This window comes from Streptomyces odontomachicola, assembly GCF_039605595.1.
Classification (GTDB): Bacteria; Actinomycetota; Actinomycetes; order Streptomycetales; family Streptomycetaceae; genus Streptomyces.
In genome coordinates this window covers 1-56,045 of the sequence record NZ_JBCFOK010000027.1, presented here as the reverse complement: position 1 = coordinate 56,045, position 56,045 = coordinate 1, and the positions used below count along the sequence as shown (strand labels likewise).

The 56,045-nt window shown below is 72.2% G+C and carries 55 protein-coding genes (1 of these 55 running past the window's edge); 46 read left to right on the top strand and 9 right to left on the bottom strand.

The genetic code is table 11. From position 1 onward, the window contains the following. The 4 genes from leuC to ABEE00_RS33810 all read left to right on the top strand — a co-directional run. On the top strand, positions 1–806 hold the 3' portion of the coding sequence (leuC, locus tag ABEE00_RS33825) for a 3-isopropylmalate dehydratase large subunit (RefSeq protein ID WP_345749621.1). 619 nt of this gene lie to the left of the window's left edge; 806 of the gene's 1,425 nt are visible here — the last part of the coding sequence; the start codon falls outside the window, past its left edge; its stop codon occupies positions 804–806. 14 nt (positions 807–820) lie between these two features. Continuing rightward, the gene (leuD, locus tag ABEE00_RS33820) at positions 821–1,414 is read left to right on the top strand and encodes a 3-isopropylmalate dehydratase small subunit (RefSeq protein ID WP_345749620.1); all 594 of its coding nucleotides are present in this window, start codon (positions 821–823) and stop codon (positions 1,412–1,414) included. Between the two features lie 125 nt (positions 1,415–1,539). Beyond that, on the top strand, positions 1,540–1,794 hold the full coding sequence (locus ABEE00_RS33815) for an SCO5555 family protein (RefSeq protein ID WP_345749619.1): 255 nt from the start codon (positions 1,540–1,542) through the stop codon (positions 1,792–1,794). A gap of 133 nt (positions 1,795–1,927) precedes the next feature. Beyond that, the gene (locus ABEE00_RS33810) at positions 1,928–2,620 is read left to right on the top strand and encodes an HU family DNA-binding protein (protein ID WP_345749618.1); all 693 of its coding nucleotides are present in this window, start codon (positions 1,928–1,930) and stop codon (positions 2,618–2,620) included. 284 nt (positions 2,621–2,904) lie between these two features. Here the strand turns inward: ABEE00_RS33810 and ABEE00_RS33805 are convergent, their stop codons facing one another. Next, complete coding sequence (locus ABEE00_RS33805; RefSeq protein ID WP_345749617.1) at positions 2,905–3,108, bottom strand: hypothetical protein; 204 nt, start codon at positions 3,106–3,108, stop codon at positions 2,905–2,907. A gap of 9 nt (positions 3,109–3,117) precedes the next feature. After that, positions 3,118–3,789, bottom strand: a complete 672-nt coding sequence (gene cofC, locus ABEE00_RS33800; protein ID WP_345749616.1) for a 2-phospho-L-lactate guanylyltransferase — start codon at positions 3,787–3,789, stop codon at positions 3,118–3,120. A 156-nt stretch (positions 3,790–3,945) separates the two neighbouring features. Here cofC and ABEE00_RS33795 point away from each other — a divergent pair, with 156 nt between their 5' ends. The 3 genes from ABEE00_RS33795 (at position 3,946) to ABEE00_RS33785 (ending at position 6,936) form a co-directional block, all read left to right on the top strand. Continuing rightward, a complete protein-coding gene (locus tag ABEE00_RS33795) occupies positions 3,946–4,716 on the top strand; it encodes a lysophospholipid acyltransferase family protein (protein ID WP_345749615.1) in 771 nt (256 codons plus the stop codon). Then, positions 4,713–5,714, top strand: coding sequence for an NAD(P)H-dependent glycerol-3-phosphate dehydrogenase (locus ABEE00_RS33790; protein ID WP_345749614.1), 1,002 nt, complete (start codon positions 4,713–4,715; stop codon positions 5,712–5,714). The genes ABEE00_RS33795 and ABEE00_RS33790 overlap by 4 nt, the downstream gene beginning before the upstream one ends. Positions 5,715–5,796: 82 nt before the next feature. Continuing rightward, entirely contained in the window at positions 5,797–6,936 is a 1,140-nt protein-coding gene (locus ABEE00_RS33785; protein ID WP_345749613.1) for a D-alanine--D-alanine ligase family protein, read from the top strand. Positions 6,937–7,056: 120 nt separating this feature from the next. On the opposite strand, the gene ABEE00_RS33780 is transcribed toward ABEE00_RS33785, so the two are convergent. Continuing rightward, positions 7,057–7,548 (bottom strand): DUF3515 domain-containing protein, encoded by a 492-nt coding sequence (locus ABEE00_RS33780; RefSeq protein ID WP_451918736.1) that lies wholly within the window; start codon positions 7,546–7,548, stop codon positions 7,057–7,059. Positions 7,549–7,567: 19 nt separating this feature from the next. Beyond that, positions 7,568–7,801, bottom strand: a complete 234-nt coding sequence (locus ABEE00_RS33775; RefSeq protein ID WP_345749612.1) for an Lrp/AsnC family transcriptional regulator — start codon at positions 7,799–7,801, stop codon at positions 7,568–7,570. A 197-nt stretch (positions 7,802–7,998) separates the two neighbouring features. On the opposite strand from ABEE00_RS33775, the gene ABEE00_RS33770 reads away from it, so the two are divergent. Together ABEE00_RS33770 and thiD are read left to right on the top strand one after the other, a co-directional pair. Further along, positions 7,999–9,039, top strand: coding sequence for a thiamine-phosphate kinase (locus ABEE00_RS33770; RefSeq protein WP_345749611.1), 1,041 nt, complete (start codon positions 7,999–8,001; stop codon positions 9,037–9,039). A gap of 132 nt (positions 9,040–9,171) precedes the next feature. After that, positions 9,172–9,981: a bifunctional hydroxymethylpyrimidine kinase/phosphomethylpyrimidine kinase gene (gene thiD, locus ABEE00_RS33765; protein WP_345749610.1), complete on the top strand. Its 810-nt coding sequence runs from the start codon at positions 9,172–9,174 to the stop codon at positions 9,979–9,981. Between the two features lie 106 nt (positions 9,982–10,087). On the opposite strand, the gene rpmB is transcribed toward thiD, so the two are convergent. Next, positions 10,088–10,273 carry a 50S ribosomal protein L28 gene (gene rpmB / locus ABEE00_RS33760; protein WP_345749609.1) on the bottom strand — a complete coding sequence of 62 codons (186 nt, stop codon included), beginning with the start codon at positions 10,271–10,273 and terminating at the stop codon, positions 10,088–10,090. Positions 10,274–10,525: 252 nt separating this feature from the next. On the opposite strand from rpmB, the gene ABEE00_RS33755 reads away from it, so the two are divergent. The 9 genes from ABEE00_RS33755 (at position 10,526) to mutM (ending at position 20,059) form a co-directional block, all read left to right on the top strand. Next, positions 10,526–12,244, top strand: a complete 1,719-nt coding sequence (locus ABEE00_RS33755) for a DAK2 domain-containing protein (RefSeq protein WP_345749608.1) — start codon at positions 10,526–10,528, stop codon at positions 12,242–12,244. A 70-nt stretch (positions 12,245–12,314) separates the two neighbouring features. Further along, complete coding sequence (gene recG, locus ABEE00_RS33750) at positions 12,315–14,633, top strand: ATP-dependent DNA helicase RecG (RefSeq protein WP_345749607.1); 2,319 nt, start codon at positions 12,315–12,317, stop codon at positions 14,631–14,633. A 152-nt stretch (positions 14,634–14,785) separates the two neighbouring features. Then, entirely contained in the window at positions 14,786–15,385 is a 600-nt protein-coding gene (gene rsmD, locus ABEE00_RS33745; RefSeq protein ID WP_345749606.1) for a 16S rRNA (guanine(966)-N(2))-methyltransferase RsmD, read from the top strand. Between the two features lie 38 nt (positions 15,386–15,423). After that, positions 15,424–15,903: a pantetheine-phosphate adenylyltransferase gene (coaD, locus tag ABEE00_RS33740; RefSeq protein ID WP_345749605.1), complete on the top strand. Its 480-nt coding sequence runs from the start codon at positions 15,424–15,426 to the stop codon at positions 15,901–15,903. Positions 15,904–16,006: 103 nt separating this feature from the next. Next, on the top strand, positions 16,007–17,275 hold the full coding sequence (locus tag ABEE00_RS33735; RefSeq protein WP_345749604.1) for a cell division initiation protein: 1,269 nt from the start codon (positions 16,007–16,009) through the stop codon (positions 17,273–17,275). 264 nt (positions 17,276–17,539) lie between these two features. Beyond that, the gene (locus ABEE00_RS33730; RefSeq protein WP_345749603.1) at positions 17,540–18,094 is read left to right on the top strand and encodes a YceD family protein; all 555 of its coding nucleotides are present in this window, start codon (positions 17,540–17,542) and stop codon (positions 18,092–18,094) included. A gap of 2 nt (positions 18,095–18,096) precedes the next feature. After that, the gene (gene rpmF / locus ABEE00_RS33725; protein ID WP_143649538.1) at positions 18,097–18,270 is read left to right on the top strand and encodes a 50S ribosomal protein L32; all 174 of its coding nucleotides are present in this window, start codon (positions 18,097–18,099) and stop codon (positions 18,268–18,270) included. Positions 18,271–18,289: 19 nt separating this feature from the next. Continuing rightward, on the top strand, positions 18,290–19,033 hold the full coding sequence (gene rnc, locus ABEE00_RS33720) for a ribonuclease III (RefSeq protein ID WP_451918735.1): 744 nt from the start codon (positions 18,290–18,292) through the stop codon (positions 19,031–19,033). Between the two features lie 69 nt (positions 19,034–19,102). Then, positions 19,103–20,059 (top strand): bifunctional DNA-formamidopyrimidine glycosylase/DNA-(apurinic or apyrimidinic site) lyase, encoded by a 957-nt coding sequence (gene mutM, locus ABEE00_RS33715; protein ID WP_345749602.1) that lies wholly within the window; start codon positions 19,103–19,105, stop codon positions 20,057–20,059. On the opposite strand, the gene ABEE00_RS33710 is transcribed toward mutM, so the two are convergent. Next, complete coding sequence (locus ABEE00_RS33710) at positions 20,041–21,009, bottom strand: CAP domain-containing protein (RefSeq protein ID WP_345749601.1); 969 nt, start codon at positions 21,007–21,009, stop codon at positions 20,041–20,043. The two genes, mutM and ABEE00_RS33710, sit on opposite strands and share 19 nt — an antisense overlap. A gap of 248 nt (positions 21,010–21,257) precedes the next feature. Between ABEE00_RS33710 and ABEE00_RS33705 the strand changes: the two genes are divergently transcribed. From ABEE00_RS33705 to ftsY, 5 genes are all read left to right on the top strand, one after another. Then, positions 21,258–21,521 carry an acylphosphatase gene (locus ABEE00_RS33705; protein ID WP_451918738.1) on the top strand — a complete coding sequence of 88 codons (264 nt, stop codon included), beginning with the start codon at positions 21,258–21,260 and terminating at the stop codon, positions 21,519–21,521. Positions 21,522–21,813: 292 nt separating this feature from the next. Further along, positions 21,814–22,020, top strand: coding sequence for a hypothetical protein (locus tag ABEE00_RS33700; protein WP_345749599.1), 207 nt, complete (start codon positions 21,814–21,816; stop codon positions 22,018–22,020). A gap of 316 nt (positions 22,021–22,336) precedes the next feature. After that, entirely contained in the window at positions 22,337–25,912 is a 3,576-nt protein-coding gene (gene smc, locus ABEE00_RS33695; protein ID WP_345749598.1) for a chromosome segregation protein SMC, read from the top strand. Between the two features lie 223 nt (positions 25,913–26,135). Then, the gene (locus ABEE00_RS33690; protein WP_345749597.1) at positions 26,136–27,560 is read left to right on the top strand and encodes a sugar porter family MFS transporter; all 1,425 of its coding nucleotides are present in this window, start codon (positions 26,136–26,138) and stop codon (positions 27,558–27,560) included. A gap of 203 nt (positions 27,561–27,763) precedes the next feature. Next, positions 27,764–28,978: a signal recognition particle-docking protein FtsY gene (gene ftsY / locus ABEE00_RS33685; RefSeq protein WP_345749596.1), complete on the top strand. Its 1,215-nt coding sequence runs from the start codon at positions 27,764–27,766 to the stop codon at positions 28,976–28,978. Positions 28,979–29,166: 188 nt separating this feature from the next. On the opposite strand, the gene ABEE00_RS33680 is transcribed toward ftsY, so the two are convergent. Beyond that, entirely contained in the window at positions 29,167–29,871 is a 705-nt protein-coding gene (locus tag ABEE00_RS33680) for a bifunctional DNA primase/polymerase (protein ID WP_345749595.1), read from the bottom strand. A gap of 300 nt (positions 29,872–30,171) precedes the next feature. Here ABEE00_RS33680 and nsdA point away from each other — a divergent pair, with 300 nt between their 5' ends. From nsdA to ABEE00_RS33650, 6 genes are all read left to right on the top strand, one after another. Then, on the top strand, positions 30,172–31,683 hold the full coding sequence (gene nsdA, locus ABEE00_RS33675; RefSeq protein WP_345749594.1) for a transcriptional repressor NsdA: 1,512 nt from the start codon (positions 30,172–30,174) through the stop codon (positions 31,681–31,683). Positions 31,684–32,056: 373 nt separating this feature from the next. Then, entirely contained in the window at positions 32,057–33,349 is a 1,293-nt protein-coding gene (locus ABEE00_RS33670) for an ammonium transporter (protein WP_345749593.1), read from the top strand. Further along, entirely contained in the window at positions 33,346–33,684 is a 339-nt protein-coding gene (locus ABEE00_RS33665; RefSeq protein ID WP_345749592.1) for a P-II family nitrogen regulator, read from the top strand. Before ABEE00_RS33670 ends, ABEE00_RS33665 begins: the two co-directional genes overlap by 4 nt. A 110-nt stretch (positions 33,685–33,794) precedes the next feature. Further along, positions 33,795–36,380 (top strand): [protein-PII] uridylyltransferase, encoded by a 2,586-nt coding sequence (locus ABEE00_RS33660; protein ID WP_345749591.1) that lies wholly within the window; start codon positions 33,795–33,797, stop codon positions 36,378–36,380. Positions 36,381–36,514: 134 nt separating this feature from the next. Continuing rightward, entirely contained in the window at positions 36,515–38,074 is a 1,560-nt protein-coding gene (ffh, locus tag ABEE00_RS33655; RefSeq protein ID WP_345749590.1) for a signal recognition particle protein, read from the top strand. A 73-nt stretch (positions 38,075–38,147) separates the two neighbouring features. After that, positions 38,148–38,675 carry a GNAT family N-acetyltransferase gene (locus tag ABEE00_RS33650; RefSeq protein ID WP_345749589.1) on the top strand — a complete coding sequence of 176 codons (528 nt, stop codon included), beginning with the start codon at positions 38,148–38,150 and terminating at the stop codon, positions 38,673–38,675. Between the two features lie 49 nt (positions 38,676–38,724). Here ABEE00_RS33650 and ABEE00_RS33645 read toward each other — a convergent pair whose 3' ends face one another. Continuing rightward, positions 38,725–39,522: a class I SAM-dependent methyltransferase gene (locus tag ABEE00_RS33645; protein ID WP_345749588.1), complete on the bottom strand. Its 798-nt coding sequence runs from the start codon at positions 39,520–39,522 to the stop codon at positions 38,725–38,727. Positions 39,523–39,963: 441 nt separating this feature from the next. On the opposite strand from ABEE00_RS33645, the gene ABEE00_RS33640 reads away from it, so the two are divergent. From ABEE00_RS33640 to ABEE00_RS33565, 16 genes are all read left to right on the top strand, one after another. Further along, positions 39,964–40,617, top strand: a complete 654-nt coding sequence (locus ABEE00_RS33640; protein ID WP_345749587.1) for a hypothetical protein — start codon at positions 39,964–39,966, stop codon at positions 40,615–40,617. Positions 40,618–40,843: 226 nt separating this feature from the next. Beyond that, positions 40,844–41,275: a 30S ribosomal protein S16 gene (gene rpsP, locus ABEE00_RS33635; RefSeq protein ID WP_345749586.1), complete on the top strand. Its 432-nt coding sequence runs from the start codon at positions 40,844–40,846 to the stop codon at positions 41,273–41,275. Between the two features lie 2 nt (positions 41,276–41,277). Further along, positions 41,278–41,517, top strand: a complete 240-nt coding sequence (locus tag ABEE00_RS33630; RefSeq protein ID WP_345749585.1) for an RNA-binding protein — start codon at positions 41,278–41,280, stop codon at positions 41,515–41,517. Positions 41,518–41,731: 214 nt separating this feature from the next. Then, entirely contained in the window at positions 41,732–42,385 is a 654-nt protein-coding gene (gene rimM / locus ABEE00_RS33625) for a ribosome maturation factor RimM (protein WP_345749584.1), read from the top strand. Then, positions 42,382–43,203, top strand: coding sequence for a tRNA (guanosine(37)-N1)-methyltransferase TrmD (trmD, locus tag ABEE00_RS33620; RefSeq protein WP_345749583.1), 822 nt, complete (start codon positions 42,382–42,384; stop codon positions 43,201–43,203). The genes rimM and trmD overlap by 4 nt, the downstream gene beginning before the upstream one ends. 132 nt (positions 43,204–43,335) lie before the next feature. After that, entirely contained in the window at positions 43,336–43,686 is a 351-nt protein-coding gene (rplS, locus tag ABEE00_RS33615; RefSeq protein ID WP_345749582.1) for a 50S ribosomal protein L19, read from the top strand. An 84-nt stretch (positions 43,687–43,770) separates the two neighbouring features. Continuing rightward, positions 43,771–44,514: a signal peptidase I gene (gene lepB / locus ABEE00_RS33610; protein WP_345749581.1), complete on the top strand. Its 744-nt coding sequence runs from the start codon at positions 43,771–43,773 to the stop codon at positions 44,512–44,514. After that, complete coding sequence (gene lepB / locus ABEE00_RS35910) at positions 44,507–46,021, top strand: signal peptidase I (RefSeq protein ID WP_451918734.1); 1,515 nt, start codon at positions 44,507–44,509, stop codon at positions 46,019–46,021. Before lepB (ABEE00_RS33610) ends, lepB (ABEE00_RS35910) begins: the two co-directional genes overlap by 8 nt. Continuing rightward, positions 45,954–47,027, top strand: a complete 1,074-nt coding sequence (gene lepB, locus ABEE00_RS33600) for a signal peptidase I (RefSeq protein ID WP_451918733.1) — start codon at positions 45,954–45,956, stop codon at positions 47,025–47,027. Before lepB (ABEE00_RS35910) ends, lepB (ABEE00_RS33600) begins: the two co-directional genes overlap by 68 nt. Before the next feature lie 216 nt (positions 47,028–47,243). Continuing rightward, the gene (gene lepB, locus ABEE00_RS33595; protein ID WP_345749579.1) at positions 47,244–47,975 is read left to right on the top strand and encodes a signal peptidase I; all 732 of its coding nucleotides are present in this window, start codon (positions 47,244–47,246) and stop codon (positions 47,973–47,975) included. Positions 47,976–48,014: 39 nt separating this feature from the next. Then, positions 48,015–48,338 (top strand): DUF2469 domain-containing protein, encoded by a 324-nt coding sequence (locus ABEE00_RS33590; protein ID WP_345749578.1) that lies wholly within the window; start codon positions 48,015–48,017, stop codon positions 48,336–48,338. A gap of 321 nt (positions 48,339–48,659) precedes the next feature. Further along, complete coding sequence (locus ABEE00_RS33585) at positions 48,660–49,061, top strand: YraN family protein (protein ID WP_345749577.1); 402 nt, start codon at positions 48,660–48,662, stop codon at positions 49,059–49,061. After that, on the top strand, positions 49,061–50,677 hold the full coding sequence (locus ABEE00_RS33580; RefSeq protein ID WP_345749576.1) for a YifB family Mg chelatase-like AAA ATPase: 1,617 nt from the start codon (positions 49,061–49,063) through the stop codon (positions 50,675–50,677). Before ABEE00_RS33585 ends, ABEE00_RS33580 begins: the two co-directional genes overlap by 1 nt. Beyond that, positions 50,674–51,852 carry a DNA-processing protein DprA gene (gene dprA / locus ABEE00_RS33575; protein ID WP_345749575.1) on the top strand — a complete coding sequence of 393 codons (1,179 nt, stop codon included), beginning with the start codon at positions 50,674–50,676 and terminating at the stop codon, positions 51,850–51,852. Before ABEE00_RS33580 ends, dprA begins: the two co-directional genes overlap by 4 nt. A gap of 275 nt (positions 51,853–52,127) precedes the next feature. Then, complete coding sequence (whiG, locus tag ABEE00_RS33570) at positions 52,128–52,985, top strand: RNA polymerase sigma factor WhiG (protein ID WP_345749574.1); 858 nt, start codon at positions 52,128–52,130, stop codon at positions 52,983–52,985. Between the two features lie 54 nt (positions 52,986–53,039). Next, positions 53,040–53,600, top strand: a complete 561-nt coding sequence (locus ABEE00_RS33565; protein ID WP_345749635.1) for a TetR/AcrR family transcriptional regulator — start codon at positions 53,040–53,042, stop codon at positions 53,598–53,600. 152 nt (positions 53,601–53,752) lie between these two features. Here ABEE00_RS33565 and ABEE00_RS33560 read toward each other — a convergent pair whose 3' ends face one another. After that, positions 53,753–54,574: a M23 family metallopeptidase gene (locus tag ABEE00_RS33560; protein WP_345749634.1), complete on the bottom strand. Its 822-nt coding sequence runs from the start codon at positions 54,572–54,574 to the stop codon at positions 53,753–53,755. A gap of 433 nt (positions 54,575–55,007) precedes the next feature. On the opposite strand from ABEE00_RS33560, the gene rpsB reads away from it, so the two are divergent. Further along, positions 55,008–55,913, top strand: coding sequence for a 30S ribosomal protein S2 (gene rpsB, locus ABEE00_RS33555; RefSeq protein ID WP_345749573.1), 906 nt, complete (start codon positions 55,008–55,010; stop codon positions 55,911–55,913). The last annotated feature ends 132 nt before the right edge of the window (positions 55,914–56,045 follow it).

The window sequence follows — 56,045 nt, the reverse complement described above, 5'->3', positions numbered from 1 at the left end:
CCATCGAGAAGCTCTCGATGGAGGCGCGGATGACCATCTGCAACATGTCGATCGAGGCGGGCGCGCGGGCCGGGATGATCGCCCCGGACAAGACCACCTTCGACTACGTACAGGGCCGCGAGCACGCCCCGCAGGGCGCCGACTGGGACGAGGCCGTGGCGTACTGGAAGACGCTGCGCACCGACGAGGACGCGGTCTTCGACCACGAAGTGGTCATCGAGGGCAGCGAGCTGGCGCCGTTCGTCACCTGGGGCACGAACCCGGGCCAGGGCGCCCCGCTCTCGGAGCGCATCCCCGACCCGGCCTCCTTCGCCGACTCCAGCGCGCAGTACGCGGCCGAGAAGGCCCTGGAGTACATGGGCCTGACCGCGGGGCAGCCGCTGCGCGAGGTGAAGGTGGACACCGTCTTCGTCGGCTCGTGCACCAACGGCCGTATCGAGGACCTGCGTTCGGCCGCCGAGATCCTCCGGGACCGCAAGGTGTCGGACGACGTGACGATGCTCATCGTGCCCGGTTCGGTGCGGGTGGCCCTGCAGGCCGTCGAGGAGGGCCTGGACAAGGTCTTCACCGAGGCGGGGGCCCAATGGCGGCACGCGGGCTGCTCGATGTGCCTGGGCATGAACCCCGACCAGCTCAAGCCCGGGGAGCGCGCCGCCTCCACCTCCAACCGCAACTTCGAGGGCCGGCAGGGCAAGGGCGGACGCACCCATCTGGTCTCGCCCCAGGTCGCGGCGGCCACTGCCGTCTTGGGGCACCTGGCGTCCCCGGCCGACCTGTCCGACGTACGCGAGCCCGCAGGCGTCTGAGGAGAAACGCAACCATGGAAGCCTTCACCACGCACACCGGCCGGGCCGTTCCGCTGCGCCGCAGCAACGTGGACACCGACCAGATCATCCCCGCCCACTGGCTCAAGAAGGTCACCAGGGACGGCTTCGAGGACGGCCTGTTCGAGGCCTGGCGCAAGCAGGACGACTTCGTCCTCAACCAGCCCGCCTACCAGGGCGGCACCGTGCTGGTCGCCGGCCCGGACTTCGGTACGGGCTCCTCGCGCGAGCACGCCGTGTGGGCCCTGCAGAACTACGGCTTCAAGGCCGTCATCTCGCCCCGCTTCGCCGACATCTTCCGCGGCAACTCCCTCAAGAACGGCCTGCTGACGGTCGTCCTCCCGCAGGACACCGTCGAGGCCCTGTGGGAGCTGGCCGAGGCCGACCCGGCCACGGAGGTCACCGTGGATCTGGTGCGGCGCAAGGTAGTTGCCCCCGGCATCGAGGCGGACTTCGAGCTGGACGAGAACGCCCGCTGGAGGCTCCTGGAGGGCCTGGACGACATCAGCCTGACCCTCAAGAACGAGGGGGCCATCGCGGAATACGAGGCCTCCCGCGCCGCGTTCAAGCCCCGGACGCAGGCCGCCTGAGAAAGCACCGGAAGCCCGGCGCGCTGCGCCCCCCGCCCCTCTGCGGCGGGGGGCGCAGACGTGTGTAGGGACGTGTGTTGGGGCCCCGTGAAGCGACAACTCGCCCCAGATGGCACAATCTGTGCATGGAACGCGACGGTCAACTCGAGCTCTACGACCGGCTCGCCGCCCGCCTGAAGGAGGCGCACAAGCGGGTGCGCACACTGCAAGTTCCGGAGGACGTACGGGTAGCGCTCACGCGGAAGCTGCTCGTCATCACCGCGGCTTCGAAGCACGACATGGCCGATGCGGAACGGCGCCTCGAGCGACTCATGAAGGACGTTGACGAGGGCCGATTCCCGGGTGACCGGACAGACGTACGCGCTGACGGAACTCCGTGACGGTCGAGTTCGTTGCGGCACGCGGGTGATTCGCCCGTTTCGTATTTGATTTGCGGTATATATCTCCCTAGCGTGCGAAAAAGCTTGAACACATTCGTTCCTGCACTCTGCTGTCTCTGAAGGGGAAGTCGACGTGAACAAGGCGCAGCTCGTAGAAGCAATCTCCGACCAGCTTGGCGGACGCCAGCAGGCCGCTGACGCGGTCGATGTCGTTCTGGACGCGATCGTCCGCTCGGTCGTCCAGGGTGAGCGGGTCTCCGTCACCGGTTTCGGTTCGTTCGAGAAGGTGGAGCGCCCGGCCCGGTACGCCCGTAACCCCCAGACCGGTGAGCGCGTCCGGGTCAAGAAGACCGCGGTGCCCCGTTTCCGTGCGGGTGCCGGCTTCAAGGACCTGGTCAGCGGTGCCAAGAAGCTCCCCAAGAACGACGTCGCGGTGAAGAAGGCTCCTAAGGGCAGCCTGTCCAGCGGGACTTCCACCAAGAAGGCCGCCACCAAGAAGGCCGCGGCGAAGAAGAGCACCGCCAAGAAGACCGCCGCGAAGAAGACCACGGCGGCCAAGAAGACCACCGCGGCGAAGAAGACCACCGCGAAGAAGGCACCCGCGAAGAAGACCGCGGCGAAGAAGGCCACCACAGCGGCGAAGAAGAGCACCGCCAAGAAGGCGGCGCCGGCGAAGAAGACCGCCGCGAAGAAGGCCACCCCGGCGGCGAAGAAGACCACCGCCAAGAAGGCACCGGCCAAGAAGACCACCGCCAAGAAGGCGCCCGCGAAGAAGACCGCGGCCCGTAAGACCACCGCCAAGAAGACGACCGCACGTCGCCGGTAAGCAGCGGACGGCCCCCGGAGGGCCGCGCCGCAGACCCGACAGCGCCGGGCCGGGCTCCTGAAGCAGGAGCCCGGCCCGGCGGGCGTTCGGGGACACGCGGCGGACCGGCCCCGTGCGCCGTCCGGGGGTTGGGAGACCGCCCGAGGTCAACGGCGCGGGGCCCCGTACGGGGGCGGTCAGCCGACCTCGTACGGACGCTCTTACGGGTTGCACGGGGCGAGGCCCGTCCGCCCGGCGTCAGGGGCTTCTGGCGGCATGGGGCCGGCCCCGCAGAGCCGCCGCCCTCACAAGGTCTGGAGCGTCACCAGCGTGATCCGGCGGGAACCGCCCTCGTCCTCGGTCTCGATCCGCACCCGCTGACCCGGGCGCAGGAGCCGCAGCCCGCCCGCGTCGAAGGCCGCTGCGGGGAAGTCCAGCGGGGTGCCGTCGTCCAGGAGCACGCTGCCTGAACGGGTTTCGGGGTCGTAGGTGTACGCGGTGGCCTGCATGCCCGCAGCCTACTGGGGGACCTGCGAGGGGCCCGCGGGGCACAGCGCGGCCGTGAAAGGACCCACGCCCAGTGCGACCGCGGCCGCCAGATCGGCACCGGTGTCCACATCCTGACGGACGCTGTCCACTTCGCGGAGGGCGAGTTCGGCGGCGCCCGACGCACGGTGGCGTTCGCGCGAGGGGCCGCCGAATGCGGGGGAGAGGGCGCTTCCGGGAAGCGCCGACAAAAGCGTCGTACCGATTCCCGCCGCATCCGCGAGAAAAGCGCGCGGAAACTCGGCGGCGGCCCGCAGCACCCGCTCCAATTCCCGCGGACGCAGCGCGGGGAGATCCGCATTGAGCGCGGCGACGGCGGCTTCCGGGGCGTTCTCGCGCACCGCGGCGGCGCCGTGCGCCAGCGCGGTGTTGAGTCCTGCTGCGGGGGAGTCGGTGACGACGCGGGCGCCGAGGGCCGACAACTCCGCCGAGGCCAGCCCGTCGTCCGTGACAACCACCACACTCCGCACCGCGGCGCAGGCCAGCGCCGCACCCACGGTGTCCTTGGCGAACGCCAGCGCGAGTCCCGGCAGGGCCGCGCCGCCCGCGGCGGGCGCGAGCCGCGACTTGGCCAGGGGAAGCGGCTTCAGCGGCACCACCAGGGACCATGCCGCGGGCTGCGGGGGAGTCCGGGTCGCGTGCATCCGCCTATTCTCGCCCGGGGCCGGGGCATCGCCGTACGCCCGGGGTTACGGTGTGCACGACAGTCGGTGTCCGAGAGTGGGCCACACGCGGCCCGACCGGGCGGGGTTCGCCGGTCGACCTCGTTTACTGGAGAAACTTAAGGAGATGGTGTCCGGGTGTCCCGCCGCAAAATCGGCTTTTGGTATCGCCTCGCAGCGGTCCTGCTGAAACCGCCGCTGCTCCTCCTCTTCAAGCGGGACTGGCGGGGAATGGAGAACATTCCGGACGACGCCGGGTTTATCACCGTCGTCAATCACAACTCCTATCTGGACCCGCTCTCCTACGCGCACTGGCAGTACAACACCGGCAGGGTGCCCCGCTTCCTCGCGAAGGTCGGGCTCTTCAAGGGCGGCTTCGTCGGCGCCTTCATGCGGGGTACGGGACAGATCCCGGTGTACCGCGAGTCGGCCGACGCCGTCGGCGCATTCCGCGCGGCAGTTGAGGCCATCGAGAAGGGCGAGTGCGTTGCCTTCTATCCCGAGGGCACCCTCACCCGCGACCCCGAACTGTGGCCCATGGCGGGCAAGAGCGGCGCCGCGCGCGTCGCCCTGCTCACCAAGGCCCCGGTGATCCCCGTGGCGCAGTGGGGCGCCAACCACGCGCTGCCCCCGTACGGGAAGCTGCGGCTCTTCCCGCGCAAGACGCTCACGGTGCAGGCGGGGCCGCCCGTGGACCTCTCGGAGTTCTACGGGCAGGAGCCGACGGCCGAGGTGCTCCAGCAGGTCACCACCGTGCTGATGGACGCCGTCACCGATCAGCTCGCGCTGATCCGCGAGGAGACCCCGCCGGCCGAGCGCTACGACATGCGCAAGGCGGCGGTCGAGCGGCGGAAGAAGCAGCAGGCGGGCACCGAGCAGGCGCAGAGCGACCAGGGAGAGAAAGCGTGACCAAAGCCGCCGTGTTCGGCACCGGGTCCTGGGGCACCGCCTTCGCGATGGTGCTCGCCGACGCGGGCTGCGAGGTGACCCTGTGGGGACGGCGCCCGGAGCTCGTGGACGCGGTCAACTCCCGCCGCCGCAACCCCGACTACCTCCCGGACACCGAACTCCCCGCCGCCGTACGGGCGACGACCGACCCCGCCGAGGCCGCCCGGGACGCCGAGTTCACCGTGCTCGCCGTGCCGTCCCAGACGCTGCGGGGCAACCTGGAGGGCTGGGCGCCCCTGCTGCGCGAGGACACCGTGCTGGTCTCCCTCATGAAGGGCGTCGAACTCGGCACGGCGAAGCGGATGAGCGAGGTCATCGGCGAGGTCGCCAAGGCGGGCCCGGAGCGGGTCGCGGTGCTCTCGGGGCCCAACCTGGCCCGCGAGATCGCCGCCAGGCAGCCCGCGGCCTCCGTCGTGGCCTGTGCTGACGAATCGGTTGCGCAGCGCCTCCAGACGGCCTGCCACACCCCGTACTTCCGCCCGTACACCAACACCGACGTCGTCGGCTGCGAGCTCGGCGGCGCCGTCAAGAACGTCATCGCGCTCGCCGTCGGCATCGCCGACGGCATGGGCCTGGGCGACAACGCCAAGGCCTCGCTGATCACCCGCGGGCTCGCCGAGACCACCAGGCTCGGGCTCGCGATGGGGGCCGAGGCGCACACCTTCGCCGGACTCGCGGGCATGGGGGACCTGGTGGCCACGTGCTCCTCGCCGCTCTCCCGCAACCACACCTTCGGCACCAACCTGGGCCGCGGCATGACGCTCCGGGAGACGATCGCGGTCACCAAGCAGACCGCCGAAGGCGTCAAGTCCTGTGAGTCCGTACGGGATCTGGCGCGCCGGCACGGCGCGGAGATGCCGCTCACCGAGACCGTCTTCGACATCGTGCACGAGGGGAAGCCCCCGCACGTCGCGCTGAGGGAACTGATGTCCCGCAGCGCGAAGCCCGAGCGCGTCTGAGCCGCCGGGCCGAGCGCGTCGCAGACGCCCGGGCCCGAGCGCGTTCGAGACGCGAATCCGAGACGGTAAGGTTCGAGGCGATATGAGCAGCCAGACCCCTGACTCCCGCAAGCCCCGCGTCGCCGTGGTGTTCGGCGGCCGCAGTTCCGAGCACGCCATCTCCGTCCTCACGGCGGGCGCCGTCCTGGGCGCCATCGACCGCGAGAAGTACGAGGTGCTGCCGATCGGCATCACCGCCGACGGCCGCTGGGCGCTGACGGCCGACGACCCTGAGCGCATGGCCATCGAGGACCGTAAACTCCCCAGCGTCGCGGAGCTCGCCGAATCCGAGTCGGGCGGCGTGCTGCTGCCGGTCGACGCGGGCAGCCGCGAGGTGACCTACCTGGAGCCGGGCTCGGTGCCCAAGGCGCTGGGCGAGGTGGACGTCGTCTTCCCCGTGCTGCACGGCCCGTACGGCGAGGACGGCACCCTGCAGGGGCTGCTCGAACTCTCCGGCATCCCGTACGTCGGCGCAGGCGTGCTCGCCTCGGCCGTCGGGATGGACAAGGAGTACATGAAGCGGATCTTCACCTCCTTCGGCCTGCCGGTCGGCCCGTACGTCACCATCAGGCCCCGCGAGTGGGAGCAGGACCCGGCCGCCTCGCGCAAGAAGGTCGTGGACTTCGCCGCCGACCACGGCTGGCCGGTCTTCGTGAAGCCCGCGCGCGCCGGATCCTCCATGGGCATCACCAAGGTCGACGACCTCGCCGGTCTTGACGAGGCGATCGAGGAGGCCCGCCGCCACGACCCCAAGGTCGTCGTGGAGTCGCTGCTCAGCGGCCGCGAGATCGAGTGCGGGGTGCTGGAGTTCGAGGACGGCCCGCGCGCGAGCGTGCCCGCCTGGATCCCGCCGGCCGACGCGCACGACTTCTACGACTTCGAGGCGAAGTACATCGACTCCTCCACCGGCGTCGTGCCGGCCCCGCTCACCGAGGAACAGACCGCCGAGGTGCGGGAGTTGGCGGTGCGCGCCTTCGACGCCGCGTCCTGCGAGGGCATCGTGCGCGCGGACTTCTTCCTCACCGACGAGGGCGAGTTCGTGATCAACGAGATCAACACCATGCCGGGCTTCACGCCCATCTCCATGTACCCGCGCATGTGGCAGGAGAGCGGCGTGAGTTACCCCGAGCTGATCGACCGCCTCGTGCAGGCGGCCCTGCGCCGCAGCACGGGCCTGCGCTGAGCGGCCCAGCCCGAGAAACCCCGCAGCCCCGGTCCGGCATCAGCCCGGGCCGGGGCCGCGTATGTGCGGGCCGGTACGGCGCAGGTGCGCGCACGCGCGGGGAGTTGTGCGCCGGGGGCGTCAACCGCGGTCCGGTACCGCCTTCTTGACCGGCGCGGCGAACTCGGTCAGCACGCCCGCCTCGGGCTTGTAGTCGCCGGGGACGGTCACCTCCACGTTCGCGGCCCTGTCGGTGGTCGTGAACCGCCAGCCGTCGTCCTGCTTTTCGAGCAGCCAGGAGACGCCGTTCACTTCCATCGCCTCCGCCGTGGGGTTGTAGTGTTCACTGCCGGGCGTCAGCTTCTCGGGTTTCGGTACCCCGCACCGCAGCTCGATGGCCGGATCGCCCCACGCGGCCGTGTACGTCGACGCGGGGTCGAGCGAGATCCGCTGCTGCCCGTCCACCGCGTCAGGAAGCTGTCCGTGCAGTGCCCGGCACGCCTGCGCCGCCTGCCCCGAGGGCTTGGGCGCCGGCGGGCCCGATGAGCCGGAGCAGCCCGCGACGGCGGCCGGCACGGCGAGTGCGGTGACGGCTGCGAGGAGGACGGAGCCCCGGTGGTGCCAAATGCTCACCGGGCGAGCATACGGGGAGCTACAGATGGACCACCGGACAGGTCAGGGTGCGGGTGATCCCGTCCACCCGCTGGACGTTGGCGACCACCATGCGGCCCAGCTCGTCGACGGTGTCGGCCTGTGCGCGCACGATCACGTCGTACGGACCGGTCACGTCCTCGGCCTGGATCACGCCCGGGATCTTGGCAATCACATCGGCGACGGCCGACGCCTTGCCCACCTCGGTCTGGATGAGGATGTACGCCTGTACCACGGAACCTCCAGGGCGGCTACGAGGATCATGGGGAGTGTGCGGTCGGGCAACGAGGAGACGCCACGGTACCGCGTAGCCATTCTCCCCAGGGAGCCCCGAAACACCCCCGGTAACCGCAGGTTGACGTGCACGGCGGCGCACGCGGGGGTGGACAGGGCGCGCACCGCGCCCGCGACGGACAAGCGAAGGGAAACGTGATGCACGATCTGAACGGCGGCAGCGGAGGGCTGGGTGGCGGCGCGCACCCAGGGGTCCCGGGGGTCTACCCGCGCACTCCGGGGACCGTGGGCGAGCTCGGCGAGTTCGGCCTGATCCGGGAGCTGACCTCCCGCCTCCCGCTCACCCCCGCCGTACGGATCGGCCCCGGCGACGATGCCGCCGTCGTCTCCGCGCCGGACCGCAGGGTGGTGGCCAGCACCGACATCCTGCTGGAGGGCCGGCACTTCCGCCGCGACTGGTCCACCGCGTACGACGTGGGGCGCAAGGCCGCCGCGCAGAACCTCGCCGACATCGCCGCCATGGGCGCCGTGCCCACCGCGCTGCTGCTCGGCCTCGTGGTCCCCGCCGAGCTCCCGGCGAACTGGCCGACCGAGCTCATGGACGGCATCCGCGACGAGGCCCAGGTCGCCTCGGCCGCCGTGGTCGGGGGCGACGTCGTGCGCGGCGACACCATCACCGTCTCGATCACCGCGCTCGGGGACATGCGGGGCCAGGAGCCGGTGACCCGTGCCGGGGCGCGGCCGGGGGACACCGTGGCGGTGACCGGCTGGCTCGGCTGGTCGGCGGCCGGGCACGCGGTGCTCTCCCGCGGATTCCGCTCCCCGCGCGCCTTCGTGGAGGCGCACCGGCGTCCGGAGCCGCCGTACCACGCGGGTCCCGCCGCCGCCTCGCTCGGCGCGACCGCGATGACCGACGTCAGCGACGGACTGATCGCGGACCTCGGGCACATCGCCGAGTCCAGCAAGGTGCGTATCGACCTGCGCTCCGCCGACCTGGACGTGCCCGCGCAGATGAACGACATCGGGCAGGCCGTCGGCGTCGACCCGCTGCACTGGGTGCTCACCGGCGGCGAGGACCACGCGATCGTCGCGACCTTCCCGCCCGACAGGAAGCTGCCCGCGCGCTGGCGCCGCATCGGCGAGGTGCGCGCGCCCTCCGCGCTGCCGCAGGTCACCGTCGACGGCGCCGCCTGGGACAAGGCGGGCGGCTGGGACCACTTCGGCGACGCCGAGGGCTGAGCTGCTGAGCTCCGGCGACGCCGAGGGCTGAGCGTCCCCTGACCGGGCCAGGAGGAGGGACCGGCCGCGCACGGGCAGTCCGTACGAGGGCTGGCCACGGGCCCGCGCCGCCGGCCGATTACCGTCGGGGCCATGGAAACCCCCGCGGCACCCACCGCCCCGCCCCGCGTGCTGACCATCGCAGGCTCCGACTCCGGCGGCGGCGCCGGCATCCAGGCCGACCTGAAGACCATGATGGCGCTCGGCACCCACGGCATGAGCGTGATCGTCGCCGCCACCGCGCAGAACTCGCTCGGCGTGCAGGGCTTCTGGGAGCTCCCCGTGGAGGCCGTGCGCGCGCAGTACCGCAGCGTGGTGGACGACATCGGCGTACAGGCCGTGAAGACCGGCATGCTCGCCTCGGCCGGACTCGTGGAGACCGTCGCCGCGCTGCTCGCCGAGGCGCCCGCGCCCGTGGTGGTGGACCCGGTCGGGGTCTCCAAGCACGGCGATTCGCTGCTGGCCCGCGAGGCGCTGGACTCGGTCCGTACGAAGCTGCTGCCCGCCGCCACCGTGGCCACCCCCAACCTGGACGAGGTGAGGCAGCTCACCGGCGTGCACGTCACCGACGAGTCCGGGATGCGCGAGGCGGCCGCCGCGGTCCTCTCGTACGGGCCCCGCTGGGCGCTGATCAAGGGCGGGCACCTGCCCGGCGAGGCGGTCGACCTGCTCACCGACGGGGAAGCCGAGCACTGGCTGCGCGCCCCGCGCCACGACAACCGGCACACCCACGGCACCGGCTGCACGCTGGCCAGCGCCATCGCGGCCGAACTGGCCAAGGGCCTGAGCGTCCCCGAGGCGGCCGCCGCGGCCAAGGACTATGTGACGGGCGCCATCGCGGCGGGCTTCCCGCTGGGTTCGGGACTCGGGCCCGTCGACCATGCGTGGCGGACCCGCAACTGAGCGTCACGGCACGGGAGATGCGAAAGCCGGCCCACCCTGCGGTGGACCGGCTCCGGCCTTCCGGCAACCAGCGAGATGCGTGGCTGCGCCGCTTACAGCAGCGACGTCAGCCCGCGGTCTTGCCGGCCTTGATGCACGAGGTGCAGGCGTTGAGGCGCTTCGGCGTCCCACCGACCACGGAACGCACGCGCTGGATGTTCGGGTTCCAGCGCCGCCGGGTGCGGCGGTGCGAGTGGGAGATGTTGTTGCCGAAGCCCGGCCCCTTGCCGCAGACGTCGCAGTTGGCAGCCACGGGTCACTCCAAAGACTTCAGATGCACGTACGGAAAATCCCGGCGACGCAAGATCAGAGATTGACCGGCAGTGCCAGGGAGGTGATGGTCGCCCGATTTACATCAAGCAACCGGAGCAGCATACAACGGCCGCTCACGAACAGCGAAACTAGCACCTCCCGTCCCGCCCCCGACCTGGGCCCCGGGCCTTCCCCGGGCTAGCCTGCGGTCAGCCGGTCCCGCCCCGCAGCCGTACCGAAGGAGGGTCACCGCGTGCCGCTCCCGCTCGACTCCGCCGCGGTACGGAACTGGTGCGCACTGGCGCTGGAGGCGCTGCGGGAGGAGCGCGGGGCGCTGGACGCGATCAACGTGTTCCCCGTCGCCGACGGCGACACCGGCACCAACCTCTACCGCACCCTCGACGCCGGGGCCCGTGGCCTGGACGGGCAGCCCGACGCCGCCGATCCGCTCGCGGTCCTCGCGCGCTCCGCGCTGCTGGGCGCGTGCGGCAACTCCGGCACGATCCTCGCCCAACTCCTGTACGGACTCGCCGAGTCGGACGGCGGGAGCGCGGGTGAGGGGAGCGCGGGTGCCCTGGAAGCCCCGGAGTCGCCCGGCGCCCGGCTCGCCCGCGCGCTGCGGGAGGCGGCGGGGTCCGCGTACGCCGCCGTGGCGCACCCCGTCGAGGGCACGATGCTCACCGTGGCGGCAGCGGCGGCCGAGGCGGCCGAGCGCGCGGCGGGGGAGGGCGGCGATGTGCGGGCCGTGGCGTACGCCGCCGACGCCGCCGCACGCGCCGCGCTCTCCGCGACCACCTCCCAACTCCCCGTGCTGGCCCGCTCGTCGGTGGTCGACGCGGGCGCCCGCGGCCTGACCCTGGTGCTGGGGGCGCTGGCGCGGGCGCTGTCGGGGGAGGTGGCGGCGAGCGCCGAGCCGCTGAGTGGCGGGTCCGTGAACGGGGCCGGGTCCGCGAACGGTGCGCGGGCCGAAGCTCCGGTCCCCGCGCCCGCTCCGCCGTCCGCCTCGCCCTCGTACGAGGTGATGTATCTGCTCGACGCCGGCGAGGAGGCCCTGGGCGCGCTGCGCGAGGCGCTGGACGCGCTGCCCGGCGCCGACTCCCTCGTGATCGGCGGCGGTCACGCGCTGTGGAGCGTCCATGTGCACACCGACGACGCCGGCGCCGCGGTGGAGGCGGGCATCGCGGCGGGCCACCCGCACCGCATCCGCATCACCCACCTCCCGGGTCCGGGCGCCACGGCGGTCGGGGCATGCGCCGGGGCCCCCGCGACCACCACGCCCGCAGCGCGCTCCGTGGTCGCGGTCGTGGCGGGCGACGGGCTCGCGGAGCTCTGCCGGGAGGCGGGCGCCGCCGTCGTACGCGTCGCGCCCGGCGCCCACGGGACCGGCGGCTGCCCCGACGCGGGCGGCACCGACGCGAAGACGCTGCTGGACGCGCTGCACGCGACCGGTTCGCCGGAGGCCGTGCTGCTGCCCAACGACCCCGACCTGCGCGCCACGGCCGTGCACGCCGCGGGCCTCGCGCGGGCCGAGGGACTGCGGGTCGCCGTGATCCCCACCAGGGCCGCCGTACAGGGCATCGCGGCGCTCGCGGTGCACGAGCCGGACCGCGGGTTCGACGAGGACGTGGTGGCGATGACCGCGGCGGCCGGCGCCACCCGGTACGGCGAAGTGGCCGTCGCTGAGCGGCAGTCGTGGACCATGGCCGGTATCTGCCAGGCGGGCGACGTGCTGGGCCTGGTGGACGGCGACGTGGCGGTGATCGGCACGGACGTCGGGCAGGTGGCGACCGACGTGCTGGAGCGCATGCTCGCGGCGGGCGGCGAGATGGTGACCCTGGTGCTCGGCTCCGGCGCGGAGGCGGGGCTCGCCGAGCGCCTGGAGGAGCACGTGCGGCGCGCGCACCTGGCCGTGGACACGGTCGTGTACGACGGGCGGCAGAGCGCACCCGTCCTGCTCGTCGGCGTCGAATAGGGGCACTTGCCGCACGGGGGAGGGCGTCCGGCGTCCCGGATGACCGCCGTTGTCACACCCATGGTGTGCAATGGGACGCGTGCCTGCGCTCGACGAATCGTCCAAGGAACCGCTCAAGGAGCCCCTCAAGAAGGTGCTCGGAGGCAACACCGCCAAGGTGATGGCCGAGCACCTCGACCTGCACACGGTCGGCGACCTCCTGCACCACTATCCCCGGAGGTATGAGGAGCGCGGCAGGCTCACCGCGCTCTCCGACCTCCCGCTCGACGAGCATGTGACGGTGGTCGCACAGGTCGAGAAGGCCGAGATGCTCAAGTTCCGGCAGGGCAAGGGCCAGCGGCTCGAGGTGACCATCACCGACGGCAGCGGGCGGCTCCAGCTCGTGTTCTTCGGCAAGGGGGCGTACAGGCCCAAGAGCGACCTGATCCCCGGCCGCCGCGCGATGTTCGCGGGCAAGGTCAGCGTCTTCAACCGCCGCCGCCAGCTCGCCCACCCGCAGTACGAGCTGCTCGACCCGGGCACAGGCCCCGAGCCGGGCGCGGGAGCGGGATCAGGGGCCGGCGACGTGGCGGGCGCGGTGGACGCGTTCGCCAACAGGCTCCTGCCCATCTATCCGGCCACGGCCCAGATCGCCTCCTGGACCCTCGCGCAGTCCGTGCAGACCGTGCTGACCTCGATGGAGGCCACGGGCTGGGCCGGCCTGACCGACCCGCTGCCCGGTTCGATCCGCGAGCAGCGCGGACTCATCGCGCTGCCCGAGGCGTTCGAGAAGGTGCACAGGCCGCGCAGCAAGCAGGACATCGAGGAAGCCCGCGCCCGGCTGAAGTGGGACGAGGCGTTCGTGCTCCAAGTCGCCCTGGCCCGCCGCAGGTTCGCCGAGACCCAGGAGCCGGCCAGGCCGCGCGAGCCGGTGCCCGGCGGCATCCTGGACGCCTTCGACGCCAAGCTGCCCTTCACCCTCACCGAGGGCCAGGAGAAGGTCAGCGGCGAGATCCTCGGCGACCTCGCGACCGAACACCCCATGCACCGCCTGCTCCAGGGCGAGGTCGGCTCCGGCAAGACGATGGTGGCGCTGCGCGCCATGCTCACCGTGGTGGACGCGGGAGGGCAGGCCGCCATGCTCGCCCCCACCGAAGTGCTGGCCCAGCAGCACCACCGTTCCATCGTGGAGATGATGGGGGAGCTCGCCGAGGGCGGGATGCTCGGCGGCGCGGAGCACGGCACCAAGGTGGTGCTGCTCACGGGCTCGATGGGCGCCGCGGCCCGCCGCCAGGCGCTGCTGGACATCGTGACCGGCGAGGCCGGGATCGTGATCGGCACGCACGCGCTGATCGAGGACAAGGTCGAGTTCCACGACCTGGGCCTGGTGGTCGTGGACGAGCAGCACAGGTTCGGCGTCGAGCAGCGCGACGCCCTGCGCGCCAAGGGGCAGCAGCCGCCGCACCTGCTGGTGATGACCGCCACACCGATTCCCCGCACGGTCGCCATGACCGTCTTCGGCGACCTGGAGACCTCGGTCCTCGACCAGCTCCCCGCCGGCAGGTCCCCGATCGCCAGCCACCTCGTCCCGGCAGCCGACAAGCCGCACTTCCTCGCGCGTACGTGGGAGCGCGTACGCGAGGAGGTGCAGGGCGGTCACCAGGCGTACGTCGTCTGCCCCCGCATCGGCGACGAGGAGGAGCAGGGCAGCAAGGGCGGAAAGGGCGGCAAGAAGGGCGCGGCGGAGCAGTTCCCCGAGGAGGCCGACGACGCGGGCGCCGACGCCGCGGAGAAGCGCCCGCCGCTCGCGGTCCTGGAGGTGGCCGAGCAGCTGAACGGCGGCCCCCTGCAAGGGCTCAGGGTCGAGGCGCTGCACGGCAGGATGCAGCCCGAGGCCAAGGACGCGCTGATGCGCCGCTTCGCCGCGGGCGAGGTGGACGTGCTGGTCGCCACCACCGTGATCGAGGTCGGCGTCAACGTCCCCAACGCCACCGTCATGGTGATCATGGATGCGGACCGCTTCGGCGTCTCCCAGCTCCACCAGCTCCGCGGCCGGGTGGGCCGTGGCGCGGCCGCCGGGCTGTGCCTGCTGGTGACCGAGATGCCCGAGGCCAGCCCCGCGCGCTCGCGCCTCGCCGCCGTCGCCTCCACTCAGGACGGCTTCGAGCTCTCCCGCATCGACCTGGAGCAGCGCCGGGAGGGCGACGTGCTGGGCCAGGCCCAGTCCGGGGTGCGCTCCTCGCTCCGGATGCTCCAGGTCATCGAGGACGAGGACGTGATCGCCGCGGCCCGCGAGGAGGCCGCGGCCCTGGTCGCCGCCGACCCGGAGCTGGAGGGCATGCCGGAGCTGCGCACCGCGCTCGCCGCCCTCCTCGACGAGGAACGGGAGGGCTATCTGGACAAGGGCTGAGCGCCGCACCGGGCCCGCGCGGGGCGGCCGTACGGGAACGGAGCGCCTGGGCACGGGCGTTCGGCGCCCCCACAGGCGCCATGGGATGCTCTTTCCGTAAGGCCGCTGCTTTCCGCAAGGCTGCTGCGTACGACCGCAAAGGACCCGACCCCATGACCCGCGTGATCGCCGGCGCCGCCGGGGGACGCCGCCTCACCGTGCCGCCGGGCACCGGCACCCGCCCCACGTCCGACCGCGCGCGCGAGGGACTGTTCTCCAGCTGGGAGGCGCAGCTCGGCGGCGCGGCTGGCTGGCGGGGCGCCCGGGTGCTCGACCTGTACGCGGGCTCGGGCGCCGTCGGCCTGGAGGCCCTCTCCCGCGGCGCGGCCCACGTCCTGCTCGTCGAGGCCGACCAGCGCGCGGCCCGCACCGTCCAGCAGAACGTCCGCGCGCTGGGCCTCCCCGGCGCCGAGGTGCGCACGGGGAAGGCCGCGCAGACCCTCGCGGGCCCGCCGCCGGGTGAGCCGTACGACGTGGTCTTCCTCGATCCTCCGTACGCCGTCACCGACGAGGAGCTGCGCGAGATCCTCCTCACACTCCGTGCCGGGGGCTGGCTCGCCGACGGGGCGCTGGCCACCGTGGAGCGGAGCACGAGGGGCGGCGAATTCCGCTGGCCGGAGGGGTACGAGGGGATCAGGTCCCGGCGCTACGGCGAGGGGACGCTCTGGTACGGTCACGCCGCCGCAGAGGAAGTTACTCACGAGTCATGCTGACCGACCAGCCCGTTCGTCCGGAGAGCGAGGAAACGCCAGTGCGCCGCGCAGTCTGTCCGGGGTCCTTCGACCCCATCACCAACGGCCACCTCGACATCATCGCCCGCGCTTCCAAGCTCTATGACGCCGTGCACGTCGCCGTCATGATCAACAAATCGAAGCAGGGCCTGTTCACCGTCGACGAGCGCATGGACCTCATCCGCGAGGTCACCGAGAGATTCGGGAACGTGGAGGTCGAGGCCTTCCACGGCCTGCTCGTCGACTTCTGCAAGGAGCGCGACATCCCCGCCATCGTCAAGGGGCTGCGCGCGGTCAGCGACTTCGACTACGAGCTGCAGATGGCCCAGATGAACAACGGCCTCTCCGGCGTCGAGACCCTCTTCGTGCCGACCAACCCCACCTACAGCTTCCTCTCCTCCAGCCTGGTCAAGGAGGTCGCCACCTGGGGCGGCGACGTCTCCCACCTGGTGCCCGGGCCCGTGCAGCGCGAGCTCGCCGGGAAGCTCGGGCAGTCCTGACCCGGGCATAGGGCCGCACCGGCCAACCGCCCGGCCGCGTGCGGGAGTCCGGCTTGCGGCATCAGGTGTCGAACGGTGCGCTCCGGGCCGTACAGTCGCCTCCGTGGACGTTCAGCAGAAACTCGACGAGATCGTGGCGGCCGTCGGCAACGCGCGCTCCATGCCCATGTCGGCCTCCTGCGTGGTGAACCGGGCCGAGCTGCTCGCCATGCTCGCCGAGGTGCGCGAGGCGCTGCCCGGATCGCTCGCCGAGGCGCAGGAACTCCTCGGCGGCCGCGAGCAGATGGTCGCCGAGGCGCAGGCCGAGGCCCAGCGCATCATCGACTCGGCGCAGTCCGAGCGCGGCAGCCTGGTCTCCGGCACCGAGATCGCGCGCAGCGCCCAGGAGGAGGCCGACCGCATCCTGGCGCAGGCCCGTACGGAGGCCGAGGAGATCCGCGCCGAGGCCGACGACTACGTCGACAGCAAGCTCGCCAACTTCGAGGTCGTGCTCAGCAAGACCATCGGCTCGGTCGAGCGCGGCCGCGAGAAGCTCCTCGGCGCCGGACCCGGCGCCGAGGAGTGGAACGAGGAGTTCGCCGAGGACGCCCCCGAGCGCACCACCGACCCGCAGGAGCTGCGCCGCCGCGCCGACCAGTACGTGGACGCGCGCCTCGGCTCGGTGGCCGCGGTGCTGGCCAAGACCCTGGAGGCGGCGGGGCGCGGCCGGCAGAAGCTCCTCGGCCGCCAGCCCGCCGACGAGCTCCCTGACTACCTGGACGGCGCGGAGGACGGCGGCTCCACGCACTACGACGACGCGGGCTATCTGGCCCAGCTCTCCGCGCTCCAGGACCCGCAGCACGAGCAGGCGCAGCCCGAGCAGGCGCAGCCCGAGCAGGTCCAGGTCCCCGTGCAGCATGCTGCCCCGCCCCAGCACCCCGAGGAGATGCCGCCGCCCCCGCAGATGCCCGAGCAGATGCCCGAGTGGCAGCCGGCTGCGGCCTCGGCGGACCCGTACGCGGCCCCGATGAACCCCGCCTACCCGGGCCAGATGCCGTACCAGGACCCGCAGCAGCCCCCCATGCCGCAGGACCCCTACGGCTACCCCCAGTTCCCGCAGCAGGACCCGTACGGCCAGCAGCTCCCCTACGGGCAGGACCCGCAGTTCGCCCAGGACCCCTACTTCGCGGGCCAACAGCCGCAGCCGCAGCAGCCGCAGATGTACGAGGACCCGATGGCGTACCAGCAGCCGCAGCAGCCCCTGCAGCAGCCCGTGTACCCGCAGCCCGGGACGCAGCAGCTCGACGAGACCAGCCTCTTCGACACCAGCATGATCGACCTGGACCAGGTGCGGCGGTACGAGCAGGAGCAGGGGTACGGCCAGGGCCGCTGAGCGGTCCCGCGGCCCCTGCGGCGGGGAGGTCCGGGCCCCGTGTGCCGGGCCCGGGCCCGCGGTCCCCGGGCGGATTGGGCCTGTGGGAGACGGTGACGTATCCTGGCTCTTCGGTCACGCGTATGCCCGCGATGACGGCTGCCCGGAAGCCCCAAGGCCGGGCGGCGAGCCCCACGATGAAAGCAGGAAGCCCTGAACGCCCCCCTCGACCACCGCGCGCCTCTCGTGTTCGACACACGCGAGCTGGAGCGGCGTCCTGGTGCGATGAAGCGGCTGTCCCGCACGGTGCCCTCACCGGGGGACATGAGCGTGGAGTTCATCGGGGTGCCGGACGACGCGGAGCTGGAAATCGACCTCCGTCTGGAGTCGGTCATGGAAGGAGTGCTCGTTACGGGCACCGTCCGTGCACCGCTCAAGGGGGAGTGCGTAAGGTGTCTGGAGCCGTTCACGCGAGAGTGCGTGGCGGACTTCCAGGAGATGTTCTCCTACCCCGACGCCGACGACCGGGGCCGCGAGAAGGCGGAGCCCGGCGACGACGCCGAGGAGGAGGACACCCTCTTCCTCGAGGGAGATCTCTTCGACCTCGAACCGGTGCTGCGAGACGCGGTGGTGCTCTCACTGCCGTTGCAGCCGGTGTGCCGGGAGGACTGCCCTGGCCTGTGTCCCGAGTGCGGGGCACGCCTGGCGGACGACCCGGACCACCACCATGAAGAAGCCGTCGACATCCGGTGGGCGGCACTGCAGGAACTCGCCGAAACCATGAAGGACGGCGAGAAGGACGTGCCCCGCGACGCCGGGGATGACTCACAGGAGAAGTAGCCGTGGCTGTTCCGAAGCGGAAGATGTCGCGCAGCAACACGCGCCACCGCCGGTCGCAGTGGAAGGCTGCGGTCCCCACTCTGGTGACGTGCGAGCGCTGCCAGGAGCCGAGGCAGCAGCACATCGCGTGCCCGAGCTGCGGCACCTACAACAAGCGTCAGGTCCTCGAGGTCTGATCGGCTGGTGACAGGCTCCATGTCAGAAGCGCCCACGCCCAAGCAGGCGGCACAGGCGGATCTGGTGGACGCGGCCTCGTCGCACACGCTCCTGGAAGGGCGGCTCGGGTATGAACTCGAGTCCGCCCTTCTGGTGCGTGCGCTGACGCACCGCTCGTATGCGTACGAGAACGGCGGGCTGCCCACCAACGAGCGGCTCGAGTTCCTCGGTGACTCGGTGCTCGGCCTCGTCGTCACCGACACGCTCTACCGGGTACACCCGGACCTCCCCGAGGGCCAGCTCGCCAAGCTGCGGGCCGCGGTGGTCAACTCGCGCGCGCTCGCCGAGGTCGCGCGGGGTCTCGACCTGGGCTCCTTCATCCGCCTCGGGCGCGGTGAAGAGGGCACGGGAGGCCGCGACAAGGCCTCCATCCTGGCCGACACCCTCGAAGCCGTGATCGGCGCGGTCTACCTCGACCGCGGCCTGGAGGCGGCGAGCGAGCTGGTGCACCGGCTCTTCGACCCGCTGATCGACAGGTCGTCCAACCTCGGAGCCGGCCTGGACTGGAAGACCAGCCTCCAGGAGCTGACGGCCGCCGAGGGCCTCGGGGTCCCGGAGTACGCGGTCAGCGAGACCGGTCCGGACCACGAGAAGACCTTCACGGCTGCTGCCCGCGTCGGTGGTGTCGCGTACGGCACCGGCACCGGCCGCAGCAAGAAGGAAGCGGAGCAGCAGGCGGCCGAGACCGCCTGGCACGCGATCCGCACCAACGCCGAGAAGTAACCCCGTACGCAGGAACGGCCGCCCACGCTCCGTGGGCGGCCGCTCTGCGCTCGACCTCCGGAGGACACCGTGCCCGAGCTCCCCGAGGTCGAGTCCGTGCGCCTCGGCCTGGTCCGCTGGGCCGCGCACCGCGAGATCGCCGACGTCGAGGTGCTGCACCCGCGCGCCGTGCGGCGCCACGCGGCCGGCGGCGCCGACTTCGCCGACCGGCTCCGCGGCCACGCCTTCGGCACGCCGCACCGCCGCGGCAAGTACCTGTGGCTCCCGCTCGGCGACACCGGCCACTCCGTGCTCGCCCACCTGGGCATGAGCGGCCAGCTCCTCATCCAGCCCGCCTCGGCGCCCGACGAGAGGCACCTGCGCATCCGCATCGCCTTCACCGACCCCGGCGAGGGCGAGCTGCGCTTCGTGGACCAGCGCACCTTCGGCGGGCTCTCGCTGCACCCCGACAGCCCCGAGGGCGTCCCCGATGTGATCGCGCACATCGCCCGCGACCCCCTGGACCCGGCCTTCGACGAGGCCGCCTTCCACACCGCGCTGCGCCACCGCCGTACGACGGTGAAGCGCGCGCTCCTGGACCAGTCGCTGATCAGCGGCGTCGGCAACATCTACGCGGACGAGGCACTGTGGCGCGCCAAGCTCCACTACGACCGCCCGACGGCCACCCTCACCCGCCCCCGTACCGCCGAACTCCTCGGCCACGTCCGGGATGTGATGAACGCCGCACTCGCCGCCGGGGGCACCAGCTTCGACAGCCTCTACGTGAACGTGAACGGCGAATCCGGCTACTTCGACCGCTCGCTGGACGCCTACGGCCGCGAGGACGAGCCCTGCCGCCGCTGCGGTACGCCGCTGCGCCGCCGTCCCTGGATGAACCGCTCCAGCTACTTCTGCCCCCGCTGCCAGCGCGTTCCGCGCCCGGCGCGGTCGACGGGGGCCGCGCGGTCGACGGGCACGGCGCGGCCGGCGAGCACCGCGCGGCCGACCGGGGCCACCGACGGGCTCGTTCAGAAGCCGAACTCCTGAGTCCACCACGGGCCGCCCGCGCCGTAGTGGGTGCCGACGCCGAGGGTGCGGTATTCGCAGTTGAGGATGTTCGCCTTGTGGCCCGGGCTGCTCATCCAGGAGTCCATCACCGACCGCGCGTCGGCCTGGCCCCTGGCGATGTTCTCCCCGCCGAGGTCCTTTATCCCGGCCTTCTCCGCGCGCTGCCAGGGGTTGTCGCCGTCGGGTGAGACGTGGTCGAAGAAGCCGCGTACGGCCATGTCCTCGCTGAAGTCCTCGGCGAGCCCGGCCAGCCGGGAGTCAGCGCGCACCCGCGGGCAGCCCGCGTCGGCGCGCTCCTCGTTCACCAGCTTCAGCACCTCGTGCTCGGCGCTGCGCGTGCCGTTCTGCCCGGAGCCGTCCGAGGAGGAGCTCCCGCTCCCGGCCTCGGAGCCCGGCGAGGAACTGCCGCCGCCCTGCCGGTCGTTGCCCCTCCCTCCGCCCTCGTGCGCGGAGCCGCCGCCCCGTGAAGCCGGCGGCGAGGAATGTGAAGGCTTCGCGGACGAGGGGCCGCCGGAGGGTCGCTCGGCGCCCCGCGAGGCCGAGTGCTCCGGCATGTCCGTGCGCCGCTGATCCCGGCTCGGCTCCTGCGCACCCCCGCGCCCCTCCGGCGTGGGCGAGAGCGAGGCGGGCGCCCCCTGCGCGCCCGCCGGGCCCTCGGGACCGTCGGCCCGCACGGGACCGCTGCCCTCCCCGGGGGCGAGCCCGAAACCGCCCCCGACGCCGGGTATCAGCCCGGAGGCCACCGCGACGGCGCCCATGGCCATCGCGGCCGAGGCCCCCAGCAGCCCGGTGCGCGCGGGCGCCGCGCCGCGGGAACCCTTCGCGCGGCCTCCCCTGTGGCTCCGGTGGCCGCCGTGGCTGCCGTGGTCGTGGGTTCTGCCGTCCCCCGCGTCGGCTGCGCCGGCTGTCTCCACGGGAGCTGCGGTCACGCGTCGATGGCGGCCCATCTCTGCTTCCCTCACCCTGCTCGCTCGACGGTCATGACGCCTCCACGCAACGGACACGTCTGTGAGGAAATCCGTACGAGTGAGGCTTGTTGGTGCGGGACTGTACGGCATGACGGCGGAGGCGGATGTGCCTCCCGAAGAAATGTCCGGATAGCGTGCGTGACATGGCTGCGAGGACGACGAACCCCGGCGGTGCCGAGCACCCCGGCGGACCCGAGGACAGAGCCCGGATGACCGCGTGGGTGCGGGGACAGGTGCAGGGTGTGGGCTTCCGCTGGTTCACCCGCGCCAACGCGCTGCGGATCGGCGCGCTCGACGGCTTCGCGCTGAACCTCGGCGACGGCCGGGTCCAGGTGGTCGCGGAGGGTCCGCGTGCCCGCTGCGAGGAGCTGCTGGAGTGGCTGCGGGACGGCGACACACCAGGCCAGGTCGCCGGTGTCACGGAAATCTGGGACGTGCCGCGGGGTGGCTACGACGGCTTCGCCATCCGGTGATCCTGAACCGGTTGCCTTTCCGTCCCCGGCGTGCAAGGCTGCCGCAACAACACGCCATAGATGATCACTGCGCCCCCGCGGGCAGCCGCCTCCGGCACCGAAGCCGTCGAGCAGATGCGGCCCGTGCTCCCGGGGTGTGATCGTGTTGACCGGCCCCCCTTTTGGTGAGACTCTGGAAGCCCCGCGCACCTGAGCTGTTTGACGCTGAGAAACAAGTTCAGAGCAGACGGGTGCGATCCCTCATGACCCACCACCGTTCCGGTCGGTCACTCATTGTGGAGGACCATCCATCATGGCAAAGGCGCTTCTCGGTTACGTCGGCGGCTCCGACCCCCGAGTCCTTGCCGAGATGCGACGGCTTCAGCAGCGCGTTCAGGACCTGGAATCCGAAATCGTACGGATCCAGGCGGAGAACGACGCTCTCGCCGCCGCAGCCCGGCACCAGGACACGGTGCTCGAAGGCATCGACGTACCCAATGCGGAGCCCGCGCTGACCTGATCGCCCCTCTGGGCGGCGGTGCAGCGCACCCACCGCAAAGGAAACCTGCGAGGGACGCTACGGCGTCCCTTCGTCGTTTCCGGTCTTCTTTCCGGAGCTCTGTGTCCGGGGCTCCGGAAGTCTTCGGATTCTCTCCCGAGGTGCTCTCGTCGCGTCCCGCTCGCCGAATTCCCGGGCGGTTCCGGCCTCCTGACGTCTCGTTACCGTCTGATGTGCCCCCCGCGTCCCGCGGTGAAACCGCGCCGGACGCTCCGGCGGGCGCGGCATGCGGGGCGTGGGCCGACTCCGGGCGCGCCGTGGACTAGAGTCCGACGGCGTGCACCTCAAGAGCCTGACAGTACGGGGCTTCAAGTCCTTCGCCTCCGCGACGACGCTGCGCTTCGAGCCCGGCATCACGTGCGTCGTGGGGCCCAACGGCTCGGGCAAGTCCAACGTCGTGGACGCCCTGTCCTGGGTGATGGGCGAGCAGGGCGCCAAGTCGCTGCGCGGCGGCAAGATGGAGGACGTCATCTTCGCCGGCACGACCGGGCGCCCGCCGCTCGGCAGGGCCGAGGTCTCGCTCACCATCGACAACGCCGACGGCGCGCTGCCCATCGACTACGCCGAGGTCACGATCACGCGGATCATGTTCCGCAACGGCGGTAGCGAGTACCAGATCAACGGCGACACCTGCCGTCTGCTGGACATCCAGGAGCTGCTGTCCGACTCCGGCATCGGCCGCGAGATGCACGTCATCGTCGGGCAGGGCCAGCTCGACGGCGTACTGCACGCCGACCCCGCCGGGCGCCGGGCCTTCATCGAGGAGGCCGCGGGCGTGCTCAAGCACCGCAAGCGCAAGGAGAAGGCGCTGCGGAAGCTGGACGCGATGCAGGCCAACCTCTCGCGCGTACAGGACCTGACCGAGGAACTGCGGCGGCAGCTCAAGCCGTTGGGCCGGCAGGCGGCCGTGGCGCGGAAGGCGCAGGTCATCCAGGCCGACCTGCGCGACGCGCGGCTGCGGCTGCTCGCGGACGACCTGGTCACGCTGCGCGAGGCACTCAAGGCGGAGGTCGCCGACGAGGCGCAGCTCAAGGAGCGCAAGGAGACGGTCGAGGCGCAGCTCAAGGAGGCGCAGCGGCGCGAGGCGGCCCTGGAGCAGGAGGTGCGCACGCTGGCTCCGCGGCTGGAGCGCGCCCAGGCGACCTGGGTCGAACTCTCCCAGCTCGCCGAGCGGGTGCGGGGCACCGTGGGCCTCGCCGACCAGCGCGTACAGCACGCCGGCGCGGCTCCCGAGGAGGAGCGGCGCGGCCGTGATCCGGAGGAGCTGGAGCGGGAGGCCGAGCGCGTACGGGAGCAGGAGGCGGAGCTGGAGGCCGCGCTGGAGGCGGCCTCGCGTGCGCTGGACGACACCGTCTCGCACCGCGCTGACCTGGAACGCCAGTTGCAGGAGGAGGAGCGCAGGCTCAAGGACGCGGCGCGCGCCCTCGCCGACAGGCGGGAGGGCCTGGCCCGGTTGAACGGGCAGGTCAACGCGGCCCGCAGCCGGGCGGCCTCGGCGCAGGCGGAGATCGAGCGGCTGGCGACGGCGCGGGACGAGGCGCGGGAGCGCGCCGAGGCGGCGCAGCGGGAGTACGAGGAGCTGCAGGCCGAGGCCGAGGGGCTGGAGTCGGACGACTCGGAGCTGGCCGGGCGGCACGAGGAGGCCAAGCGCGAACTGGCCGAGGCCGACGCCGTGTTGAACACCGCGCGCGAGGAGCTGACCTCGGCCGAGCGGGAGCGCGCCGCGACCTCGGCCCGGCACGACGCGCTGGCGCTGGGGCTCCGGCGCAAGGACGGCACGGGCGCCCTGCTGAACGCGGGCGACCAGCTCTCCGGCCTGCTCGGGCCCGCGGCAGAGCTGCTCACCGTGACGTCCGGGTACGAGGTTCCGGTGGCCGCCGCGTTGGGTGCGGCGGCTGACGCGGTCGCGGTGTCCGACCCCGGCACGGCGGCCGAGGCCCTGCGGCTGCTCCGCAAGCAGGACGGGGGCCGGGCCGCGCTGCTGCTGGGTTCCCGCGAGGGCTCCGGTGCGCAGGGCGCCGAGCACACCGAGCCGGCGCCGGACGGCCGGCCCTGGGCCGCCGACCTCGTGCGCGGGCCCGAGGAGCTGACCGGCGCCGTGCGCTGGCTGCTGCGGGACACCGTGGTGGTCGGCACGCTGGAGGACGCCGAGGACGTGGTGCGCGCCCGGCCCGGGCTGACCGCTGTCACGGAGGAGGGCGACCTGCTCGGCGCGCACTTCGCGCAGGGCGGTTCCGCCGGGGCGCCGAGCCTGCTGGAGGCGCAGGCCGCCGTCGACGAGGCCGCCGCCGAGCTGGCCGAACTGGAGTCCCGCTGCGAGCGGCTCTCCACGGCGCTGGAGGAGGCCAAGGAGCGCCGGGCCCAGAGCGCCGCGAAGGCCGAGGAGCTGGCGGCACGCCGCGGCGAGGCCGACCAGGAGAAGAACCGGATCACCGGGCGCCTGGGGCAGCTCGGCGGCCAGGCGCGCGGCGCGCAGGGCGAGGCGGAACGGTCCTCCGCCGCCGTGGCCAAGGCCGAGGAGGCGTACGAGCGCGCCGAGGCCGAGGCCGAGGAGCTGGCCGAGCGGCTGGCCGTCGCGGAGGAGACGGCCGACGAGGAGGAGGCCGAGCCCGACACCTCCGTGCGCGACCGGCTCTCGGCCGACGGCGCCAACGCGCGGCAGACCGAGATGGAGGCCCGCCTCCAGGTCCGTACGCACGAGGAGCGGGTGAAGTCCCTTTCCGGACGGGCCGATTCGCTGGACCGCGCGGCCCGCGCCGAGCGGGAGGCCCGCGCCAGGGCGGAGGAGCGGCGCGCCAGGATGCGGTACGAGGCCGAGGTGGCGGGCGCCGTGGCGGCCGGGGCCCGGCAGCTGCTGGCGCACATCGAGGTCTCCCTCGTCCGCGCGCAGGAGGAGCGGGAGGCCGCCGAGCGGGCGAAGGCGGAGCGCGAGCAGGCGCTGAGCGCCGAGCGCGCGGCGGGCCGCGAGCTCAAGGAGGAGCTGGACAAGCTCACCGACTCGGTGCACAAGGGCGAGGTGCTGGGCGCCGAGAAGCGGCTCCGCATCGAGCAGTTGGAGGCCAAGGCCCTGGAGGAGCTGGGCGTCGAGCCCGCGGGTCTTGTCCGCGACTACGGCCCCGACCAGCCCGTACCGCCGTCCCCTCCGGCCGAGGGCGAGGAACTCCCGGAGGACCCCGAGCACCCGCGCAACAAGCCGGTGCCCTTCGTACGCGCCGAGCAGGAGAAGCGGCTGAAGGCGGCGGAGCGCGCCTACCAGAAGCTGGGCAAGATCAACCCGCTGGCGCTGGAGGAGTACGCGGCGCTGGAGGAGCGCCACCAGTTCCTCAGCGAGCAGCTAGAGGACCTGAAGAAGACCCGCGCCGACCTCCTTCAAGTGGTGAAGGAGGTGGACGAGCGCGTGGAGCAGGTCTTCACGGAGGCGTACCACGACACGGCGCGCGAGTTCGAGGGCGTCTTCGCGCGGCTCTTCCCGGGCGGCGAGGGCCGTCTCGTGCTGACCGACCCGAACGACATGCTCAGCACCGGCGTCGATGTGGAGGCGCGTCCTCCGGGCAAGAAGGTCAAGCGGCTCTCGCTGCTCTCCGGCGGCGAGCGCTCGCTGACGGCGGTCGCGCTGCTGGTCTCGATCTTCAAGGCCAGGCCCAGCCCGTTCTACGTGATGGACGAGGTCGAGGCCGCGCTCGACGACACCAACCTGCAGCGGCTGATCCGGATCATGGAGGAGCTCAAGGAGAGCTCCCAGCTCATCGTGATCACCCACCAGAAGCGGACCATGGAGGTCGCCGACGCGCTGTACGGCGTCTCCATGCAGGGCGACGGCGTCTCCAAGGTCATTTCACAGCGCCTGAGTTGAGGATTCTCCTCCTCCGCGGCGACTTCGCTTCTTCAGTCCTTGAACCAGCACTCGCGTACACCTGCCGGAAACAGATCGGCTTCGACCTATTGACTTAGAAACTTGAAGGCTTAGTCTCGGCAACGTCGCTTTTACCTTCAACCGGTGGCGCGCTCTGCCGTGCACCACTGGAAGGTGACGTACCCGAGTCCGGCAGTGAGGCCGGGCACCGCAGGAGAGCACCTTGACCAGCACTGTGCAGGCAGCGCCGCCCCGGCCGCAGGAGTACCGGGCACCGCTCGGCCGCGTCGTCTTCATCACCGCATCCGCCGCGATGGGCGGCTTCCTCTTCGGCTACGACAGCTCCGTCATCAACGGCGCCGTCGGCGCCATCCAGCACAGGTTCGACGCGGGCCCGGCACTGCTGGCCCAGGTCGTCGCCGCCGCGCTGATCGGCAGCGCGATCGGCGCCGCCTTCGCGGGGCGGGTCGCCGACAAGGTGGGCCGGATACCCGTCATGAAGGCGGCCGCGCTGCTCTTCATCGTCAGCGCCGTCGGCTCCGCACTGCCCTTCGCGCTGTGGGACCTGGCGCTGTGGCGGGTGCTCGGCGGCGTCGCCATCGGCATGGCCTCGGTGATCGGCCCGGCCTACATCGCCGAGGTCGCGCCGCCCAAGTACCGCGGCAGGCTCGCCTCCTTCCAGCAGGGCGCCATCGTGCTCGGCATCGCCGTCTCGCAGCTTGTGAACTTCGGCATCCTGAACCTCGCGGGCGGCAAGGACCGCAACACCATGCTCGGCCTGGAGGCCTGGCAGTGGATGCTCGGGATCATGGTGATCCCCGCGGTCGCCTACCTGCTGCTCTCCTTCGTGATCCCCGAGTCCCCGCGCTTCCTGATCTCGGCCGGGCGCGAGGAGAAGGCCCGCCAGGTGCTGCTGCGCGTCGAGGGGAAGGGCGCGCCCATCGAGGGGCGCATCACGGACATCCAGCACGCCATGAAGAGCGAGCACAAGTCCACCTTCCGCGACCTGCTCGGCGGCAAGGCCGGGCTGCTGCCGATCGTCTGGATCGGCATCGGGCTCTCGGTGTTCCAGCAGCTCGTGGGCATCAATGTCGTCTTCTACTACTCGGCGACGCTGTGGCAGTCCGTGGGCATCAACCCGGAGAGCTCCTTCTTCTACTCCTTCACGACCTCGATCGTGAACATCGTCGGCACCGTCGTCGCGATGCTCCTGGTCGACCGGGTCGGCCGTAAGCCGCTCGCGCTGGTCGGCTCCGCCGGCATGGCCGTCTCGCTGGCCGCCGTCGCCTGGGCCTTCTCCGCGAAGACCGGCAGCGGCGAGAAGGTCCACCTGCCCGACCTCCAGGGCATGGTGGCGCTGGTCGGCGCGCACGCCTTCACGCTGTTCTTCGCCGCCTCGTGGGGCGTGGTCGTCTGGGTGCTGCTCGGCGAGATCTTCCCCAGCAAGATCCGCGCGGCCGCGCTCGGCATCGCCGCCTCGGCGCAGTGGATCGCCAACTGGGTCATCACCTCCACGTTCCCGAGCCTCTCGGAGTGGAACCTGTCGGTGACGTACGTGATCTACACGGTCTTCGCCCTGCTCTCGATTCCCTTCCTGCTCAAGTGGGTTCCGGAACCGAAGGGCAAGGCGTTGGAGGAGATGGGCTAAACCCCCGCTGCCCCTCTCCTCGGCACCGCAGCCGCCCCGGCCCGCACCCGCGGACCGGGGCGGCTGCCCGTATGCGCGCACCCGGGTGACGACCTCGTACGGGGGCTGCCGCGAGGACTTCGTACGGGCTCCCGCGAGGACCTCGTACGGGCCGGGCGGCGGGTGACGGGAAACGGTTGACGGTGGCGGATACTGGACGGGCTATGGAAACCGTCATCCTTGTTGTAGTCATCGCCGTGGTCGCGCTGGTCGCGATCAGCGGGCTCGTGATCAGCGGCCGCAAGAAGAAGGCCGTCGAGCAGGAGCAGCGGCCCGCTGCGGAGACCACCACGGCGCCCCCCGTCGAACCGCACGTCGGCGAGGAGGCCGACGCCGAACCCGAAGCATCCCGCAGAGGGATCGAAGAGGTCACTCTGCCGGAGGCCGAGGAGGCACCGGCCGAGGCCGAGCCCGCGGCCCCCGAGAAGCCCGCGATCGAGACGCCGGAGCCCTCGGCCGGGCGCCTGGTGCGGCTGCGCGCCCGCCTCTCCCGCTCGCAGAACTCCCTGGGCAAGGGCCTGCTCACCCTCCTCTCCCGCGAGCACCTGGACGAGGACACCTGGGAGGAGATCGAGGACACCCTCCTCACCGCCGACGTCGGCGTCCAGCCCACCCAGGAGCTGGTGGAACGTCTCCGCGAGCGCGTGAAGGTGCTCGGCACCCGCACCCCCGAGGAGCTGCGCGCCCTGCTGCGCGAGGAGCTGCTCACCCTGGTCGGCACGGACATGGACCGCACCGTGCACACCGAGACCCAGGGCGCCGTGGACCGCCCCGGCGTCGTCCTGGTCGTCGGGGTCAACGGCACCGGCAAGACCACGACCTCGGGCAAGCTCGGCCGGGTGCTGGTCGCGGACGGCAAGTCGGTGGTGCTGGGCGCGGCCGACACCTTCCGCGCCGCGGCCGCCGACCAGCTGCAGACCTGGGGCGAGCGGGTCGGCGCGCACACGGTGCGCGGCCCCGAGGGCGGCGACCCCGCCTCGGTCGCGTTCGACGCGGTCAAGCAGGGCACCGAGGCCGGCGCCGACGTCGTGCTGATCGACACCGCGGGCCGGCTGCACACCAAGACCGGCCTGATGGACGAGCTCGGCAAGGTCAAGCGCGTCGTGGAGAAGCAGGGCCCGGTCGACGAGGTGCTGCTCGTGCTGGACGCCACCACCGGGCAGAACGGCCTGGTGCAGGCGCGGGTGTTCGCCGAGGTCGTGGACATCACCGGCATCGCCCTCACCAAGCTCGACGGCACCGCCAAGGGCGGCATCGTCGTCGCGGTGCAGCGCGAACTCGGCGTACCGGTCAAGCTCGTCGGCCTCGGCGAGGGCCCGGACGACCTGGCGCCCTTCGAGCCCGAGGCGTTCGTGGACGCCCTCATCGAGGGCGAGTGAGCGCGGCCGGGTGAGCACGTTACGCGGGACCGCCCAGCGGTCCCTGTCAGACCGAGCGCCCCGCCCCATGGTGCAGATGGGGCGGGGCGCGCTTATGTGGGTGCGGGTGGCTTGAGGCGGTTTCTCGGCTTCCCGGTTTCCGGTTTTCCGGGCGCGGGTCACGGGCCGCGGGGCGGGTCGCGGAGTGCTCAGGCCGCCGCCGAGCGGTGGCTCACGTACGCGAGGGTGCCGAGCAGCAGGCGTGCCTGCGGCGGGCGGGCCGCGGCCTCCAGCGTCGGCTCCCGCAGCCAGCGGACCGGGCCGAGCCCGGCGAGGTCGGAGGGCGGCGCCGTGATGTGCTCGCCCTCGCCCAGTCCGCGCAGGTCGAGGCGGGCGTCGTCCCAGCCCATGCGGTAGAGCAGCTCGGGGAGCTCGGCGGCGGCGCCGGGGGCCACCAGGAACCAGGCGCGCCCGTGCGGTGCCACCGCCACGGGTCCCAGCGGCAGCCCCATGCGCTCCAGCCTGACCAGCGCGCGGTGCCCGGCTGTGGCCTCCACCTCGATCACGTCGAAGGCCCGCCCGGTGGGCAACAGGGCCGCGGCGCCCGGCACTTGGGACCAGGCGTCGGTCACCTCGTCGAGGGTGGCGCCCGGAGGAATCTCGGGGGCGCCCTCCAGCGGATGCGCGCCGGGTGCGGGACATCGCGCCGCGCCGCAGGAGCACTCGGCGGGGGAGGAGTTGCGGGGGGAACGCGCGGCGCGTGCGCCGGGCAGAACGGGCCAGCGCCAGAGACTCGCGTACTCGGCGACAGCCGTGTACTCCGAAACGCGGCTGCGCCTCCGGGAACCGGGCCTGAGCTCGCGGAATTCCCGGATGCCGCTGAGACCGCCGATGGCGCCGATCGTGAAGCCCATGCTCCCTCCAACGGGTCCCGTGTGCCGATGGTTACGACGGCGCTGCGGACAGTGATCGAGTACGCAAGTACGGGTCTGCCGCGCTGCCTCGTGTCCTGCGTCAAGTGAATCGTGTTGCCGCGCACAGGGGTTCATTCGAAGGGGTGGCGAATGGTGGCGTTTCTGAAATGCCCCTCGCGGAGGCCGTGATCGTAGGATTACTTTCGGTGCACATGGCGGAGTGAGATTCGGTGTCGCGGGTATGCCGGAGGCAAGGCGTCACGGCGGCCGGATCGCCGGCCCGGTTAAGGGGATTGTGCGATGGGCGAGGCGGACAAGCGCCCCAATGAGCAGCTGAGTTCATGGTTCCTGCGCAGCGGCTGGTCGAAGGGCGAGCTCGCGCGGCAGGTCAACCGCAGGGCCCGCCAGCTCGGCGCGCACCACATCAGCACCGACACCTCTCGGGTACGCCGCTGGCTCGACGGCGAGCAGCCGCGCGAGCCGATTCCGCGCATCCTCTCGGAGCTGTTCTCCGAGCGCTTCGGCTGCGTGGTCGCGGTCGAGGACCTGGGGCTGCGCCCGGCCCGCCCGTCCCCGGCCGCCTCCGGGGTGGACCTGCCCTGGGCCGGGCCGCAGACCGTCAGCATGATCAACGAGTTCACGCGCAGCGACCTGATGCTCGGCCGCCGCGGCTTCCTCGGCACCTCGCTCGCCATGTCCGCCGGGCCCGCGCTGATCGAGCCGATGCAGCGGTGGCTGGTGCCGCCGCCGGGGGGCCCGGGGGAGCCCGGGAGCGCGCCCGAGGGCACCGGGGTCACGGCGCTGCCCCCGCAGCGCGGTGCCGGGCGGCGGCAGGCGAAGCTCTCGGTGCCGGAGCTGGAGCTGCTGGAGCAGACGACCGTGATGTTCCGGCAGTGGGACGCGCAGTGCGGCGGAGGGCTGCGGCGCAAGGCGGTCGTGGGGCAGCTCCACGAGGTCACCGACCTGCTCCAGGAGTCGCACGCCGAGCCGGTCGCGCGCAGACTCTTCCGCGTCACCGCCGAACTCGCCGAGCTGGCCGGGTGGATGAGCTACGACGTCGGGCTCCAGCCCACCGCGCAGAAGTACTTCGTGCTCGCGCTGCACGCCGCCAAGGAGGCCGGTGACCGGGCGCTGGGCTCCTTCGTGCTGGCCAAGATGGGCTGCCAGATGGTCCATCTCGGGCGCCCCGACGACGCGTTGGAGCTGGTGCACCTCGCGCAGTACGGCAGCAGGGAGAGCGCCACCTCCCGTACGCAGGCGATGCTCTACGCCATGGAGGCCCGCGCCTACGCCAACATGGGCCAGCCGGGCAAGACCAAGCGCGCCGTGCGGATGGCCGAGGAGACCTTCGAGGACGTGGAGCCGGGGGACGCCGACCCGGACTGGATCGGCTTCTTCTCCGAGGCCGAGCTCAGCGCGGAGACCGCGCACTCCTATCGGGACCTCGCCTACTCCTCGGGCCGCAGCCCCGCGTACGCCTCGCTGGCGCGGCCCGCGATGGAGCGCGCCGTCGAGCTGTTCCGCAAGGAGGCGGCCGAGGCCGAGGGCGGCGGCCACCAGCGGTCGTATGCGCTCAATCTGATCGGCATGGCCAGCGTGCACCTGCTCCAGAAGGAGCCGGCCGACTGCGTGTGCCGGGCCGAGGAGGCCATGACCGTGGCCAAGCGGCTGCGCTCGGAGCGGGTCAACACCCGGCTGCGGCAGACCGCGGCCGACGCCGTGCAGGACTACGGGCACGTGGCCGAGGTCGAGCGGCTCAGCGAGCGGCTCGCGGGCGAACTGCCGCAGGGCGAGGCCGCGCTGGCGGGCTGAGAGCCGCGCGCCGCCCCCGTACTCCGGCCGCGGACCCGCCCCTGACGCCCGACTCGGCTCCCCCGCCTGCAGGCCACCCGGGCGGGCCGCGGCCGGTCCCGTGCGAGGCACCTGCGGATTCCGTGGGCGGTCCCGTGTACGAAGTCGATGCGCTGTCCGGTTTTGCCATTCCTTGACCGTTGTGTGCCGGAGCGTAGCGGGGCCGTTCCGTACGCGGACCCCGGTTCATCCTCGCGTAACACCCCCGCGGGCATCGTCACGGCGGTGAAACACCGGCGGCCCCCGAAGGAAACGGGGCTTGGGGAGTGTGTGGCGCACTTCCCGACAGCCACAGATCCCGCCCGCGCGGGTCGTTACCGCGAGGAGTCGTCCATTGAACGGCGCGGATACCGCATTCGTCTTGATCAGCGCGTTCCTGGTGATGCTGATGACGCCCGGCCTCGCCTTCTTCTACGGGGGCATGGTCCGGGTCAAGAGCGCGCTCAACATGCTGATGATGTCCTTCATCTCGCTCGGCATCGTGTCCGTGCTGTGGGTGCTCTACGGCTACTCGCTGGCGTTCGGGCCCGACACCGGCGGGGTGATCGGCAACCTCGACTTCATCGGGCTCAAGGGCATCGACGCCGAGTCGCTGACCGAGAAGGGCGGCATCCCGGTGCTGGCCTTCGTGCTCTTCCAGGGCATGTTCGCGATCCTCACCCCGGCCCTGATGAGCGGCGCCCTCGCCGACCGCGTGAAGTTCAGCGCCTGGGCGCTGTTCATCACGCTGTGGGTGACGGTCGTCTACTTCCCGGTCGCGCACTGGGTGTGGGCCGACGGCGGCTGGCTCTTCGACATGAAGGTCATCGACTTCGCCGGGGGCACCGCCGTCCACATCAACTCCGGCATCGGGGCGCTCGCCGCCGTGCTCGTCGTCGGCAAGCGGATCGGCTTCAAGAAGGAGCCGATGCGGCCGCACAACCTGTCGCTGGTCATGCTCGGCGCCGGACTGCTGTGGTTCGGCTGGTTCGGATTCAACGCCGGCTCCGCGCTGGCCGCCGACGGCACCGCCGCCACCATGGCCGTGAACACCCAGCTCGCCACCGCCTGCGCGATGCTCGGCTGGCTCGCGTACGAGCGCATCAGGCACGGCGCCTTCACCACCCTGGGCGCCGCGTCCGGCGCGGTCGCCGGACTGGTCGCGATCACCCCGTCGGGCGCCGATGTGAACCCGATGGGCGCCATCCTCATCGGCCTGGTCGCCGGGGCCGCCTGCTCCTGGGCCGTCAGCCTCAAGTACAAGCTGGGCTTCGACGACTCCCTCGACGTGGTCGGCGTGCACCTGGTGGGCGGCGTGATCGGCACCCTGCTGGTCGGCTTCCTCGCGGTGGACGGCGGCGGCCTCACCCAGTTCGGCAAGCAGGCCGTCGGGGCCTTCTCGGTGATGGCGTTCTCCTTCGTGGTCTCCTGGCTGCTCGCCAAGCTCGTCCAGGCCACCGTCGGCTTCAGGGCGAGCGAGGACGACGAGGTCGCGGGCATCGACCAGGCGTTCCACGCGGAGACCGCGTACGACTTCAGCGCCGTCGGCGGCGCCTCGGCGCGCAGCGCCGTGCCCGCGCCCGGCAAGGACAGGCCCGCGGCCGAGGCCGGGCAGGGCGAGACGAAGGACAAGAAGGTGGACGCATGAAGCTGATCACCGCGGTCATCAAGCCGCACCGGCTCGATGAGGTGAAGGAGGCGCTCCAGGCCTTCGGCGTGCAGGGCCTCACCGTCACCGAGTCCAGCGGGTACGGGCGCCAGCGCGGGCACACCGAGGTCTACCGGGGTGCCGAGTACACCGTCGACCTCGTCCCGAAGGTGCGGATCGAGGTGCTGGCGGAGGATGAGGACGCCGAGCAGCTCATCGAGGTCGTGGTCAACGCGGCCCGCACCAGCAAGATCGGCGACGGCAAGGTCTGGAGCGTCCCCGTCGACACCGCCGTACGGGTGCGCACCGGCGAACGCGGCCCCGACGCGCTCTGAGCCCCACGGGCCCCGGGGCCTCGCGGGGGCTCCGCGGGGCCCCGCAGGACTCGGCCGGGCTGCGCCGCAGCGATCAACGCACCACCACCGCACGGGAGTTGGGACCGCCCATGACCGAAGGCACGGAAGCGGAGACCACGGCTGAGGCGGAGCCCACTGCCGCGGCGGCATCCGCCGCGGAACCCGGCGGCTATCCGGCGGCCCGGCTGCGCCTCCTCACCGAGGGCGCGGCCGGGCCGCCGCGCCGCGCCGAACTGGCCAGGCTCACCGACGACTGGCTGGCCGGACTGTTCGGGCCGCCCCGCGAGGGCGTCTCGCTCATCGCCGTCGGCGGCTACGGGCGCGGCGAACTCTCCCCGCGCAGCGACCTCGACCTGCTCCTCCTGCACGACGGCAGCGCCCCGCGCGAGGAGATCGCGGCGCTCGCCGACCGGCTCTGGTACCCGGTCTGGGACCTCGGCCTCGCCCTCGACCACTCCGTACGCACCACGGCGCAGGCCCGCAAGGCCGCCGAGGACGACCTCAAGGTGCAGCTCGGACTGCTGGACGCGCGGCACCTCGCCGGGGACCCGGACCTGACCGCCGCGCTGCGCACCGGCACCCTCGCCCAGTGGCGCGCCCAGGCGCACCGGCGGCTCCCCGCGCTCCGGGAGCTCGCCGCCGAACGGGGCGCGCGGCACGGCGAGTTGCGCTTCCTGCTGGAGCCCGACCTGAAGGAGGCGCGCGGCGGGCTGCGGGACGCCACAGCGCTGCGCGCCGTCGCCGCCTCCTGGATCGCCGACCCGCCCCACCAGGGCCTGGAGAACGCCCGTTCTTCCCTGCTCGACGTGCGCGACGCGCTGCATCTGACCACCGGGCGGGCCACCGAGCGGCTCTCGCTCCACGACCAGGACCAGGTCGCCGAGGCCCTCGGCCTGGCGGGCGGCGACGCGCTGCTGCGCCGGGTGTACGAGGCGGCCCGCACCCTCTCGTACGCGGCCGACGTCACCTGGCGCGAGGTCGGCCGCGTCGTGCGGGCCAGGTCCGGCAGGCCGCGGCTGCGCGGTCTCCTGGGCGGTTCCGGCGGGCGCGGGGGCAGGGGCGGCGCCGTCGCGCAGGAGCGCACGCCGCTGGCGGACGGCGTGGTCGCGCACGACGGTGAGGTGGCGCTGGCCCGCACCGCCAGGCCCGAGCGCGACCCTGTACTGCCGCTGCGCGCCGCCGCTGCCGCGGCGCAGGCCGGGCTCCCGCTGGCGCTGCCCGCCGTGCGGCGGCTGGCCTCGGCCTGCGCGCCGCTCCCCGTGCCCTGGCCCGCCGAGGCGCGGGAGGAGTTCGTGACCCTGCTCGGCGCGGGCCCCGCGACCGTTCCGGTGTGGGAGGCGCTGGAGGCCGAGGGCCTGATCGGGGCGCTGCTCCCGGACTGGGAACGGGTCCGCTGCCGGCCGCAGCGCAACCCGGTGCACCTGTGGACCGTGGACCGGCACCTGGTCGAGACCGCCGTGCGCGCCGCCGGGTTCGCGCGCCGCGTGCACCGGCCCGACCTGCTGCTGGTCGCCGCGCTGCTGCACGACATCGGCAAGGGCTGGCCGGGCGACCACTCGGTGACCGGCGAGACCATCGCCAAGGACGCCGCGGCGCGAATGGGCTTCGAGGCCGCGGAAACGACCGTTCTCTCCACCCTCGTACGGCACCACCTGCTGCTGGTCGAGACCGCCACCCGGCGTGATCTCGACGACCCGGAGACGGTGCGCGCGGTCGCCGAACGGGTCGGCAGCGCGGGCACCCTGGAGCTGCTGCACGCGCTCACCGAAGCGGACGCCCTGGCCACGGGCCCCGCCGCCTGGTCGTCGTGGAAGGGCGCGCTGGTTGCCGACCTGGTCAAACGGGTCGGGGCCGTGCTGATGGGGGAGTCGCCCGAGGAACAGAGCGAGTACGCGGGGGAGTTCGCGCCCAGCGCCGAGGAGGAACGCCTCGCCGTCGAGGCCTGGCGCACCCGGGGCCCCGTGCTCGCCCTGCACGCGCGCACCGAGGAGGGCGCGCGGGAGGGCGCTCCGCCGGGCGGTGCCGCGCAGGAGGCTTCTCCGGCGGGGACCCCGTACGAGGAGGCCGTGCCCGAACCCGTCGGCGTCGAGCTCCTCATCGCGCTGCCCGACCAGCCCGGTGTCCTCCCGTGCGCCGCCGGGGTGCTCGCGCTGCACCGGCTCACCGTGCGCGCCGCCGACCTGCGGCTGCTGACACTGCCCGAGGCGGTGACGGGAGATCCCGGGCCAGGGGGAGGGGGCGGGCAGGTGCTGCTGCTGACCTGGCGGGTGGCCGCCGAGTACGGCTCGCTGCCGCAGGCCGCGCGGCTGCGCGCCGATCTCGTACGCGCGCTGGACGGCTCGCTGGACATCCCCGCGCGCCTCGCCGAGCGCGAGGCCGCGTACCGGGGCGTGCGCCGCCGCAGCGGGCAGGCCCCGCCGCCGCGGGTGACCCTCGCGCCCGTCGGATCGCGCCTGGCCACGGTGCTGGAGGTGCGCGCGCAGGACGAGCCGGGACTGCTGCACCGGATCGGGCGCGCGCTGGAGGGCGCGGGTGTGCGGGTGCGCAGCGCGCACGTCAGCACCCTCGGCGGGAACGCGGTCGACGCCTTCTACGTCACCGGACCCGAGGGCGCGCCGCTGCCGGACGGGGAGGCGGCGGAGCTGGCACGGGACCTGGAAGCGGCGCTGGGCTGAGCCCGCGGCCCCCGCGCCTGCGGTGATTCCGCGCCCTCCCGCCGTATCGCGCAGGAGGGCGCGGACCGTTTGGAGGGGCGGATACCCTTGGGGGCGGTTGACCGCATCCCCGACTCTGAGGACCGACGAGCGCTGTGTTCGATACCCTTTCCGACCGTCTGAGTGCGACGTTCAAGAACCTCCGGGGCAAAGGGCGCCTCAGTGAGGCGGACATCGACGCCACGGCGCGCGAGATCCGTATTGCCCTGCTGGAAGCGGACGTCGCGCTTCCCGTCGTCCGCGCCTTCATCAAGCAGGTGAAGACGAGGGCCGTGGGCGCCGAGGTCTCCCAGGCGCTGAATCCGGCCCAGCAGGTCATCAAGATCGTCAACGAGGAACTGGTCAGCGTCCTCGGCGGCGAGACCCGCCGGCTCAGGTTCGCCAAGAACCCGCCGACCGTGATCATGCTCGCCGGCCTCCAGGGCTCCGGCAAGACCACCCTCGCGGGCAAGCTCGGCCGCTGGCTCAAGGGCCAGGGCCACACCCCGCTGCTCGTCGCCTGCGACCTCCAGCGCCCCAACGCCGTCAACCAGCTCTCCGTCGTCGCCGAGCGCGCCGGCGTCTCGGTGTTCGCGCCGGAGCCGGGCAACGGCGTCGGCGACCCGGTCCAGGTCGCCAAGGACTCGGTCACCCACGCCCGCGACAAGCACCACGACGTGGTCATCGTCGACACCGCAGGACGCCTCGGCATCGACCAGGAGCTGATGCAGCAGGCGGCCGACATCCGGGACGCGGTCAGCCCGGACGAGGTCCTCTTCGTCGTCGACGCCATGATCGGCCAGGACGCGGTCACCACGGCCGAGGCATTCCGCGACGGCGTCGGCTTCGACGGCGTGGTCCTCTCCAAGCTCGACGGCGACGCCCGCGGCGGTGCGGCCCTCTCGGTCGCGCACATCACCGGCAAGCAGATCATGTTCGCCTCCAACGGCGAGAAGCTGGACGACTTCGACGCGTTCCACCCGGACCGCATGGCGTCCCGCATCCTCGGCATGGGCGACATGCTCACGCTGATCGAGAAGGCCGAGCAGACCTTCAGCCAGCAAGAGGCCGAGAAGATGGCGGCCAAGCTGCAGAAGGGCCCGAAGGAGTTCACGCTCGACGACTTCCTGGCTCAGATGGAGCAGGTCCGCAAGATGGGCTCGCTCTCCAAGCTGCTCGGCATGATGCCTGGCATGGGCCAGATGAAGGACCAGATCAACAACCTCGACGAGCGCGACGTGGACCGCACCGCCGCGATCATCAAGTCGATGACCCCGGGCGAGCGCGCCGAGCCCACGATCATCAACGGCTCGCGCCGCGCCCGCATCGCGCGCGGCTCCGGCGTGGACGTCAGCGCGGTCAAGAACCTCGTGGAGCGGTTCTTCGAGGCCCGCAAGATGATGTCCAAGATGGCCCAGGGCGGCGGCATGCCGGGCATGCCGGGGATGCCGGGCGGTGGCGGCGGCGCCGCGAAGAAGAAGGCCAAGCAGCAGAAGAAGGCCAAGGGCAAGCGCCAGTCGGGCAACCCGATGAAGCGCAAGCAGGAGGAGCAGGCCGCCGCCGAGCGCAAGGCGCAGGGCGGCCAGGACGGCGCCTTCGGCCTGCCGGGCGCGGGCCAGGACGCCTCCGACTTCGAACTCCCCCAGGAGTTCAAGGACATGCTGCCCCCGAAGTGATCCCGGGGCGCCCCGGCGCCGTTGCAGGGGACCTGCTGCGCCGGGCCGCGACGGAGGGCGGATGATGTCGTAGATGCGCGTATACATCCGCCCTCCGCGGCCCGAGGACGAGCAGGCGTTCAGCGAGGCGGTGGTCCGCTCAGCCGACCACCTCAGGCCGTGGAACCCCGTCGAGCCCGACGGCTTCCCCGACCTCCTGCGCCGCCAGGGCCCCGCGCTGCGCACCTTCCTGATCTTCGACCGCGAGGACCACGGCCTGGTCGGCCGGGTCAACGTCGCCAACATCGTGCGCGCCAGATTCCGCAACGGCTCGCTGGGCTACGACAGTTACGTGCCGTACGCGGGCACCGGGCGGATGACCGAGGGGCTGCTGCTCATCGTCGACCGGTGCTTCGCGCCGGGGCCCGACGGGCTCGCGCTGCACCGCCTGGAGATCAACGTGCAGCCGGAGAACCACCGTTCTCTCGCCATGGCCAAGCGCCTCGGCTTCCGCCACGAGGGCTTCTCGCCGCGGATGCTCTTCCTCAACGACGCGTGGCGCGACCACGAGCGCTTCGCCCTCACCGCCGAGGAGTGGCCCGGGGCCGGCGAGGACGACTGAGCCGTACGGGGGAGCGGCCGCGGGCGGCCGGCCGCGCTCGGAGGGCCGCTCAGAGGGCCCTGGCGACCACGTAGCGGAACAGGTTCGGCATCCACACCGTGCCGTCGGCCCGCAGATACGGGTGCAGCGCCTCGGTGAGCTCCTTGATCACCTGGCTCTCCTCCGTCGCCCGCATCGCCGCGTCGTACAGGCCCGTGGACAGCAGCCCGCGCACCGCGCTGTCCATGCCCGCGTAGCCGAACGGGCAGGCCACCCGGCCCGAGCCGTCGGGCCGCAGCCCCGCGCGCACGGCGAGGTCCTCCAGGTCGTCCCGCCCCGACGGCTGCCAGCACCGCGCCGAGGGATCGGCCAGCCGCGCCGCCACCCGCAGCACCGGCGCCGCCGAGCAGCGCTCCGGCGGGCCCCAGCCGGCCAGCACCACCGGCGTGCCCCGCTCCAGCCGGGCCGCCGCCTCCGCCACCGACTCCGGGTGCGCGAGCGCGTCGAACGCCGTGACCAGCGTCGGCCGCCCCGCGGCCGGCTGCGCCGGTACGCCCTCGGAGCCGTCGCCGAGCTGCGCGTCCCAGTGCGGGGCGCCGGATTCGGGGTCGGGCAGCAGCCGCTCGCGGGCCAGCGCCAGGCGCCCGGGGTCGGCCTCCACCCCGGTGACGGCGGCGCCGCGCGAGGCGGCCAGCAGCAGGGCGAGGCCCGCGCCGCAGTCCAGCCCCAGCACACGGGAGCCGGGGCCGATCTCGAGATGCTCGTACACCGCCTCGTAAAGGGGCACCAGCATCCGTTCCTGGATCTCGGCCCAGTCACGGGTCCGCTGGGGAAGGGTGTGCCGGTGGCGTACGAGCGTGGGTGTCATCGCAACGCGCCCCAATCAGACGACGAGTCCATGGCGATGTGTCAGGTTCCCCCGCTGCTGTCCCTCAGTATGCGCCCGGTCACCGCTGCGGTCCTGCCGAGCGCCCCACCCCCGTATGTCAGGGAACTGCGCATCTGTCCGCCCGTCCAGGGGGTGCGCCGGGAAGTCTTCGCTGACCCCCGTGTGCGCCCCCGCACGCGTCGCACGCTCCTCCGCACGGACCCGGATGACCCGATTCCGGGTCCGCTCGTTATGGTCGCGGGAGAGCGGTGATTACCCGCGGGAACAGGGATGCGCGGGAGCCGCCCGGCCTACAGCAGCGGAACCACCGGTGATACGCCCCGGGATGGGCCGCGTGTGCGGGTTCCTCCGCAGTTCTGAGGACCCGCCCTCGTACGAGGCCATCAGCGGGGACTGACTCGTACGTGCAAAATATTTAGGATGCCCCGGAATCGGAACACCGCGCCGTTCCGGCTCGTTGGGCACGACGTGAGCACGACACCACCAGTTCTCGCCGCCGAACTGGCAGCCGCCTGGGCCGACATTCAACGGCACCACTCCGAGCTGCCGGACCTGGCCGCGCCCGAATCACTGATCGGAGAGTCCTCGTCCGCCTGCGGCACCGGGCTCTCCTTCGAGCGGCTGCTGCACGAGGCCGTCCACGGGGTCGCCGCGGCGCGCGGCATCCGGGACACCTCCCGCGCCGGCCGCTACCACAACCGCCGATTCCTGGCGATCGCCGAGGAGTTGGGGCTCGACCACCCCGATGAGCCGCACCCCAGCAGCGGCTTCTCGCTGGTGGTCCTCACCCCGGCCACCAGACGGACCTACCGGCCGACGATCGAGCGCCTGCACCGCGCGCTGAAGGCGTACAGCGCCGCGACCGAGACCGACACCGGCAAGAGCTTCCGCGGCCCGGCCGCGCGGCACGGCTCCTCCGGCGGCGGCGTACGCGTCAAGGCGGTCTGCGACTGCGGGCGCAACGTCCGCGTGGTCCCCTCCGTCCTCGAGCAGGCCCCGATCATGTGCGGCGCCTGCGGCAAGCCGTTCCGCATCCCGGACGCGCCCCCCGAAGCGGTGGCGGCGCTGGGCTGACCCCCGGCCCGCCCACCCGCGCTGAGGCCCGGCAGGGCCGGGAAACCGGTGCGGTGGGCGGGTTCGGCGCGGGCTTCCGTGTGTGGCATCATGGACGGCTGTACTCGGAAGCCGCACAGGACCCCTCTCTCCTCCGGCTGACGCGTTCTTCGGACACCCCGGGTACCGCAACCCCACGTGGCACCCGCCGTGTCCACCCACGTTTAGACCAGGAGACACCACTACCGTGGCCGCCAAGATCAAGCTGAAGCGTCTGGGCAAGATCCGTTCGCCTCACTACCGCATCATCGTCGCCGACTCCCGCACCCGCCGTGACGGCCGTGCGATCGAGGAGATCGGCCTGTACCACCCGGTGCAGAACCCCTCGCGCATCGAGCTCGACTCGGAGCGCGTGCAGTACTGGCTGAGCGTCGGCGCGCAGCCGACCGAGCCCGTGCAGGCGATCCTCAAGGTCACCGGCGACTGGCAGAAGTTCAAGGGCCTGCCGGCCCCGGAGCCGATGAAGGTCGCCGAGCCGAAGACCGACAAGAAGGCCCTCTTCGAGGCCGCCGCCAAGGAGTCGGGCAACGAGCCGCAGGGTGAGGCCATCACCCCGAAGGCGAAGAAGGCAGACAAGAAGGACGAGGCTGAGGCCTCCTCCGAGTCGACCGAGGCCTGAGGATGCTCGAGGAAGCCCTCGAGCACCTGGTGAAGGGCATCGTCGACCACCCCGACGAGGTGCAGGTCGACTCCCGCACCCTGCGCCGGGGGCGCGTCCTCGAGGTCCGGGTGCACCCCGACGACCTCGGCAAGGTGATCGGCCGCAGCGGCCGCACCGCGCGCGCCCTGCGCACCGTCGTGGGTGCCCTCGGCGGCCGCGGCGTCCGTGTCGACCTCGTCGACGTGGACCAGGTCCGCTGAGCAGCGGTATGCAGCACCGGCACGGGCCGGGGACGGTGAGCCACCGTCCCCGGCCCGTGGTCGTCGGTGCCCCCGGCGGGCTTCGCCGGTTCCCCGTACGGCTTCGCGGCCGTGGTTCTCAAGGCTTCCCGGGCTCCGGGCCCGCGCTTCTCCGCCGGGCAGCGCTCCGGGTACGAGCAGTCATCCAGGTACGACACGGACAGGGACAAGCACAGTGCAGCTAGTCGTCGCGCGTATCGGCCGCGCCCACGGCATCAAGGGCGAGGTCACGGTGGAGGTACGGACCGACGAGCCGGAACTGCGGCTCGGCCCCGGCGCCCGGCTGGCCACGGAGCCCGCCTCCGCGGGCCCGCTCACCATCGCCGCCGGCCGGGTGCACAGCGGCCGCCTGCTGCTGCGCTTCGAGGGCGTACGCGACAGGAACGCGGCCGAGGCGCTGCGCAACACCCTGCTGATCGCCGAGGTCGACCCCGACGAACTCCCCGAGGACCCCGAGGAGTTCTACGACCACCAGCTCGCCGACCTGGACGTGGTCACCCGCGACGGCGAGCACGTCGGCCGCATCGAGCAGGTCGCCCACCTGCCCGCGCAGGACCTGCTGGTGGTGCGCAGGGAGAACGGCGGCGAGGTGCTGATCCCCTTCGTCGCCGAGATCGTCCCGGAGATCGACCTGGAGGAGCAGCGCGCGGTCATCGACCCGCCGCCCGGCCTGATCGACGACGAGGCGGAGGTGGCGGGCTCGCGGGAGGACTCCGGTGCCGGGGACTCTCGCGGTGGGGGCTCCGGCGCCGCGGGGAGCGGCGGCGAGGAGTCCAGCGGGACGTCCGGCGGTGACGGGGAGCGCGGCGGCGAAGGCGGCTCGCGGTGAGGCTCGACATCGTCACGATCTTCCCCGAGTACCTGGAACCGCTGAACGTCTCCCTGGTCGGCAAGGCCCGCGCCCGCGGCCAACTCGACGTACACGTCCACGACTTGAGGTCCTGGACGCACGACCGCCACAACACCGTCGACGACACCCCGTACGGCGGCGGCCCCGGCATGGTCATGAAGCCCGAGCCGTGGGGCGAGGCCCTGGACGAGATCATCGGCGGCGGCGCGCCGGAGCCCGGCGACCGCCCCGTCCTGGTCGTGCCCACCCCCAGCGGCGCCCCCTTCACCCAGGAGCTCGCCGTGGAGCTCTCCGGCAAGCCCTGGCTGATCTTCATGCCCGCCCGCTACGAGGGCATCGACCGCCGGGTCATCGATGACTACGCCGAGCACTACGACGTGCGCGAGGTGTCCATCGGCGACTATGTGCTGGCCGGCGGCGAGGCCCCGGTGCTGGTGATGGTCGAGGCCGTCGCGCGGCTGCTTCCCGGAGTGCTCGGCAACGCGGAGTCCCACCGCGACGACTCCTTCGCGCCCGGCGCCATGGCGGACCTGCTGGAGGGGCCCGTCTACACCAAGCCCCCGGAGTGGCGCGGCCGCGGCATCCCGGAGGTTCTGGTCAGCGGCCACCACGGCAGGATCGCCCGATGGCGCAGGGACCAGGCGCTGGCCCGCACCAGCGCCAACCGGCCCGACCTGATCGCCCGTTGCGACCCCGGCGCGCTGGACAAGCACGACCGCGCGACGCTGGAGGAGCTGGGCTGGCGGCAGGGAACGGACGGCCGATTTGGGCAGGCCGGGGAGGCCGTGGAAGAATAGGCCGCTGCCTCACGCTCGGCGCGCGACCCTGCCACAGGGGGACCAACGCCCGCACGAAGCGGAGCGGCATCCGAATCAGCATCACGATATTCCGCTGATGACCTGTGGCATCGGCGAGGAAAGCAGACGGTCATGTCTCACCTGCTCGACAGTGTCGACGCTGCCTCCCTGCGCAGCGATGTCCCGGCGTTCCGCCCCGGTGACACGGTCAACGTCCACGTGCGCGTCATCGAGGGCAACCGCTCCCGTGTGCAGCAGTTCAAGGGCGTGTGCATCCGCCGCCAGGGCGACGGTGTGCGGGAGACCTTCACCGTCCGCAAGGTCACCTTCGGCGTCGGCGTCGAGCGCACCTTCCCGGTCCACACCCCGATCGTCGAGAAGATCGAGGTCGTGACCCGCGGTGACGTGCGCCGCGCGAAGCTGTACTACCTCCGTGAGCTGCGCGGCAAGGCCGCGAAGATCAAGGAGAAGCGCGAGAACTGATCCCGCTTCCGGGCCCTCCCGGCCCGGAGGGGAACCGGCATCGCTGTCGGTCGCCGCGCCGTGCCCGTATAGGCTTTCGGCTCGATGGACACCGACGCACAGCAGCACCACGAACCGGAGCGCGACCGCTCCTCCGGCTCCGCGGACAGCGGACCGGGGCACCGGTCGCGCTCCGTTCGTATCGCGGCCTTCTGCGCGGCGCTGCTGGCGGTCATCCTGCTGGTGAGCGCGTTCGTCGTGCAGCCCTTCCAGATTCCCAGCTCCTCCATGACGCCCACCCTGGAAGTCGGCGACCGCGTACTCGTCAACAAACTCACATACCGCTTCGGCAACCATCCGGAGCGCGGAGACGTTGTCGTCTTCGACGGGACCGGCTCGTTCGTGGTGGAAGGAGAGCGGAACGGCAACCCGGTGTCCGCCCTGCTCCGCGAGGCGGGTGCCGCCGTCGGACTGGCACGGCCCTCCGGGACCGACTACGTGAAGCGCGTGATCGGTGTCGGCGGCGACCGGGTCCGCTGCTGCGACAAGCAGGGAAGGATCGAGGTGAACGGTGTACCGGTGGACGAGGACTATGTGCACCAGGGGGACAAGCCCTCGCGTGTGCCGTTCGATATCGAAGTGCCTCCCGGGCGGCTGTGGGTGATGGGCGACCACCGTTCCAACTCCAGGGACTCCCGCGACCACTTGGGGGAGCCGGGCGGCGGCACCGTGCCGGTGGACAAGGTGATCGGGCGCGCGGACTGGATCGGCTGGCCCCCTGGGCGCTGGGGCGCGCCGCCGTCGGGCGCCCGCACGGGAGCCGCGGACCGGACGGACGGACATGGCTGACCGCGGCGGCCCGGGATACGGGGAGCCGGGCCACGGCGATCCCGAGTACGGGGGTCCCGGACAGGGCGCGCAGGACGGGCCCGCGTACGGGGGAGTGCAGGGCGCGCGGTACGGAGAGCCGGGGGGCGGGCCTGCGCAACCGGGCCTCGGCCAGAACGGCGGCGGGCCCGCGCAGCACAACGGCCACGGCCAGCCGGGGCAGGGCAACGGCTTCAGCGGGCACGGCAACGGCTTCGCCGGGCAGGGCAACGGCTTCCCCGGGCAGAACGGCGGGCGTCCCGTACAGAACGGCGGCCGGCCCGGCCACTACGACTACACCGAGCCCTTCGACTACGGGTCTCCTCAGGAGCCGCCCGCGCCGAACGGGCAGCCCCACGTGCGGGCGCCCCGGCCCGGCGGCCCCATGGGCCCCGTGCGCTCCGCGTCGCTGCCGTCCGACGCCGTACCGCCGGGTCCGGGCCAGCCGCCGCCCGGTCATCCGCAGCCCGGACCACCGCAGGCGCCCGCGGAGGAAACGATGCGGCTCGGGACCGCGGGGGAGTCCGGGACCGCACCGCCCCCGGCGCGCGGTCCCGGCGAGGGAAGGGCGGCGCGGCGGAAGGCCGCGAAACGCATCAAGCGCCGCAGGCGCCTCTCGGCGACCAAGGAGATACCGATCCTCATCGGTGTCGCGCTGCTGATCGCCCTCGTGCTGAAGACCTTCCTGGTGCAGGCGTTCGTGATCCCCTCGGGGTCGATGGAGCAGACGATCCGCATCGGGGACCGGGTGCTGGTGGACAAGCTCACCCCCTGGTTCGGCTCCAAGCCGCACCGCGGTGACGTGGTGGTCTTCAAGGACCCGGGCGGCTGGCTCGAGGGAGAGCAGAAGCCGAAGCAGGACCCTCCCGCCGGTCTCAAGCAGGGCAAGCAACTCCTCTCCTTCATAGGCCTGTTGCCCTCGGACGACGAACAGGACCTGATCAAGCGCGTGGTGGGCGTGGGAGGCGACCGGGTGCGCTGCTGCGACAGCGCCGGCAAGGTCACGGTCAACGGCACCCCACTCAAGGAGCCGTATGTTCACCCCGGCAACGCTCCCTCGCAGATGAAATTCGACGTGACGGTGCCCATCGGGCGGGTGTTCGTGATGGGCGACCACCGCGCCAACTCCGCCGACTCCCGCTTCCACCTCCGCGAGGGGCACCGCGGCACGGTGCCCGAACAGGACGTCGTGGGGCGGGCGGTGGTGATCGCGTGGCCCTTCGGCCACTGGCGCCGACTGGAGGAGCCGGCGACCTATGCTTCCGTGACGGACGCGCCGGGCGCGGCAACCGCGGCGGGCGGCGGTAACGGGGACAATCGAGTGACATCGGTCCCGAGCCCTGCGGTCCTCCCGCTCGTTATGGGAGTGGTGGGTCTGTCCCGTCTGCGGGACGGATCGAGAGGCAAGTTGAGGAGTGAGCGTGGGGGACTTGGCGGCCGGCACACGGTCCGGTTCCGGCGACGACGGACCGGACGGCCACCGTCCTGACGTACCCGGCGGTCAGAGTACGGGGCACGACCGGGCGCCGACCCCGGAGAGAGGCAGTGGCGAGAGCGTGAGTTCGGGTACGAGTGGGGCCCCTACGGACAGCGAGTTCAACAGCGTGTACGACGAGAAAGACGACGGCATGAGCGGCAGCGGGTCCGGCGCGGGCACCGGCGGCGACGGGCCGGCAGCGGACGGACCGGAAGGTGCGAAGAGGATGAAGCCCGCCAAGGGGGCCAAGCAGCAGCGATCCTTCTGGAAGGAGCTGCCGATCCTCATCGTGATCGCCCTGATCCTCGCCCTGGTGATCAAGACCTTCCTGGTGCAGGCGTTCTCCATCCCGTCCAACTCGATGCAGAACACCCTCCAGCAGGGCGACCGGGTGCTGGTGGACAAGCTCACCCCGTGGTTCGGCTCCAAGCCGGAGCGCGGCGAGGTGATCGTCTTCCACGACCCGGACGGCTGGCTGCCCGAGACCCCGATGCAGACCAACGTCTTCCAGGACGTGATGAGCTTCATCGGCCTGATGCCGTCCGCCAACGAGAAGGACCTCATCAAGCGCGTCATCGCGGTCGGCGGCGACACCGTGCAGTGCAAGCGCGGGGGACCGGTCAAGGTCAACGGCACGCCGCTGAAGGAGACTTCGTACCTCTACCCCGGCAACACCCCCTGCGACGACGAGCCGTTCGGCCCCATCAAGGTGCCGAAGGGCAAGCTGTGGGTGATGGGCGACCACCGCCAGGACTCCCTCGACTCGCGCTACCACCAGAACCAGAAGTACGGCGGGATGGTGCCCGAGCAGGAGGTCGTCGGCCGCGCCATCGTGGTGGCCTGGCCGGTCACCCGCTGGTCGACGCTGCCGGTGCCGGACACCTTCAGCCAGAAGGGCGTCGAGTCCAAGGCGTCCCAGGCCGCCGCGACGGCCGCCAACGGCGCCCCGGCCGCGCTCGGCCTCGCGGGTGCGGTCCCGATCGTGCTGTGGCGGCGCAAGCGCCTCCAGGAGCGCTGACTCTCCAGCGCTGATTCGCCGGCGCTGACTCTCCGTCGACGGACCCGCGTACCGGACCTTTCGGGCCCGGTGCGCGGGTCCGCCGCTGTCCGGCACCGGGGGCCTCGTGTTTCCCGGTCGCCGGATGTTGATCAAGGGCTTACCCCCGTACGTACGCCCGGGTAGGGTGCGCCGAGACCTCTGGATCTCCGAGACCTCCACCCCGGGAGTGCGGGCATGAGCAATGCGGTACGGACCGACGCCAGGCAGGGCGGCCGCGTGGGAAGTGCGCTGTCCGGACTGGCGGTTGCGCTGGGCTGCGTGCTCTTCCTCGGCGGCTTCATCTGGGGTGCGGTGCTCTACCAGCCCTACACCGTGCCGACCGACTCCATGGACCCCACGGTCAAGGCGGGGGACCGGGTGCTGGCCGAGCGCATCGACGGCGGCGAGGTGCGACGGGGCGACGTCGTGGTCTTCCAGGACTCGGTCTGGGGCTCCGTGCCCATGGTGAAGCGGGTCGTCGGCGTCGGCGGCGACAAGGTCGCCTGCTGCGGGAACCAGGGCCGGCTGACCGTGAACGGCAAGGCCGTGGACGAGACCTACCTCAAGGACCGGGACCCGAACTCGCAGCCGCCCTTCAAGGCCACCACCGTGCCGCAGGGCAAGCTCTTCCTGCTCGGCGACCACCGCATCGACTCCGCCGACTCCCGTGTGCACCTGACGGACGGCAGCCACGGGGCCGTGCCGCGCACCGCCGTGCAGGCCCGGGTGGACGCGATCGCCTGGCCCACGTCGAGCATGGGAACACTGACCGAACCGTCCGCATTCGCCCCGATGCCGGGCGGCATCTCGGAGCCGGGTCCGGTCCGCGCCCTGGTCTGTGCGATCGTGGCAGGGGCCGTGCTCATCCTCGGCGGCGCCGCGTACGGACCGATCGCGCGGCGGGCCGGACGGGGGCGCAGGCCCTGACGCACAATGGGGGCACGCACGGCTGAAGGGGAACATGCCATGAGCGCCGAGGACCTCGAGAAGTACGAGACCGAGATGGAGCTGAAGCTCTACCGGGAGTACCGGGACGTCGTCGGACTGTTCAAGTACGTCATCGAGACCGAGCGGCGGTTCTACCTCACCAACGACTACGAGATGCAGGTGCACTCCGTACAGGGTGAGGTGTTCTTCGAGGTCTCCATGGCCGACGCCTGGGTGTGGGACATGTACCGCCCGGCGCGTTTCGTGAAGCAGGTGCGGGTGCTCACCTTCAAGGACGTGAACATCGAGGAGCTCAACAAGAGCGACCTCGACCTCCCCGAGGACTCCGGCTTCAAGGGCTGAGCGCGGGAGGTCGCCGGGGCGGGGCGCCCCGGGCGTGCGTGGGTGTGGGCGCCGGTGCGGCCGGCGCGGGGGCTGGCGCCGTGGGCGGGCTTGTTTCTCGCTGCTCGGGTGCGTCTCGCCGTGAGGGCGGTCTGCGGGACGCCTGGTCCGAGCGGTGCCTCGATTCTCGGGGGATCCTGCCGCGCGGCGCCAGGGCCGGCGGGGAAGTTCCCGCGAGAAGGTGAGCGAGTTATCCACAGGCCGTGAGTTGTCCCCAGGAAACGGCCATGATCCCCGGGCCGCCGCTGCCGCGGCCAGAGTCGGTGCCCGGAGGTGGTGCCGATGAGCCCGCAACAGGATCCGGGCCGCAGGGGAGCGCTCGGGCGATACGGAGAAGACCTGGCAGTACGGCGGCTGAGCCAGAGCGGCCTGGACGTGCTGGAGAGGAACTGGCGCTGCCGCGAAGGCGAGATCGACATCGTCGCGCGGCAGGCCGATGCGCTGGTCGTCTGCGAGGTGAAGACCCGCCGCGCAGCACGCGCCGGGCTGTACCAGCACCCGATGGACGCGCTCACCCCCGCCAAGGCCGCGCGCCTGCGGAGGCTCGCCTCGCGCTGGCTCAGCGAGCGCTGGCTGCCCCAGTTCGGAATGCCGCCCTTCGGCGGTGTGCGCATCGACCTGGTCGGAGTGCTCCTCGCGGAGCGCGGCGCCCCGGTGGTGCAGCACGCCGAGGGGGTGGCGTGATGGGTTTCGCACGCACCTGCTCGGTGGCCCTGGTGGGCGTCGAGGGCGTACCGGTCGAAGTGCAGGCCGACCTCGAGCCGGGCGTCGCCCACTTCACGCTCGTGGGGCTGCCCGACAAGAGCCTCAGCGAGAGCCGCGACCGGGTGCGCGCCGCAGTGGTGAACTCGGACGCCGAGTGGCCGCAGAAGAAGCTCACCGTGGGCCTCAGCCCGGCCTCCGTGCCCAAGAGCGGCAGCGGCTTCGACATCGCCGTGGCCTGCGCCGTGCTGGGCGCCGCCGAGCGGATCGACCCGCGGTCCATCGCCGACGTGATGATGCTCGGCGAGCTGGGCCTCGACGGGCGGGTGCGGCCCGTGCGCGGGGTCCTGCCCGCCGTGCTCGCCGCGGCGGAAGCCGGCTACCGACAGGTGGTCGTGCCCGAATGCGCCGTTCCCGAGGCGTCGTTGGTGCCCGAGGTGTCGGTGCTCGGCGTGCGCAGCCTGCGGCAGCTGATCGCGCTGCTCGCGGACGAGGCGGTGCCCGAGGAGTTCGCCCAGGACGACGAGGGGAGGCCCGATCCGTTCCTGGCGGGGCTCGCCCTCCCCGTAGGAGGCCCCGGCACCCTGCGCGGAAGCATCAGCGGGCAGCGGTCGCCCGACATGAAGGACGTGGCCGGGCAGGCATCGGCCAGGGGAGCGCTCGAGGTGGCGGCGGCCGGACGCCACCACATCTTCTTCAAGGGGCCGCCCGGAGCGGGCAAGACCATGCTCGCCGAGCGGCTGCCCGGCCTCCTCCCGCCCCTCAGCCACAAGGAGGCACTGGAGGTCACGGCCGTGCACTCGGTCGCCGGCGTCCTCCCGCCCGGCCAGCCGCTGGTCGAGCGCGCGCCCTACTGCGCGCCCCACCACTCGGCGACCATGGAGGCCCTCATCGGCGGCGGCTCGGGACTGCCACGGCCCGGAGCGGTGTCCCTGGCGCACAACGGCGTCCTGTTCATGGACGAGGCCGCCGAGTGCTCAGCGAAAGTGCTCGACGCCATGCGGCAACCGCTGGAGGCAGGACACGTCGTGGTGGCCAGGGCGGCCGGCATATTGCGGATGCCCGCGAAATTCCTGCTCGCCCTCGCGGCCAACCCCTGCCCGTGCGGCAGATACGGCACCAGGAACGGCGGCTGCGAATGCCGCCCCTCGTCCATCAGGCGCTACCGCGCCCGCCTCTCAGGACCGCTGCTCGACCGGGTCGACCTGCGCGTCGGCGTAGAGCCGCTGACCCGCTCCGAGCTCACCGCCCTCAACGGCGGCTCCGACTCGACCGCCGAGGTCGCCGCGCGCGTACGAGAGGCCCGCGAGAGGGCGGTCCACCGGTACGCCGGCACACCGTGGACGGCCAACAGCGAAGTGCCGGGCCACGAATTGCGCACCCACTGGCCCGTGGAGGCCGGAGCGCTCGGCCAAGCCGAGGAGGACATGGAACGCGGCCTGCTCACCGCCCGCGGCTTCGACCGGGTGCTGCGGGTGGCCTGGACCGTCGCCGACCTCGCCGGGCACGAACGCCCCACCGCGGGCGACGTGGACCTGGCCCTGGAGCTCCGCACCGGGATCTCCCGCGCCGCGGCCCGCGTGGGGAGCGGGATGTGAGCGCGTCCGGGAACGCCCGGGATCCCGAGGCCGCGACCAGGGCCGTTACGGAGGAGGAACGACTGGCCAGGGCCGCCCTGACCCGGGTACTGGAACCGGGCGATGAGACGGCCGGCCGCTGGCTGCAGCGGTACGGGGCGCCGCATCTGCTCCGGCTGCTGCGCGAGGGCGGGCAGCCACCGCCCGGGGTGAGCCCCACACGCTGGAGCAGGCTGCGGGGGCGCACGGCTCGCGCCTCCCCGGAGGCCGACCTCCGGGCCGCGCACGATTGCGGAGCGCGCTTCATCTGCCCCGGCGATCATGAATGGCCCTGCCAGCTCGACGACTTGGGGACCGCGCGCCCCATCGGCCTCTGGGTGCGCGGGACACCGTCGCTCCGGTTCTGGGCGGTGCGCTCCGTGGCCGTGGTGGGAGCGCGCGCCTGCACGGAGTACGGGGTGCACGTCGCCACCCGGCTCGGCGCGGGGCTCTCCGAGAAGGGGTGGACCGTGGTGGCGGGCCTGGCCTTCGGCATCGACGGCGCGGCACACCGCGGCGCGCTGGCCGTCGACGGCGCCACCATCGGAGTGCTCGCCTGCGGGGTGGACGTCTCCTATCCACCCGCGCACGGCGAGTTGATCCGCTCCGTCGGCGAACGCGGTCTGCTCGTCGCGGAGTTGCCACCCGGCGACCACCCGACACGGAGCAGATTCGTCCTGCGCAACCGCGTGATCGCGGCACTCACCCGCGGCACCGTGGTCGTGGAGGCGGCACTGCGCAGCGGCTCGCTCTCCACCGCCCGGCACGCGCGCAGACTGGGGCGTCACGTGATGGGCGTCCCGGGACCGGTCACCTCCGGAATGTCGGCCGGAGTGCACGAACTCCTGCGCGGTGAGGGAATGGTGGTCACCGATTCCAGCGACATCGTGGAACTCGTAGGTGCCATCGGTGAACTGGGGCCTTCACGGAGTGGCCCGCAGGTCCCGAGAGACCTTCTTCCGCCGGCGACAGCGCGTGTGCTGGAGGTCATGCCTGCTCACGGCGGCACCGATCCCGCGCGACTCGCCGAGGCGAGCGGCAGCACATGTGAGGAAGTTCTCGCGGCCCTGCGAGAGCTCAGAGCTCTGGGGTTCGTCGAAAACACGGCCGGTGCCTGGCAGTTGGCAGCTCGGGACGACGGAAACCCCATTGAGTGATGGTGTGGTGCTTGACCTGCGGATATGGAGTGAAAAGGTGAAACATGTGCGCTTGTTCAACCGCTCCGTGTGCCGAACGCCTGTAGTGGATACCGCCATACGGGTCACACCGCCGTGCGGGCAGCGGAACGGATCTGCCCATGCGGGAACCGCCGCCCATCGCTCAGAGCAACGCCGTAGTCACGCTACGCTCACATCACTTCAGAAAGAGACACACGGCCACGACGCCTCTCCGACCTGACGGCCCTCTCAGCAGAAACGGCTCACAGCGACGCATGCACATCTCCCGGCCCGACCGCACCGCCGCCACGGCGGCACCGACTGCGGCGATCGCGATCGACGCGGCCGGCGCCGCCGCGACCGGCGCCGCCCCCAGCTCCCTCGACGAGCTGTGGCGGTCGTACAAGGCCACGGGCGACGACCGGCTCCGGGAGCAACTGATCCTCCACTACTCGCCGCTGGTCAAATACGTCGCCGGCCGCGTCAGCGTCGGGCTGCCGCCCAACGTCGAACAGGCCGACTTCGTCTCCTCCGGGATCTTCGGGCTCATCGACGCCATCGAGAAGTTCGACCCCGACCGCTCGATCAAGTTCGAGACCTACGCCATCACCCGCATCCGCGGAGCCATGATCGACGAACTGCGGGCGCTCGACTGGATCCCCCGCTCCGTACGCCAGAAGGCACGCGCCGTGGAACGCGCATACGCCACCCTCGAGGCCACGCTGCGCCGCAGCCCCTCCGAGGCCGAGGTCGCCGACGAGATGGGCATCCCCCTCGAAGAACTCCACGGCGTCTTCAGCCAGTTGTCCCTCGCCAACGTCGTAGCACTCGAAGAGCTGCTGCACGTCGGCGGCGAGAGCGGCGACCGCCTCAGCCTCATGGACACGCTGGAGGACACGGCGGCCGACAACCCCGTCGAGATCGCCGAGGACCGCGAGCTGCGACGACTCCTCGCCCGCGCCATCAACACCCTTCCCGAAAGGGAGAAAACGGTCGTCACCCTCTACTACTACGAGGGCCTGACGCTCGCCGAGATCGGGCAGGTACTCGGCGTCACGGAAAGTCGCGTAAGCCAGATCCACACCAAATCCGTTCTTCAATTGCGTGCCAAGCTGGCGGACGTCGGTCGCTGAATCGGTACTGCCGTCCGTAAGGTAGAGACCGTGCCCAGGATTCGAGCGGCCTCTGTGGCCGAGCACCGGACCATGCAGCGCGCTGCCCTGCTGGACGCTGCCCGCTCACTGCTGTCCGAGGGCGGAACGGAAGCACTGACGTTCCCCGCCCTCGCGCAGCGGACGGGTCTGGCGCGCTCCTCCGTCTACGAGTACTTCCGCTCCCGCGCGGCAGTCGTCGAGGAACTGTGCGCCGTCGACTTCCCGGTATGGGCCGCGGAAGTCGAAGCGGCCATGGCGGCGGAGGAAACCGCCGAGGCGAAGGTCGAAGCGTACGTGCGCAGCCAGCTCGCCCTCGTCGGCGACCGGCGCCACCGCGCCGTCGTCGCGATCTCCGCGGGAGAACTCGACGCGGGCGCCCGCGAGAAGATCCGCGCCGCCCACGGCGGCCTCATCGCCATGGTCGTCGAGGCCCTCGGCGAGCTGGGCCACGAGCAGCCCCGCCTGGCGGCCATGCTGCTCCAGGGAGTCGTCGACGCCGCCGTCCGCCGCACCGAACTCGGAGCGGCCGAGAACCCCGAGCAGATCACGGAGGCGGCGGTGGGGATGGCGCTGAACGGGGTTCGCGGCGGCTGATCGGGGCCCCTCCCCCCCCCGCCCCACCCCTCCCACCTCCTCCACCACCCCAGGCCCCCTCAGGGCTGAGCACCTAATCCGAACCGCTCAGCCCTGGCACAGATGCACCGGCACAGCCGCTCACCCCTGCTCACTCACCCCCCCCGGGGGCCTCACTCCGCCCCTCTCACGTTCAACCTCAGCCGCGCCCACACCGCGGCCGCGCACAGTGCGACCGCCCCCACCAGAAAGCCCCACGGGTGCTCCGCACCGCCGCTCGTCTTCCCCCGCAGTCTCGGCGCGGCTCTCACCTGATCTAGGGCCCGGTCCCGAACGCGCCCCTCGCCCCACACCGGCGCACCACGCACATCCCGCCCCTTTCGCACCTGCCGTGCGCCCCGAAGCTCCGGCGCATCCCGCCCCTGCTCCAAGCTCCCCTCAGCACTCCCACCCGCCCCCACATCCCGCTCTGCTCTCACACCCCACCCCGCCGGTGCTCCCCTCTGCCCCTCCCCACCCGCCACCGGCACCCCGTACACGGGAAGCAAGCGCGACCCGCCGTGCCGTAGCAGCTCGGGCGGCAATAGCTGGAGGGGATTGAGGTAGGCGTCGCCGCGGCGCAGGCCCCAGTGGAGGCATGCCGTCGTGGGCGGGCAGTGGGGTGTGGCGGGGGCTGACAGGGCGACTACCTGGCCGGCGTGGACGGTGGTGCCCTTGTGGACCGTGGGGCGTACGGGCTCGTAGGTCGTGCGGAGCGGCGGGGTGCCGGTGCCGGCCAGGTCGATGGAGAGGACGCCGCGGCCCGCGACGGTGCCCGCGTAGGCGATCTTGCCGGGGGCCACGGCGCGTACCGGGCGGCCCGGGGCGGTGCCCAGGTCCACCCCGCGGTGACCTGCCGCGTAGGGCGTCGGGGGCGGGTCCCAGGCGCGGAGCACGGGCGGGCGGCCCTGGAGGGGCCAGGTGCGGGCGATGGGCGGCGGGCGGACCGGGCTCATCCCCGGGCTCGGCGCGGAGGCGAGGGGAGCGAGGGTCGTGGTCAGGAGGAGGGTCAGGAGGGGGCTGTAGTGGGGCATGGGGAGACCGTCTCGTGGGGGGAGGGGGTTTGGGGGATCTTGGTGAAGTTCTGTGGAATACCGGGGAGTTGTGGACAAGGCGGTCACTGGAAGGGGTGGAGGGGAGACGAGGCCTGGGCGGGGGCCGGTGCACCGTGGCGCGGGTCGCTTCCGCGGTCCCGTACACTGCTCTGTGCGGCCCGGGTGACCGGGCTGACTTCGCACGCCCCGCCACCCTGACCCGGTGGCCGCGCGTCTCGGTCCTTGGAGACGCCTCTCACCAGGCATTTCCTCGGCACTGCGCGTCAGGGGCGTCAGGCAAGCGGCGGCGCCCCGCCGCCGCTGACGACAACCGAGTACCTCAAGGAGAACGGCCATGGCCGTCGTCACGATGCGGGAGCTGCTGGAGAGCGGCGTCCACTTCGGGCACCAGACCCGCCGCTGGAACCCGAAGATGAAGCGCTTCATCTTCACCGAGCGCAACGGCATTTACATCATCGACCTGCTCCAGTCGCTGTCGTACATCGACCGCGCCTACGAGTTCGTCAAGGAGACCGTCGCGCACGGCGGCTCCATCATGTTCGTCGGCACGAAGAAGCAGGCCCAGGAGGCCATCGCCGAGCAGGCCACCCGCGTGGGCATGCCCTACGTGAACCAGCGCTGGCTCGGCGGCATGCTGACCAACTTCTCGACCGTCTACAAGCGTCTGCAGCGCCTCAAGGAGCTGGAGCAGATCGACTTCGAGGATGTGGCCGCCTCCGGCCTCACCAAGAAGGAGCTGCTCGTCCTCTCCCGCGAGAAGGCCAAGCTGGAGAAGACCCTCGGCGGTATCCGCGAGATGCAGAAGGTGCCCAGCGCCGTCTGGATCGTGGACACCAAGAAGGAGCACATCGCCGTCGGCGAGGCGCGCAAGCTCAACATCCCGGTCGTCGCGATCCTCGACACCAACTGCGACCCGGACGAGGTCGACTACAAGATCCCGGGCAACGACGACGCGATCCGCTCGGTCACCCTGCTGACCCGCGTGATCGCCGACGCCGTCGCCGAGGGCCTCATCGCCCGCTCCGGTGCCGCCGAGGCGGCCAAGGGCGGCGAGAAGGCCGCCGCCGAGCCGCTGGCCGAGTGGGAGCGCGAGCTCCTCGAGGGCGAGAAGGCCGAGGAGAAGGCCGGCGAGAAGTCCGCCGAGGCCGAGACCCCGGCCGAGACCGAGGCCGACAAGCCGGCCGAGGCCGAGGCGGACGCCACCGAGACCAAGGCCGTCTCGGAGACCGAGCAGGCCTGACCTGCGCGTCAGCGGCAGCACGCTGCGCACACGCCGGTGGGGGGGGGGGGGGGCCCCCCCCCCCCCCCCCCCCGGGCAAACCCCCCCAACCCAATGGGGGGGATCCCCACCCCAGAAAGCGGACCACACACC

Bases quoted from the DNA above. Each gene is read 5' to 3' on its own strand.
- leuD (WP_345749620.1), top strand. From the start codon at position 821: ATGGAAGCCTTCACCACGCACACCGGCCGGGCCGTTCCGCTGCGCCGC.
- ABEE00_RS33815 (WP_345749619.1), top strand. From the start codon at position 1,540: ATGGAACGCGACGGTCAACTCGAGCTCTACGACCGGCTCGCCGCCCGC.
- ABEE00_RS33805 (WP_345749617.1), bottom strand. From the start codon at position 3,108: ATGCAGGCCACCGCGTACACCTACGACCCCGAAACCCGTTCAGGCAGC.
- cofC (WP_345749616.1), bottom strand. From the start codon at position 3,789: ATGCACGCGACCCGGACTCCCCCGCAGCCCGCGGCATGGTCCCTGGTG.
- ABEE00_RS33785 (WP_345749613.1), top strand. From the start codon at position 5,797: ATGAGCAGCCAGACCCCTGACTCCCGCAAGCCCCGCGTCGCCGTGGTG.
- ABEE00_RS33770 (WP_345749611.1), top strand. From the start codon at position 7,999: ATGCACGATCTGAACGGCGGCAGCGGAGGGCTGGGTGGCGGCGCGCAC.
- thiD (WP_345749610.1), top strand. From the start codon at position 9,172: ATGGAAACCCCCGCGGCACCCACCGCCCCGCCCCGCGTGCTGACCATC.
- recG (WP_345749607.1), top strand. From the start codon at position 12,315: ATGGGACGCGTGCCTGCGCTCGACGAATCGTCCAAGGAACCGCTCAAG.
- rsmD (WP_345749606.1), top strand. From the start codon at position 14,786: ATGACCCGCGTGATCGCCGGCGCCGCCGGGGGACGCCGCCTCACCGTG.
- ABEE00_RS33730 (WP_345749603.1), top strand. From the start codon at position 17,540: ATGAAGCGGCTGTCCCGCACGGTGCCCTCACCGGGGGACATGAGCGTG.
- rnc (WP_451918735.1), top strand. From the start codon at position 18,290: ATGTCAGAAGCGCCCACGCCCAAGCAGGCGGCACAGGCGGATCTGGTG.
- ABEE00_RS33705 (WP_451918738.1), top strand. From the start codon at position 21,258: ATGACCGCGTGGGTGCGGGGACAGGTGCAGGGTGTGGGCTTCCGCTGG.
- ABEE00_RS33700 (WP_345749599.1), top strand. From the start codon at position 21,814: ATGGCAAAGGCGCTTCTCGGTTACGTCGGCGGCTCCGACCCCCGAGTC.
- ftsY (WP_345749596.1), top strand. From the start codon at position 27,764: ATGGAAACCGTCATCCTTGTTGTAGTCATCGCCGTGGTCGCGCTGGTC.
- ABEE00_RS33680 (WP_345749595.1), bottom strand. From the start codon at position 29,871: ATGGGCTTCACGATCGGCGCCATCGGCGGTCTCAGCGGCATCCGGGAA.
- nsdA (WP_345749594.1), top strand. From the start codon at position 30,172: ATGGGCGAGGCGGACAAGCGCCCCAATGAGCAGCTGAGTTCATGGTTC.
- ABEE00_RS33665 (WP_345749592.1), top strand. From the start codon at position 33,346: ATGAAGCTGATCACCGCGGTCATCAAGCCGCACCGGCTCGATGAGGTG.
- ABEE00_RS33660 (WP_345749591.1), top strand. From the start codon at position 33,795: ATGACCGAAGGCACGGAAGCGGAGACCACGGCTGAGGCGGAGCCCACT.
- ABEE00_RS33650 (WP_345749589.1), top strand. From the start codon at position 38,148: ATGCGCGTATACATCCGCCCTCCGCGGCCCGAGGACGAGCAGGCGTTC.
- ABEE00_RS33645 (WP_345749588.1), bottom strand. From the start codon at position 39,522: ATGACACCCACGCTCGTACGCCACCGGCACACCCTTCCCCAGCGGACC.
- ABEE00_RS33640 (WP_345749587.1), top strand. From the start codon at position 39,964: ATGCCCCGGAATCGGAACACCGCGCCGTTCCGGCTCGTTGGGCACGAC.
- ABEE00_RS33630 (WP_345749585.1), top strand. From the start codon at position 41,278: ATGCTCGAGGAAGCCCTCGAGCACCTGGTGAAGGGCATCGTCGACCAC.
- rplS (WP_345749582.1), top strand. From the start codon at position 43,336: ATGTCTCACCTGCTCGACAGTGTCGACGCTGCCTCCCTGCGCAGCGAT.
- lepB (WP_345749581.1), top strand. From the start codon at position 43,771: ATGGACACCGACGCACAGCAGCACCACGAACCGGAGCGCGACCGCTCC.
- lepB (WP_451918734.1), top strand. From the start codon at position 44,507: ATGGCTGACCGCGGCGGCCCGGGATACGGGGAGCCGGGCCACGGCGAT.
- lepB (WP_345749579.1), top strand. From the start codon at position 47,244: ATGAGCAATGCGGTACGGACCGACGCCAGGCAGGGCGGCCGCGTGGGA.
- ABEE00_RS33590 (WP_345749578.1), top strand. From the start codon at position 48,015: ATGAGCGCCGAGGACCTCGAGAAGTACGAGACCGAGATGGAGCTGAAG.
- ABEE00_RS33585 (WP_345749577.1), top strand. From the start codon at position 48,660: ATGAGCCCGCAACAGGATCCGGGCCGCAGGGGAGCGCTCGGGCGATAC.
- ABEE00_RS33580 (WP_345749576.1), top strand. From the start codon at position 49,061: ATGGGTTTCGCACGCACCTGCTCGGTGGCCCTGGTGGGCGTCGAGGGC.
- whiG (WP_345749574.1), top strand. From the start codon at position 52,128: ATGCACATCTCCCGGCCCGACCGCACCGCCGCCACGGCGGCACCGACT.
- ABEE00_RS33560 (WP_345749634.1), bottom strand. From the start codon at position 54,574: ATGAGCCCGGTCCGCCCGCCGCCCATCGCCCGCACCTGGCCCCTCCAG.
- rpsB (WP_345749573.1), top strand. From the start codon at position 55,008: ATGGCCGTCGTCACGATGCGGGAGCTGCTGGAGAGCGGCGTCCACTTC.